Origin of the sequence: Natrinema zhouii, assembly GCF_013456555.2 — an archaeon.
Taxonomy (GTDB): domain Archaea; phylum Halobacteriota; class Halobacteria; order Halobacteriales; family Natrialbaceae; genus Natrinema; species Natrinema zhouii.
Window position 1 is genome coordinate 3,479,411 of the sequence record NZ_CP059154.1, and the last position, 57,671, is coordinate 3,537,081.

At 63.0% G+C, this 57,671-nt stretch carries 47 protein-coding genes, 1 tRNA gene and 1 pseudogene (2 of these 49 running past the window's edge); 21 read left to right on the plus strand and 28 right to left on the minus strand.

The window, feature by feature from the left end:
- From HYG81_RS36050 to tuf, 8 genes are all read right to left on the minus strand, one after another.
- Positions 1 to 207, minus strand: partial view of a NuoI/complex I 23 kDa subunit family protein gene (locus tag HYG81_RS36050; RefSeq protein ID WP_180840971.1) — the beginning only. It extends 255 nt beyond the left edge of the window; the window shows 207 of its 462 coding nt (coding positions 1-207); its start codon is at positions 205 to 207; the stop codon falls past the left edge of the window.
- On the minus strand, positions 204 to 1,283 hold the full coding sequence (locus tag HYG81_RS36055) for a complex I subunit 1/NuoH family protein (protein ID WP_180840972.1): 1,080 nt from the start codon (positions 1,281 to 1,283) through the stop codon (positions 204 to 206). Before HYG81_RS36055 ends, HYG81_RS36050 begins: the two co-directional genes overlap by 4 nt.
- Before the next feature lies 1 nt (position 1,284).
- Positions 1,285 to 2,940, minus strand: coding sequence for an NADH-quinone oxidoreductase subunit D (locus HYG81_RS36060; protein WP_180840973.1), 1,656 nt, complete (start codon positions 2,938 to 2,940; stop codon positions 1,285 to 1,287).
- Positions 2,937 to 3,644 carry an NADH-quinone oxidoreductase subunit B gene (locus HYG81_RS36065; RefSeq protein WP_180840974.1) on the minus strand — a complete coding sequence of 236 codons (708 nt, stop codon included), beginning with the start codon at positions 3,642 to 3,644 and terminating at the stop codon, positions 2,937 to 2,939. Before HYG81_RS36065 ends, HYG81_RS36060 begins: the two co-directional genes overlap by 4 nt.
- Entirely contained in the window at positions 3,641 to 4,048 is a 408-nt protein-coding gene (locus HYG81_RS36070) for an NADH-quinone oxidoreductase subunit A (protein WP_180840975.1), read from the minus strand. Before HYG81_RS36070 ends, HYG81_RS36065 begins: the two co-directional genes overlap by 4 nt.
- A 319-nt stretch (positions 4,049 to 4,367) precedes the next feature.
- A complete protein-coding gene (locus HYG81_RS36075; protein WP_180840976.1) occupies positions 4,368 to 5,006 on the minus strand; it encodes an AIR carboxylase family protein in 639 nt (212 codons plus the stop codon).
- Between the two features lie 77 nt (positions 5,007 to 5,083).
- A complete protein-coding gene (locus tag HYG81_RS36080) occupies positions 5,084 to 6,247 on the minus strand; it encodes a 5-(carboxyamino)imidazole ribonucleotide synthase (protein WP_180840977.1) in 1,164 nt (387 codons plus the stop codon).
- 171 nt (positions 6,248 to 6,418) lie between these two features.
- Positions 6,419 to 7,690, minus strand: coding sequence for a translation elongation factor EF-1 subunit alpha (gene tuf, locus HYG81_RS36085; RefSeq protein ID WP_180840978.1), 1,272 nt, complete (start codon positions 7,688 to 7,690; stop codon positions 6,419 to 6,421).
- A gap of 166 nt (positions 7,691 to 7,856) precedes the next feature.
- On the opposite strand from tuf, the gene ribH reads away from it, so the two are divergent.
- The 9 genes and pseudogenes from ribH (at position 7,857) to HYG81_RS36130 (ending at position 18,554) form a co-directional block, all read left to right on the plus strand.
- Positions 7,857 to 8,288: a 6,7-dimethyl-8-ribityllumazine synthase gene (gene ribH / locus HYG81_RS36090; RefSeq protein ID WP_180840979.1), complete on the plus strand. Its 432-nt coding sequence runs from the start codon at positions 7,857 to 7,859 to the stop codon at positions 8,286 to 8,288.
- 7 nt (positions 8,289 to 8,295) lie between these two features.
- Positions 8,296 to 9,441: a pyridoxal phosphate-dependent aminotransferase gene (locus tag HYG81_RS36095; protein ID WP_180840980.1), complete on the plus strand. Its 1,146-nt coding sequence runs from the start codon at positions 8,296 to 8,298 to the stop codon at positions 9,439 to 9,441.
- 108 nt (positions 9,442 to 9,549) lie between these two features.
- Positions 9,550 to 10,299: pseudogene (locus HYG81_RS36100) on the plus strand (HNH endonuclease).
- A 36-nt stretch (positions 10,300 to 10,335) separates the two neighbouring features.
- Positions 10,336 to 10,438: transfer RNA gene (locus tag HYG81_RS36105), tRNA-Gln, on the plus strand.
- Between the two features lie 306 nt (positions 10,439 to 10,744).
- A complete protein-coding gene (gene glmM, locus HYG81_RS36110) occupies positions 10,745 to 12,082 on the plus strand; it encodes a phosphoglucosamine mutase (protein WP_180840981.1) in 1,338 nt (445 codons plus the stop codon).
- Positions 12,083 to 12,267: 185 nt separating this feature from the next.
- Positions 12,268 to 13,953, plus strand: coding sequence for an alkaline phosphatase family protein (locus HYG81_RS36115; protein ID WP_180840982.1), 1,686 nt, complete (start codon positions 12,268 to 12,270; stop codon positions 13,951 to 13,953).
- Between the two features lie 107 nt (positions 13,954 to 14,060).
- The gene (locus tag HYG81_RS36120; protein ID WP_180840983.1) at positions 14,061 to 14,723 is read left to right on the plus strand and encodes a helix-turn-helix domain-containing protein; all 663 of its coding nucleotides are present in this window, start codon (positions 14,061 to 14,063) and stop codon (positions 14,721 to 14,723) included.
- Positions 14,724 to 15,158: 435 nt separating this feature from the next.
- Complete coding sequence (locus HYG81_RS36125) at positions 15,159 to 16,667, plus strand: right-handed parallel beta-helix repeat-containing protein (RefSeq protein WP_180840984.1); 1,509 nt, start codon at positions 15,159 to 15,161, stop codon at positions 16,665 to 16,667.
- A gap of 264 nt (positions 16,668 to 16,931) precedes the next feature.
- The gene (locus HYG81_RS36130; RefSeq protein ID WP_180840985.1) at positions 16,932 to 18,554 is read left to right on the plus strand and encodes an oligosaccharide flippase family protein; all 1,623 of its coding nucleotides are present in this window, start codon (positions 16,932 to 16,934) and stop codon (positions 18,552 to 18,554) included.
- Between the two features lie 325 nt (positions 18,555 to 18,879).
- Here the strand turns inward: HYG81_RS36130 and HYG81_RS36135 are convergent, their stop codons facing one another.
- Positions 18,880 to 20,142: a polysaccharide deacetylase family protein gene (locus tag HYG81_RS36135; protein ID WP_180840986.1), complete on the minus strand. Its 1,263-nt coding sequence runs from the start codon at positions 20,140 to 20,142 to the stop codon at positions 18,880 to 18,882.
- Between the two features lie 237 nt (positions 20,143 to 20,379).
- Here HYG81_RS36135 and HYG81_RS36140 point away from each other — a divergent pair, with 237 nt between their 5' ends.
- Both HYG81_RS36140 and HYG81_RS36145 read left to right on the plus strand, forming a co-directional pair.
- Complete coding sequence (locus tag HYG81_RS36140) at positions 20,380 to 21,354, plus strand: glycosyltransferase family 2 protein (protein ID WP_180840987.1); 975 nt, start codon at positions 20,380 to 20,382, stop codon at positions 21,352 to 21,354.
- 147 nt (positions 21,355 to 21,501) lie between these two features.
- Positions 21,502 to 22,842: a PKD domain-containing protein gene (locus HYG81_RS36145; protein WP_180840988.1), complete on the plus strand. Its 1,341-nt coding sequence runs from the start codon at positions 21,502 to 21,504 to the stop codon at positions 22,840 to 22,842.
- A 161-nt stretch (positions 22,843 to 23,003) separates the two neighbouring features.
- Here the strand turns inward: HYG81_RS36145 and HYG81_RS36150 are convergent, their stop codons facing one another.
- Positions 23,004 to 24,332 carry a polysaccharide deacetylase family protein gene (locus HYG81_RS36150; protein WP_180840989.1) on the minus strand — a complete coding sequence of 443 codons (1,329 nt, stop codon included), beginning with the start codon at positions 24,330 to 24,332 and terminating at the stop codon, positions 23,004 to 23,006.
- A gap of 222 nt (positions 24,333 to 24,554) precedes the next feature.
- Between HYG81_RS36150 and HYG81_RS36155 the strand changes: the two genes are divergently transcribed.
- On the plus strand, positions 24,555 to 26,258 hold the full coding sequence (locus tag HYG81_RS36155) for an asparagine synthetase B family protein (RefSeq protein ID WP_180840990.1): 1,704 nt from the start codon (positions 24,555 to 24,557) through the stop codon (positions 26,256 to 26,258).
- Positions 26,259 to 26,405: 147 nt separating this feature from the next.
- Positions 26,406 to 26,891 carry a hypothetical protein gene (locus tag HYG81_RS36160; protein ID WP_226777504.1) on the plus strand — a complete coding sequence of 162 codons (486 nt, stop codon included), beginning with the start codon at positions 26,406 to 26,408 and terminating at the stop codon, positions 26,889 to 26,891.
- Between the two features lie 133 nt (positions 26,892 to 27,024).
- On the opposite strand, the gene HYG81_RS36165 is transcribed toward HYG81_RS36160, so the two are convergent.
- Positions 27,025 to 27,636 (minus strand): DUF7344 domain-containing protein, encoded by a 612-nt coding sequence (locus tag HYG81_RS36165; protein WP_180840992.1) that lies wholly within the window; start codon positions 27,634 to 27,636, stop codon positions 27,025 to 27,027.
- A gap of 388 nt (positions 27,637 to 28,024) precedes the next feature.
- On the opposite strand from HYG81_RS36165, the gene HYG81_RS36170 reads away from it, so the two are divergent.
- On the plus strand, positions 28,025 to 29,014 hold the full coding sequence (locus tag HYG81_RS36170; protein WP_180840993.1) for a DUF1616 domain-containing protein: 990 nt from the start codon (positions 28,025 to 28,027) through the stop codon (positions 29,012 to 29,014).
- Positions 29,015 to 29,593 (plus strand): metal-dependent hydrolase, encoded by a 579-nt coding sequence (locus HYG81_RS36175; protein WP_180840994.1) that lies wholly within the window; start codon positions 29,015 to 29,017, stop codon positions 29,591 to 29,593. It begins immediately after the preceding gene.
- Between the two features lie 409 nt (positions 29,594 to 30,002).
- Here the strand turns inward: HYG81_RS36175 and HYG81_RS36180 are convergent, their stop codons facing one another.
- From HYG81_RS36180 to HYG81_RS36200, 5 genes are read right to left on the minus strand one after another with little or no spacing between them, the layout of a single operon-like run.
- Positions 30,003 to 31,985: a hypothetical protein gene (locus HYG81_RS36180; protein ID WP_180840995.1), complete on the minus strand. Its 1,983-nt coding sequence runs from the start codon at positions 31,983 to 31,985 to the stop codon at positions 30,003 to 30,005.
- Entirely contained in the window at positions 31,975 to 32,937 is a 963-nt protein-coding gene (locus tag HYG81_RS36185) for a glycosyltransferase (RefSeq protein ID WP_180840996.1), read from the minus strand. The genes HYG81_RS36180 and HYG81_RS36185 overlap by 11 nt, the downstream gene beginning before the upstream one ends.
- A 2-nt stretch (positions 32,938 to 32,939) precedes the next feature.
- Entirely contained in the window at positions 32,940 to 34,010 is a 1,071-nt protein-coding gene (locus HYG81_RS36190) for a DUF354 domain-containing protein (RefSeq protein WP_180840997.1), read from the minus strand.
- Positions 34,010 to 35,068 (minus strand): glycosyltransferase family 2 protein, encoded by a 1,059-nt coding sequence (locus HYG81_RS36195; protein WP_180840998.1) that lies wholly within the window; start codon positions 35,066 to 35,068, stop codon positions 34,010 to 34,012. The genes HYG81_RS36190 and HYG81_RS36195 overlap by 1 nt, the downstream gene beginning before the upstream one ends.
- Positions 35,068 to 36,468 carry a nucleotide sugar dehydrogenase gene (locus HYG81_RS36200; RefSeq protein WP_180840999.1) on the minus strand — a complete coding sequence of 467 codons (1,401 nt, stop codon included), beginning with the start codon at positions 36,466 to 36,468 and terminating at the stop codon, positions 35,068 to 35,070. Before HYG81_RS36200 ends, HYG81_RS36195 begins: the two co-directional genes overlap by 1 nt.
- Before the next feature lie 515 nt (positions 36,469 to 36,983).
- Here HYG81_RS36200 and HYG81_RS36205 point away from each other — a divergent pair.
- Together HYG81_RS36205 and glmS are read left to right on the plus strand one after the other, a co-directional pair.
- The gene (locus HYG81_RS36205; protein ID WP_226375978.1) at positions 36,984 to 37,490 is read left to right on the plus strand and encodes a helix-turn-helix transcriptional regulator; all 507 of its coding nucleotides are present in this window, start codon (positions 36,984 to 36,986) and stop codon (positions 37,488 to 37,490) included.
- Positions 37,491 to 38,328: 838 nt separating this feature from the next.
- Positions 38,329 to 40,140: a glutamine--fructose-6-phosphate transaminase (isomerizing) gene (gene glmS / locus HYG81_RS36210; protein ID WP_180841001.1), complete on the plus strand. Its 1,812-nt coding sequence runs from the start codon at positions 38,329 to 38,331 to the stop codon at positions 40,138 to 40,140.
- Between the two features lie 901 nt (positions 40,141 to 41,041).
- Here the strand turns inward: glmS and HYG81_RS36215 are convergent.
- From HYG81_RS36215 to HYG81_RS36245, 7 genes are all read right to left on the minus strand, one after another.
- Complete coding sequence (locus HYG81_RS36215) at positions 41,042 to 42,064, minus strand: carboxypeptidase regulatory-like domain-containing protein (protein WP_180841002.1); 1,023 nt, start codon at positions 42,062 to 42,064, stop codon at positions 41,042 to 41,044.
- Between the two features lie 387 nt (positions 42,065 to 42,451).
- Entirely contained in the window at positions 42,452 to 42,643 is a 192-nt protein-coding gene (locus HYG81_RS36220) for a hypothetical protein (RefSeq protein WP_226375979.1), read from the minus strand.
- A gap of 102 nt (positions 42,644 to 42,745) precedes the next feature.
- Positions 42,746 to 42,925 carry a hypothetical protein gene (locus HYG81_RS36225; RefSeq protein ID WP_180841003.1) on the minus strand — a complete coding sequence of 60 codons (180 nt, stop codon included), beginning with the start codon at positions 42,923 to 42,925 and terminating at the stop codon, positions 42,746 to 42,748.
- Positions 42,926 to 43,106: 181 nt separating this feature from the next.
- On the minus strand, positions 43,107 to 43,502 hold the full coding sequence (locus HYG81_RS36230; RefSeq protein ID WP_180841004.1) for a helix-turn-helix transcriptional regulator: 396 nt from the start codon (positions 43,500 to 43,502) through the stop codon (positions 43,107 to 43,109).
- A gap of 465 nt (positions 43,503 to 43,967) precedes the next feature.
- Positions 43,968 to 44,756: a 5'/3'-nucleotidase SurE gene (surE, locus tag HYG81_RS36235; protein ID WP_180841005.1), complete on the minus strand. Its 789-nt coding sequence runs from the start codon at positions 44,754 to 44,756 to the stop codon at positions 43,968 to 43,970.
- Positions 44,757 to 44,847: 91 nt separating this feature from the next.
- Entirely contained in the window at positions 44,848 to 46,476 is a 1,629-nt protein-coding gene (locus HYG81_RS36240; RefSeq protein WP_180841006.1) for a small ribosomal subunit Rsm22 family protein, read from the minus strand.
- Positions 46,473 to 47,249 carry a prephenate dehydrogenase/arogenate dehydrogenase family protein gene (locus HYG81_RS36245; RefSeq protein WP_180841007.1) on the minus strand — a complete coding sequence of 259 codons (777 nt, stop codon included), beginning with the start codon at positions 47,247 to 47,249 and terminating at the stop codon, positions 46,473 to 46,475. The genes HYG81_RS36240 and HYG81_RS36245 overlap by 4 nt, the downstream gene beginning before the upstream one ends.
- A gap of 203 nt (positions 47,250 to 47,452) precedes the next feature.
- Between HYG81_RS36245 and HYG81_RS36250 the strand changes: the two genes are divergently transcribed.
- On the plus strand, positions 47,453 to 48,508 hold the full coding sequence (locus HYG81_RS36250; RefSeq protein ID WP_180841008.1) for an NAD(P)/FAD-dependent oxidoreductase: 1,056 nt from the start codon (positions 47,453 to 47,455) through the stop codon (positions 48,506 to 48,508).
- Between the two features lie 12 nt (positions 48,509 to 48,520).
- Here HYG81_RS36250 and trkA read toward each other — a convergent pair whose 3' ends face one another.
- The 5 genes from trkA to HYG81_RS36275 form a co-directional block, all read right to left on the minus strand.
- Complete coding sequence (gene trkA, locus HYG81_RS36255) at positions 48,521 to 49,858, minus strand: Trk system potassium transporter TrkA (RefSeq protein WP_180841009.1); 1,338 nt, start codon at positions 49,856 to 49,858, stop codon at positions 48,521 to 48,523.
- A gap of 438 nt (positions 49,859 to 50,296) precedes the next feature.
- Positions 50,297 to 50,818: an SRPBCC family protein gene (locus HYG81_RS36260; protein WP_180841010.1), complete on the minus strand. Its 522-nt coding sequence runs from the start codon at positions 50,816 to 50,818 to the stop codon at positions 50,297 to 50,299.
- An 81-nt stretch (positions 50,819 to 50,899) separates the two neighbouring features.
- Positions 50,900 to 52,672 carry an aldehyde ferredoxin oxidoreductase family protein gene (locus tag HYG81_RS36265; RefSeq protein WP_180841011.1) on the minus strand — a complete coding sequence of 591 codons (1,773 nt, stop codon included), beginning with the start codon at positions 52,670 to 52,672 and terminating at the stop codon, positions 50,900 to 50,902.
- Positions 52,673 to 52,708: 36 nt separating this feature from the next.
- Positions 52,709 to 52,897: a hypothetical protein gene (locus HYG81_RS45805; RefSeq protein WP_219628702.1), complete on the minus strand. Its 189-nt coding sequence runs from the start codon at positions 52,895 to 52,897 to the stop codon at positions 52,709 to 52,711.
- Positions 52,898 to 52,979: 82 nt separating this feature from the next.
- A complete protein-coding gene (locus tag HYG81_RS36275; RefSeq protein WP_180841012.1) occupies positions 52,980 to 53,252 on the minus strand; it encodes a DUF8113 family protein in 273 nt (90 codons plus the stop codon).
- A gap of 204 nt (positions 53,253 to 53,456) precedes the next feature.
- Between HYG81_RS36275 and HYG81_RS36280 the strand changes: the two genes are divergently transcribed.
- From HYG81_RS36280 to fdhF, 3 genes are all read left to right on the plus strand, one after another.
- Positions 53,457 to 54,746 (plus strand): L-lactate MFS transporter, encoded by a 1,290-nt coding sequence (locus tag HYG81_RS36280; RefSeq protein ID WP_180841013.1) that lies wholly within the window; start codon positions 53,457 to 53,459, stop codon positions 54,744 to 54,746.
- 193 nt (positions 54,747 to 54,939) lie between these two features.
- On the plus strand, positions 54,940 to 56,463 hold the full coding sequence (locus tag HYG81_RS36285) for an NADH-ubiquinone oxidoreductase-F iron-sulfur binding region domain-containing protein (protein ID WP_180841014.1): 1,524 nt from the start codon (positions 54,940 to 54,942) through the stop codon (positions 56,461 to 56,463).
- On the plus strand, positions 56,460 to 57,671 hold the 5' portion of the coding sequence (fdhF, locus tag HYG81_RS36290; RefSeq protein ID WP_180841015.1) for a formate dehydrogenase subunit alpha. The gene runs 2,130 nt beyond the window's last position; only the first 1,212 of its 3,342 coding nucleotides appear in the window; its start codon is at positions 56,460 to 56,462; its stop codon lies off the right edge, out of view. Before HYG81_RS36285 ends, fdhF begins: the two co-directional genes overlap by 4 nt.

Sequence of the window (57,671 nt, forward strand, 5' to 3'; positions counted from 1 at the left end):
CTGATCGTTCGTCACGATCTGAATGGTGTCGTTCGGACAGACGTTCTCGCACTGGCGACACCAGATACACCGCTCCTGACTGAACTTGTGAACGCCACGGAAGCGTGGCGAGACGTCCGGTGCGGTCTCCGGGTATTCCACCGTGAAGGTGGAGCCGTCCAGTGCGTGCTTCATCGTCGTTGCCATGGATTTGAGTATCCCGATCATGCTATCAGCCCCACGATTACCGCGGTCAGGACGAGATTGGCAAACGAAAGGACGAGCAGTCCCTTCCAGCCGATCTCGATCAGTTGGTCGATTCTGACGCGTGGCACCGCCGAGCGGAGCCACTGGGTCAGGAAGAACACCGCCCAGATCTTGATGAGGAACCAGACGATGCCCGGCAGGATCGGCCCGGCCGGTCCGCCGAGGAAGATCGTCGCGATGATCGCCCCGCCGAGGAAGATGTGGAGGAACTCCCCGAGGTAGATCAGGACGAAGTAGACCGAGGAGTACTCGGTCTGGTAGCCCGCGACGATCTCGGTCGGTGCCTCCGGCGTGTCGAAGGGGTTGCGGCCGACCTCCGCGAAGTTCGCGATGAGGAAGAGAACGAACGCGAACGGGTTGACCAGCGCGTACCACGATGGAATCGAGATCCCGGCGACCGATATCAGCGTCTCGTGTTGGGCCGCGACGATCTCGCCCATCTGTAGCGTGCCGGCGAAGATTACGATCGACATCCCGGTGATGACCAGCGGAATCTCGTAGGCGATGTTCTGTGCCACCGCCCGGAGCCCCCCGATCAGGGAATATTTGTTCGCCGACGCGTAGCCGGCCATCACCAGTCCGAGGCTCGCGATCCCCGAGACGGCGAAGACGTACGCGAGTCCGACTTCGGGGTCCGCGAGTTGGATCCCGTTGCCCATCGGAATGACGGCAAAGCCCAGCAGGGCCGAGGAGACGACGACGATCGGCGCGAGATCCCACGCCGGTCGATCCGCGTTCTCGGGAACGATCAGCTCCTTCGAGAGCATCCGAACGGCGTCGGCGATGATGATCCCGATTCCGGCGGGACCGATCTGGTTGATCGAGATTCGATCCGTGAAGGAGGCGGTAATCTTCCGCTTCGCCCACGGACCAGCGAGGGCGGTCATCGTGAGCATCAGGGAGCCGACGAATATCGCCCCGATGAGGGTCGCCAGCAGTTCGCCGGCGAGCCCGAACTGGTCGAGCCCCGTCAGATTCCCCAACCGCTCGGGAAGCAAGACGGTATCCTGCAGCGGGACGGACGCCATGTCGGACATCTTACCGGTCCACCTCCCCGAGCACGATATCGAGGCTGCCCAGCGACGCGATCAGGTCGGGGACGTACTCGCCTTCAGACATCTCGGGCAGCGCCGAGAGGTTGTGGAAGCACGGACTCCGGATCTTGAACCGGCCCGGCTTGTCCGTCCCGTCCGAGCGGATGTAAATCCCGAGTTCGCCCTTCGCCCCCTCGACGGCGCGATAAATCTCCGTGTCCGCGTCGGGTTTCAGCGTTCGCGGGACGTTGCTCTGGACCGTCCGCTCGTCTTCGGGCCAGTCCTCGAGCAGGTCGACACACTGCTCGATGATTTTCGCGGACTCCTCGACCTCCTGCATGCGCACGAGGACGCGGCTGTAGTTGTCACAGCCGTCCTCGGTGACGACGTCCCACTCGAGGTTCTCGTAGTAGCCGTAGGGGTCGTCCCGCCGGAGGTCGTAGTCGATGCCGGAGCCCCGCGCGACTGGACCCGTACAGCCGTACTGTTTGGCGACCTCGGGCTCGAGGATCCCGGTGTCGTGGGTCCGGACCTGGAAAATCTCGTTGCCCGTTAGCAGGTCGTTGTACTCGTCGACCTTCGCGGGGAGTCCGTCGAGGAAGTCCCGCGTCTTCTCGAAGAACTCTTCGCGGGGTTCGGGCAGGTCCCAGGCGACCCCGCCGAGCCGGAAGTAGTTGAACATGAGCCGCTGACCGGTCAGGTCCTCGAGGATATCTTGAATGACCTCGCGGTCGCGCATGCCGTACTGGAAGATGGCGGTGAAGTCGCCGTAGACGTCCAGCGCGAACGTGGCCAGCGCGAGCATGTGTGCGGCGATCCGGCACATCTCGGCGCCCATCGTCCGGATGACCTGGGCGTACTCGGGGACCTCGATGTCCGCGAGGTCCTCGGCCGTGCGCGCGTAGGCCCACTCGTTGAGCAGCCCTGCCGAGACGTAGTCCCAGCGGTCCGGGTAGGGCATGATCTGGTGACGGTAGGTCCCCTGCTGGCACATCTGTTCCTCGCAGCGGTGCAGGTAGCCGATGTCAGGGTCGACGTCGACGACCGTCTCGCCGTCGAGCACCGTCTCGATGTGGAGCACGCCGTGGGTCGCCGGGTGGTGTGGACCGATGTTGAGGAACATCGTATCCGACTCGTCGTCGTGGTGGTCCGGCTGGACCGGGTTGGCGTGTTCCGAGAGAGTCACCAGCTGCGGTTTCTCCTGATCGTAGTCCCGCCCTAGCGGATGGCCTTGCCAGGTTTCGGGCAGGAGGATCCGGCGCGGATCGGGGTGGCCCTCGTAGTCGATGCCGACGAGGTCGAACGCTTCGCGCTCGTGCCAGTCCGCGGTTCGGAAGACCGGTTCGGCGCTCTGGCTGACCGGATCGTCGGTCGTCGTCGGGACGACGATCGAGACCTCCTGGGTCGGATCCGCGTACTTCCGGAGGTGGTAGATCGATTCGTACCGGTCGGCGTACTCCTGTGCGGTGAGGTTGGCGAGGTGATCGAACCCCGCCTCGTCCCGGAGGTCCGTGAGGACGTCCCGGACGTCGTCCGGCCGGATGACGAATCCCGGCGCGTTCAGGTGGTCGTCGCGCGAGAGCGCGCGATCACCGATCAGCGCAGCGAGGTCGTCCTCGCTGACTTCCACTGCCGGTCCTCGCTCGAGTCCCGTGCTCATGGCGAATCAGCCCAGTTGTATCGCATGACGAGATCCTCCTCGTCGATATCGTCCGCGAGCGTCTGGACGAGTTCGTCCTGGGGCAGGTCGCCGAACTCCTCGAGTTCGTACGGTTTGACGACGACGGGCGTCGACTCGCCGTTGCGGATCCGCTCTTGGAGTTTGACGATGCCGTAGACGAGCGCCTCTGGTCGCGGTGGGCAGCCGGGAACGTGGATGTCGATCGGGATGATCTCCTCGGCGCCCTTGACGACGTTGTAGCCCTCCTGGAAGGGGCCGCCGGAGATCGTACACGAGCCCATGCCGACGACGAACTTGGGTTCGGGCATCTGGTCGTAGACCCGCTTCATGCGGGGACCGAACTTCGAGACGATCGTCCCGGGGACGATCATCACGTCGGCCTGTCGGGGCGAGGCGCGCGGAACGCCGGCCCCGAATCGGTCGAGGTCGTGTTTGATCGCGTACGTGTGCATCATCTCGATGCTGCAACACGCGATCCCGAACTGGAGCATGAACATCGAGTTGCCCCGGACCCAGTTCATGAACTTGTCGAACTTCGTGAGGATGAACGGGGTCGAGCCGAAGGCCTCGCGAAGCTTGGAGTTGAAGCGGTCGTCGGCACCCTCGCCGATCCGCGAGTCGCGGGTGTCCGTCGACGGTGCGGTGCTGTCGTAGATTTGCTGGCGTGGTTGTTCGCTACTCATAGTCTGTCAGTTTCCAGCTGGCGGGATGTCTGTGCCCACTGTACCGCGCCGTTGCGCCACGCCCACGCGAGTCCGACGAGCAGGATGGCGACGAACAACAGCATCGGCCCGAGCGCGCTGACGAGTGAGATTTCCTCCGCCGCGAGCGCATCCTGATAGGCGACCGCCCACGGGAACAGGAGGACGGTCTCGATATCGAAGACGACGAACAGAAGCGCAACCATGTAGTACTGAATATTGAACCGGATGCGCGTTCCGCCGGTCGGAATCTCACCACTCTCGTACGTGGCTCGTTTGCTCGTTTCGGGCACGGTGGGTCGCAGGAGGTACGATACCGCGATCATGCTGAACGGTATCAGTACTCCGACGAGCGCCAGCGCCCCGATGGCGATCCAATCATTCATCTCGGTAACGTTCGAGGGTTCCGACCGCACGCATATAAGGGTTGATTCTTCGTTTTTCGGGGAAACACGGTCCACAGAGGGACTTCAATGCGGATCGGTCCTCGTGAACGAGTACCGTATACTGAATATCGTTGTACGGAGAGTAAACGTCTCGGTAATACAGTGTTACTCGAGGCCGAAATAGGCCACTACGCGCCACTTGTGGCGGTGATTTCTGCCGGATGAATTCGGTTTCCCGGCCGAAAGCACGATCGGCAGTCACTCCGTCTCAGTTTCTCTGGGAGGCGTAGAATGCGCTACTGGGTAGCGCGGGGATGGGTCACTGCTCCCGATCACGGAACGCGGGCGTCCCGCCGTCGTGGAGTTCTCGAGAGACGTCCCCGACGCCCTCGCGCAGGTCCTCGTGGTAGGCGATCAGTCGGTCACGAACCGACTCGTGTTGGCGGGCGAGAATCTGGGCGGCCGACAGCGCAGCGTTGAACGACTTGCCGGCGTCGACCGCGACCAGCGGCGCGCCGGTCGGCATCCCGATGACGCTGTCGACGGACTTCTCCTGGACCGGGACGCCGATGACCGGGAGCGGATACGCGATCGACGCGGTCATGTTCGGGAGGTCCGCGGACTTGCCGCCGGCCCCGGCGATGATTACGCCGAGGCCCCGCTTCTCGGCCGTCTCGGCGTACGCAGTCATGAGGTCCGGCGTCCGGTGAGCTGAGGTGACGTAGGTCTCGAAAGTGAACCGTTCGTCGGGCGGGCTCTCGTAGTCGGTCTGCTCGGCGAAGCCGAGTTCGTCGACGAACGCGTCGTACGCGCCCCGACGCTTCCCGCCGGTCATCATCGTCTCGAGGTCGGAGTCGCTGCCCATGACGATTCCGACGTCCGGAGTTTCCTCGGACGGGCGATCCTGTTCGGCCTCGCTGCGCAGGCGCTCGATCAGTTCGCTGACGCTGTCGCTCATGGCTGGTCGTGGTCGGGCGAGTGACTTGAAACAGTGGCAAACGGACCGAGCGACCGGGACGACCCGCAGTCGGCCGGCTACGTCCGGAACGTCACGCGCTCCTCGAGGTCGCGCGCGGCCGCCAGTAACGCTTCGACGTCGGCGTCCTCAGTCTCGCCCGAGACGGTGATGTGGCCCATCTTGCGCAGCGGTCGGACTTGCCGCTTGCCGTACCAGTGGAGATGCGCGGCGGATGTCTCGAGGATGCGGTCGATGTCGCTCAACTCCGCGCGCCGTTCCTCGTCGACGTCACCCAGCAGGTTCGTCAGAATGGTCGGCGAACGCAGCTCGGTCGACCCGAGCGGCCAACCCAGTACCGCCCGCGCGTGCTGTTCGAACTGCGAACTCTGGGCACCCTCGATCGTCCAGTGACCCGAGTTGTGCGGGCGCGGCGCAATCTCGTTGAGCAAAACGTCTCCCTCGCGCGTTTCAAATAGTTCGATCCCGTAAACGCCCCGCCCGTCCATCACCTCGAGCACGTCGCTCGCGACCGCGTGAGCGCGCTCGGTGACGGCCTCGCTCGAGCGCGCCGGAACGACGGTCTCCCGAAGGATTTCGTCCTCGTGGATGTTTTCCCCGATCGGGAAGGTCGCGATTTCGTCCTCGCCCTTAACGGCGATAACCGACACCTCGCGCTCGAAGTCGACGAACGACTCGACCATCGCCGGCCCGGCGACCGACTCGAGTGCATCCTCGGCGTCGGCTTTCGATTCGACGGGAACGTTCCCGCGCCCGTCGTAGCCGCCGGTTCGGGCCTTGAGCATCACTGGGGCACCGTAGTCGCCGATCGCCCCGCGTATATCGTCGGCGTCCTCCACCGCGCGGAAGGGCGGCACCGGAACGCCGGCGTCCTCGAGTTCGCGCTTCTGAACGAGTTTGTCGTGGATCGTCTTGAGCGTCGACGGCTTCGGGTGGACCGGCGTCCCCGAGTCCTCGCTGACGCGCTCCAAGACGTCCTGATCGGCGAGTTCGATTTCGAACGTAAGAACGTCAGCACGCGCGGCGAGTTCGCGGATCCCCGCCTCGTCGTCGAAGTCGGCGACGATCTGATCGCGGGCGACCGGCGCGGCGGGGCAGTCCGGCGTCGGATCGAGCATCACGACTTCGACGCCCAGCGGCGCGGCCGCTTCGGCGAGCATCCGTCCGAGCTGTCCCCCGCCGACTACGCCGACCGTCGGTCCCGGCGTCCGTAGCGTCGTCATTGCCCGGCGGTTGACGGCGATTGCGCTTAAGAATTGGTAATCGGTGACCGGAATCGACGACCGGCATCGCTTCGGCGCTTCCGTCCTCGGTTTCCCCGGTTTCCGGACGTCTCGAGCGCGGCTGACACGGCGGGTGCAAGGGCAGCACCTGATCGCCTACCATCGCGGACGTTACTCCCGTTCGTGGACCTCGAGGACCTTCCCGGCAGCGATGGTCTGACCCATGTCGCGGATGGCGAAGCTCCCGAGTTCGGGGATCTCGCTGGACGGCTCGATGCTGAGTGGTTTTTGCGGTCGGATGGTGACCACAGCAGCGTCACCCGACTGGATGAAGTCGGGGTTCTCCTCGGCGACCTCGCCGCTCGAGGGGTCCATCTTCCTGTCGATGGACTCGATCGTACAGGCGACCTGTGCCGTGTGGGCGTGGAAGACCGGGGTGTAGCCGGCCGTGATCACGCTTGGGTGCTGCATAACGACGATCTGGGCCTGGAACGTCTCGGCGACGCTCGGCGGGTCGTCGGCCGGGCCACAGACGTCGCCGCGGCGGATGTCGTCTTTGCCGAGGCCGCGGACGTTGAATCCGATGTTATCACCGGGGTCTGCTCTGGGCACCTCTTCGTGGTGCATCTCGATCGTCTTGACCTCGCCACTCACGTCGCTGGGCTGGAAGGAGACGCTGTCGCCGACGTTCATGATACCGGTCTCGATACGGCCGACGGGGACGGTACCGATACCCGATATCGTGTAGACGTCCTGAATGGGGACTCGAAGCGGTGCGTCCGTCGGTGGCTGGGGCTCGGGCAGGTTGTTCAGCGCCTCGAGCAGAATCTCGCCGTCGTACCAGTCCGTGTTCTCGGAGTGTTCCGCGACGTTGTCGCCCTCGAACGCCGATACCGGGATGAACGAGGCGTCCTCGGTATCGAACTGGACCTGCTTGAGTAACTGGGTGACCTCGTCGACGACCTCCCTGTAGGTCTCCTCCGAGTAGTCGACGATGTCCATCTTGTTGACGGCGACGATGAGTTCGTCGATACCGAGGGTACGAGCCAGGAAGACGTGCTCCTGGGTCTGGGGCGCGACGCCGTCGTCGGCCGCGACGACGAGGACGGCGTGATCGGCCTGACTCGCCCCGGTGATCATGTTCTTGACGAAGTCCCGGTGACCGGGCGTATCCACGATGGTGAAGTCGTACTCGTCGGTATCGAACTCCTGGTGGGCGATGTCGATGGTGACACCGCGCTCTCGCTCTTCTGCGAGGTTGTCCATGACGTAGGCGAACTCGAAGCCGCCCTTGCCCTTCTCTTCTGCTTCTTCGCGGTGCTGTTCGATGACGTGCTCTGGCACGCTCCCCGTCTCGTAGAGGAGTCGTCCCACGAGCGTACTCTTCCCGTGGTCGACGTGACCGATAATGGCCAGGTTCTGGTGTGGGTTGTCTTTGCTCATGGTGAGTGACTGTAAGCGGGTATACGGTGGACACGCTGGTAAACTCTTATCTGGCATCTCCTAGACAGTCCGACGAACCAGTACAACCGGCGCGAGGTATCCGAGCCGGGCTACGTCGTCCATCGAGAACGGTACCTCTTTTACCTGCCCTCCCTACCGCTCGCCTATGACCACGCTCGGATTGGTGGTCGCGGAATTCAACCGACCGATCACCGAGCAGATGGAGCAGGAGGCGCTCGAGGCGGCCACCGCCGCGGGCGCCGAGGTGTACGAGACGGTCCGCGTCCCTGGAGTCTACGACGCGCCGCTGGCGGCCGACCGGCTCGCCCGCCGCGACGAGGTCGACGCCGTCGCCGTCGTCGGAACCGTCATCACCGGTGATACGGATCACGACCAGGTGATCACCGACGCGACCGCACAGCGGCTCTCCGACGTGAGTCTCGAGCGCGATACCCCCGTGACCCTCGGCGTGACGGGGCCCGGCATGTCCACCGCCGAAGCGCGCGAGCGCGTCGCGAACGCGGCGAAAGCCGTCGACGGCGCGCTCGATCTCGTCGACGAACTACCCGACCCCAGTCCCGCTATCGATTCAGACTAGATCCACAATGACGATGGAATTCACCGACCGCGTCAACCGAGTCGAACCGTCCGCAACGCTCGCCATCTCCGCGCTCGCCACCGAACTCGAGGCCGACGGCGCAGACGTCGTCGACCTGAGCGTCGGCGAGCCCGACTTCCCCACGCCCGAGAATATCATCGAGGCCGGCAAGGACGCGATGGACGCCGGTCATACCGGCTACACGACCTCCGCCGGCATTCTCGAGCTGCGCGAAGCGATCGCCGACAAGCTAGCCGACGACGGGCTCGATCACGGCCCCGAGAACATCATCGTCACGCCCGGTGCGAAGCAGGCGCTCTACGAGATTATCCAAGCGCTCGTCGGTGAGGGCGACGAAGTCGCCCTGCTCGACCCCGCGTGGGTCTCCTACGAGGCGATGGCCAAGATGGCCGGCGGCGATCTCACCCGCGTCGATCTCTCCGAGTCCGACTTCCAACTCGAGCCCGCGCTCGACGACCTCGCGGCCGCGGTCTCCGACGAGACCGAACTGCTAATCGTCAACTCGCCGTCGAACCCGACCGGCGCGGTCTACTCCGACGCCGCGCTCGAGGGCGTCCGCGATCTCGCCGTCGAGCACGACATCACCGTGATCTCCGACGAGATCTACAAGGAGATCACCTACGGCGTCGAACCCACCAGTCTGGGCACGCTCGAGGGGATGGCCGACCGCACGATTACGGTCAACGGCTTCTCGAAGGCCTACTCGATGACCGGCTGGCGTCTGGGCTACTTCGCCGGCCCCGAGGAACTCGTCGACCAGGCCGGCAAGCTCCACAGCCACTCCGTCTCCTCCGCCGTCAACTTCGTTCAGCATGCCGGCCTCGAGGCGCTCGAGACCGAGGACGCCGTCACGGAGATGACAGAAGCGTTCGAAGCGCGCCGCGATCTGGTCGTCGACCTGCTCGCCGAGTACGACGTCGACGTAGCAGTGCCGGAGGGCGCGTTCTACATGATGCTCCCAGTGGACGACGATGACCAGGCGTGGTGTGAGGGTGCGATCGAAGACGCCCACGTCGCGACCGTGCCGGGGAGCGCCTTTGGCACGCCCGGCTATGCGCGAATCTCGTATGCGGCAAGTGAGGAGCGACTCGAGGAGGGGCTCGAGCGCTTGGCCGAGGAAGGGTACCTGTAACCGATTTCCAGCAGTATCCTCACTTCCGGTATACCGTATTTTCGCTGGCCGTAGCGCGTCATCACGACCAGCTTTGAGTTTATATACGATACCGAGCCCAACTCCCTCATGGATTGTCCGACGTGTGGGAAATCCCTCCGGACGACGCAAGGAATGTGACAGCATCACACGAAGGTGCACGGCGATCCGCTGCCGAACCGAACGTGTAGCGGCTGTGAAACCGAGTTCTACGATTCGAAAGCACGGCGTGAATACTGTGAGAGTTGCAATCCGAACGGTGGCGAACACAACGGAAACTGGAGCGATGCCACGGAAACTGCGGACTGTAAACGCTGTGAATCGACGTTCTCGTACTATCCGTCGTCCAAGAAAGGCATCTATTGTTCGGCGTGTGTCGAAGCTGCTGAGGGACTCCTCCCGGACAATTACGCTGTAAAAGGCGACAGAATAACGGTCCAGTGCCAGTCGTGTGGGAACGGCCTCGAGGTTCGTCCGGCGAGGGTTGACGAACAGAAACGGGGCTTCTTCTGTACGCTGGACTGTTATGGTGACTGGCTTTCGGAGAACGTCGTCGGCCCGGACCACCATCAGTGGGAGGGCGGAACGATTGAATACGGCCGTACGTGGTGGCGTATTCGTCGGCGGGCGCTCGAGCGGGACGAGTACACGTGTCAGTACTGTGGCGCAGAGAAGGCGGAACTCGAGCGGAATCCGGATGTACACCATCTCCAGCCCGTTCGCTCGTTCGACGACCTCGAGGACGCACATACGATGGAGAACGTACTGACGCTCTGCCGGAGCTGTCATCGACGAGCCGAGGAGGGACAGATAGCCGTTTCCCCTCACGCCGAAAAGTAACACTATTGTGATGCCGTCGTCTATCTCGGAGTGAGGAGTCCCGTGGTGTAGTGGCCAATCATATGGGCCTTTGGACGTGTTCGGTACGTTCCGTCACGGAAGCAAGCCCATGACGGCGGTTCGAATCCGCCCGGGACTACTTTTGCGCCGAACAAACTCGTGAGGCGCAAGTATTCTCGGCGGTTCGAACCCAGAGGACGAGAGAATCCGAGTCCTCGCGGTTCGAATCCGCCCAGGACTATGATATATATTTTACATGATTTTGACCGGAGAGTCACACGGATACCTTCTCAGTCCATCACACGACTGACAGTATATCGGCGTCGTCGCAGGTATCGCGTCGGTAGTATACCGAGAGACGGCATCGTTCAAGAACGTTCACGAACACACGTCGTGCTCGTCTAACACCTCCATAGTAATTCCCTCTGTCCCGAGGACAGTCTCTATGTTCGGAACGAGCGGTATTCGGGGAACAGTCGGCGAGGAGGTAACTGCTGACCTCGCACTATCGGTCGGTCGCGCCGTCGCGTCCGACGGCTACGACCGCGTCGTCGTCGGGCGAGACGCTCGAGAGAGCGGAATCGTTCTGACCGATGCACTGACCGCTGGATTACGAGAGTGTGGCGCGGACGTGCTCGAGGTCGGCGTCGCCGCGACGCCGACGGTCGCGAGAGCGGTCTCACGGGAGAACGCAGACGCCGGCGTCGTCCTCACGGCCTCGCACAACCCCGCCCCGGACAACGGACTCAAGCTCTGGGACGCATCGGGCAAAGCGTTCGATGCCGACCAGCGCGATGCGATCGCGACGCGAATCGAAGCTGACGAGTACGACCTCCGACCCTGGGACGGACACGGCTCGCTCGAGTCACTCGAGGATTCGATCGATCACCACGCGAAGGACGTGAGCGAGTCCGTCTCGATCGACGACCCACCGAGCGTCGCCGTCGATATCGGGAACGGGGCTGGTGGAATAACCGCACGCGTGCTCTCGGAGCTCGGCTGTGACGTCGTTACGCTGAACGGACAGCAGGACGGACGCTTTCCCGGAAGACCGAGCGAGCCGACGCGAGAGACGCTCGGCGACCTCTCCGCACTCGTCGAAGCGACGGACGCGCGACTCGGAATCGCTCACGACGGCGACGCCGATCGGATGCTGGCCGTCGACGAAACGGGCTCGTTCGTCCCGAAAGACGTCCTTCTCGCCCTGTTTGCGCGTGAGGCCGCGACCGACGGCGACGTGGTCGCCGCGCCGGTCGATACGAGCATGGCCGTCGACGACCACCTGGCGACCGTCGGCGCGTCGGTGAGTCGAACGCGGGTCGGCGACACCTTCGTGGCCGACCGGACGAAACGGCCGGACGTCGTCTTCGGCGGCGAACCGAGCGGTGCGTGGATCTGGCCGGACGAAACGCTGTGTCCGGACGGCCCCCTCGCCGCGTGCAAACTCGTCGAACTCGTCGCCGATCGAGGCCCGCTATCGTCGCTCGTCGAACGCGTCGAAACGTACCCCATCCGCCGCGCGTCGGTCAGGGTCGAGGAGAAAGTTGCCGTGATGAATCAGGTTCGTGACCGCGTCTGCGAACGGTACGACGACATCAATACGCTCGACGGCGTCTATGTCGATGTCGACGACGGCTGGATTCTTCTGCGTGCAAGCGGCACCGAACCGGTCGTCCGTCTCACGGTCGAAGCGCGAGATGAGTCTCGAGTCGAGCGACTGGAAGCTGATGCCGTCGGGATCCTCGAGACCGCAATCGCGGACATCTCGGAGATTCATTCGTAGGTGTCGGTCTCACATCTGTCAAATCTGCTGCATTCAGCGTTCTCTGTCGGGTTTATCCCATCGATAATGAAGTGTACTGTCTGCTATGGTGCGTGTAGAAACGTGGTGCAACGAACGACACCGCTGCCGTGGGACGTCGACAGCGGCCAAACAGAAATATTGGTTACAAAGGGACAACTAAAACGATGACTCCGACGTTTCGCCGTGACGATACGACAGCGACAGGGAGTACCGAGAGTGAATCGGACGGACTGGACACGCTACTCATCGGTATCGATGCAGGGTGCCTGCCGGTATTCGAGCGACTGTTCGAAGCCGATCGGATTCCGACGATTGAGCGGCTCTGCTCGGAGGGAGTAACCGCGCCACTCGAGTCGCAGATTCCGCCGTGGACGCCGAGCGCCTGGCCGTCGATCTACACCGGTGTCAACCCCGGGAAACACGGCGTGGTCGGCTTCGTCGGCTACGACGGCTACGATTGGCACGTAACGAGCAACGACGATGTCCACGAGCATCCACTGTGGACGCTACTGGATCAACACGACCGCTCGAGCGTCGTCGTCAACGCGCCAGTCACCCACCCGCCGGACGAGTTCGACGGAGCAGTCATCCCCGGATTCCTCGGTCCCGAGGATCCGCCGTGCCAGCCCGACGGGCTCTTGGACGAGGTCCGCGACGCAATCGGAGAGTACCGCGTCTATCCGAACTATACGCGCGACGACGACTCGCTCTCGGATGACGCGAAGATCGAGGAGTACCGGAATCTCGTTCGGATGCGCGGGGAGGCGTTTCACTATCTTACCGACGAGTTCAACCCGGACTTCGGCTTCATCCAGTTTCAGAAGACGGACACGGTCTTCCACGAGCTCAGCGGCGAGGGACGACACGTCGATCCTGTCTACGAGGCGGTCGACGAGCAGATCGCGTCGATTCTCGACGCCTACGATCCGAACCGCGTCTTCATCGTGAGCGACCACGGGATGGGGCCGTACAACGGTTACGAGTTTCGAATCAACGAGTACCTCCGCGACGTGGGCTTCCTCGAGACGACGACGGGCGGCAAGGGAATGCCGTCGTGGACGCCGATGCGCAGACGCCTGCGCGAGGGTGAGGAGTACGATACGTGGGAGCCGGGAACGGTCGCACGCGCGGCGTCGGTCGCCGCTCGATTCGGCGTCACCGCCCGACGCGTCAGGACTGCACTCGAGCGGGTCGGACTGGCAGATGTCGCCATCGAGTACGCGCCAGGTGGGATCTCTCGAACGGCGAACGAACAGGTCGATTTCGCCAACTCGGAGGCCTACGTTCGTGCCCGGACCGAACTCGGCGTTCGGATCAACCTCGAGGGGCGGGAGCCAAACGGTGTCGTGCCCCAGGAGGAGTACGAGGAGGTTCGCGAGAGCCTCATCCGGATGCTGCAGGCCGTCGAGACGCCGGACGGCGAGCCGTTTTTCGAGACGGTTGCGCCGCGCGAACAGTACTTCCACGGTGACGATATCGATGAGACGGTCGACATCGTCACGATCCCCGCTGACTTCGAACACATGCTCTCCGAGCAACTGGGCGACGGCGACTACTTCAGCCCGGCCGAACCCTGGAACCACAAGCTCGACGGGATCTTCGTCGCTGCGGGCGAAGGAATCGACGAAGACGCTACGCTCGAGCGGGCGCATCTCTTCGATGTCGCGCCGTCGATTATGGCTGCGATGGGGGTTCCCTACAGCGACCGAATGGACGGCAACGTCGTCCCCGTCGTCGACTCGACCGGGTCGACGTCTTACCCGGCGTACGAGGAACGGGACGACGAGCCCCGACCGGCGACGGACGAGGAAGTCACCGATCGGCTGGCAGATCTCGGCTACATGAACTGAGCCGTCGAACCGCTGGAGCCGGTCCGTTACAGCCGTTGCAATTCGCTTAGTCGCGGTATAAGTATGGGTAACTGGGCTTGACTCGGGTGTACGACATCGATATCTCAATGGGATTTATCGCAGCTATCCACCTCGTCCACGACGAACTTCCATTAGTGCCAACGATAGAGCACTGTTCCGACGTGACGCTTCGGTACGAGTACGGGACGACGACCGGCAAGCAGCACCTGCAGTTCGTCTCCGCCTTCGGGGCCGAGAAAGAGACCCTCGAGGCGGCGATGGCTGCTGATCCAACCGTCTCGAACACGATGTGCGTCGCAACGTTCGAGAATCGGGCAGTCTATCGCGTCACCGTCGAAACGGATCTCGAGATCGTTCCCGCTCGCTGCGCCGAGGACGGGGTATTCTCCTTCAGGATAATGAGCGCCGAAGGAGGGTGGATCGTACGGGTTCATCTCCCCGATCGTGACGCACTGTCGGCGTTTCGGTATCGGGCTCGCGATCAAGGTATCTCGTTTCGCGTCAACAATCTGTACGACTCGTCGGTATCCGACGAGCAGACCTATTTCCTGACCGACCGACAGCACGAGATCCTTCTCATGGCCTACTACGCCGGCTACTTCGATGTCCCGCGCAGGGCCACGCAGGACGATCTCGCCTGTCGGCTCGATATTTCGGATTCGGCGGTCTCCCAGCGGATTCGGCGCGCCGTCTCCGAACTGATCGCCGCGACGCTCGAGAACGACCGCGCGCCAGACGAACACGAATAACACCGGTCAATTCGTTAATGTTTCTAATATGGTATCTCACTAAATATGATCGGTTCTCGTCATACTGAATGGCCCCCGATATCGGCGCTTAGAAAGGGGTTAAACGCACATCTGAAGGCCAGAAACCGTATACGCCCTCAAAATTCGCGCTGGTAAATGTATGTTGCTAAACCATTTCAGAAATGGGACGTATGTGCCCCTCCCCATAACAGGTTACCAATTCAGACTTAAAGGCTTTCTATCCGAATCCATAGATACTGGTTCCCATCTTCATTCACATCGAAGTGACTTTCAATGTCGGATAGAAGTGGTATGCAGCGTTCGAATCGTAACGACTCCCGAAGTTCGCGGTCAGCTGACGGGGATGACGCTCGGTCATCTCCCGACGGAACGGTTTCACAGACCCAGTCGCGACGACGGTTTCTCGGAGGAACAGTGGCGGCGTGTGCCGCCGGAATCGGATTGACGTCGACAGCCAGCGCGTCCACAGATCGGTACGGACACTACTACGACGACTACTCAACCGTCGTGGACGTGACCGAGGCCGGAGCGGACAATACCGGTAACAAATCGATCACGCCCGTACTCGAAAAACTTCGAGGGGACGACACGTTACTCGTGTTTCCCGAGGGCCGATACTACATGGACGAACAGTTCCGGTTCACCGGCTTCGAGAATTTCGGCGTCGTCGGCGAGAACGCGACGCTGGTTCCGGCGGACTTTCACGAGTTCAATGGCCCGCGGTATCGTCTCTTCCGGCTCGGCGTGTCGTCAAGACCCGGTGGACGCGTTCGATTCGAGGGGTTCGACGTCGACCAGCGGGCCCCCGACACGGGGATCCGAACGATCGAGACGTACGCCTCCGAGCGCCTCGAAGTGCGGGACATCACCATCCACGGCCAACACGATAGCGGAACCTGGGGACCCGGACTGTTCAACGTTACCGATCCCGACGGCCGAGGTATCGTCGAACGGTTCCGCGTTCCGGACGGCGCCGCGTGGATCAACAACACGCCGAACGCGGGTAACAACTGGCGTGGAGCGATCGGTATCGAGGCCACGCTAAACGAGGGGACGCTCAAGTTCAAGAATTGTTGGGTCGGACCGTTCCCGAGCAACGGTCTCTACGCGTCGGGCGGCAACGGCAAGATCATCGTCGAGGGCGGCTGGTACTGGGACAGCAACGGGGCAAACGTTCGCGTCGGCGGCAACCACAGCGAAATCCGGTGGCCGACGGTCGAAATCAAATCGAGTCGACCGGAGGACACGATCCAGCGAGCGATTCGGGTCGAAAACGGTCGTGATTTCAAGATTCGCGGTGCGGCCGTCAACATCACCTCCCCCATGCCGTCCAGTCACGCGATCTCGGTAATGAACACCTGTGACAGCGTCCGTATCGAGGGAACGACGCTCGATATCCGTGGCGACGACGTGAACCACGGGATCGTCTGCTCACCCGTCTCTGGAGACACGACGATCGTCGACACGACGATCACCCACGAGACCTCGGGCGGCTATCCGCTGTGGATACGGAACAACGGCAGCAGCGGACGGGTTCTCGCCGAGTACCTCACGATCGACGGGCAGGCGGGTGAGGACGGCGGTTTCCGCGATGGGATTCGCTGCGAACGGGACAACTGCCGATTCAACGTCGTCGACATCGAGCAACAGGGTCGCGCCGGTGTGGACCGGAACGGGATCGTCAACACGGGCGAGGACCTGACGATCTACCGATCCAACCTGCGTGCCAGCAAGTATCCGTTCCTCGACACCGGCTCCGAATCCCTCGTTCTCAATTCGGACCTCGAATCGTCGTCCGGTCTCGAGGCCGCCTGTCTCTACGGGTCGTGTGATACCCCGTCGTTCAAGGGCAACAGACTGGTCAACGGGATCCGTAACCTCGGTGCGAGCGACGTCACGACCTGGAAAAACACGTACCAGTAGTCGGCGACGCGCGGCCGCTATCGGTATCCGTTTTCCATCGATTCTTCTCCCCGTTCTCCCGGTTCTTCATCGCTGACTCTGGCCATTTCTCCGTTGCGCCTCCACAACTATATCTCCGTAAATACGGCTCTCGAGGCCATTTAGCCCCCGTATAATAACGCCACGCTGTGGACACCGTCTTCGTACAGTGAGTACGTCGGATCGTGTCCGATCGTCAGGGGGGATGGCTGCCGATTGGCCGCTCGAACGAACCAGGGGGAAACCGTGAACAGGAGTATTACGAGCGGCGTCGTCTCGGTCGTCAGCGCGAAAATCGCCGCACTGGTCGTCACTGCGCTTTCGACGCCGCTGCTGTACCGATTTCTCGGTGCGTCGGCGTACGGCGAGTACGCGCTTTTGCTGTCCGTATTCGCGATCTACATGATCTTCGTCAGTTCGGGGATCACGGACGGCGTCCGAAAGTTCCTCGCCGAGGACCGCACTGCGGCGAACTGGAGCGAACACGTCGTCGGCTTTTATTTCCGGCTGGCGATCTTGCTGGCCGGTCTCGGGGCGCTCCTGCTGGTACTCGCGACCAGGTTCGGGCTCGTCGGCCTCGCCTTCGGCTCCGAGCTGACGATCTACTTCTACGTCCTCGCGGCGCTCGTTATCACGGCACAGTTCCGTGACTTCGGGCGGAAGACGCTCATGGGATTCGGCCTCGAGCGATACTCGGAACCGCTCAAGGTTCTCGACAAGGTTGGCTTCGTCGCGGTCGCAATCCCGCTAACCTACCTCGGCGTCGGTGTGATGGGGGCGCTCGCAGGGCATCTGTTCGCGAGCCTCCTCGTCGGCGTAGTCGGACTCCTCCTCGTTCACCGACGGATTTCGCTGTCGTCCGTCTTCTCTAGCCCAACGGAACGGTTTCCCCGGACGGAGATGCTCACGTTCAACTCGATGAGCATTGCACTGATTTTCCTGATGATGTCGCTCTACCACATCGATATCATCATGCTGAACCGGTTTCGGGCTGATTCGGCGGTCGGTAACTACAAGGCGGCGCTGACGATCGCCGAGTTCCTCTGGTTCGTCCCGATGGCGATCCAGACGGTGTTCGTCCACTCGACGTCGGAGCTGTGGTCGCAGAACCGCTATCAAAAGATTTCGGAACTCGTCTCTCGGACGACGCGCTATACGTTTCTGCTGACGGCCGTCATGGCCGTCGGACTCGCGGCGCTGGCGAACGTCGCCGTCCCGATCTACTTCGGTGCCGAGGCCAAACCGGCGATCACACCCCTGTTGCTGTTGCTCCCCGGCGCGCTCGGGTTCGCGATCGCGCGACCGATCCTCGCGGTCTCACAGGGGGAAGGAACGCTTCGATATCCGGTCATAGCCACCGGCGGCGCGGCTCTGGTTAACCTGGTGCTCAACCTCGCCCTTATTCCACCGTTTGGAATGCGAGGTGCGGCCGTCGCGACCAGCATCGGATACGGGTCGATGTTCGTCTTCCACTGCTGGAGCGCCCGACTCGTCGGCTTCGATCCACTCGCAGATGCCCGGCTCAGCCGGGCAGCACTGACAACGCTCCTGGCAGCCGTTCCCATCGTCGCCCTCTCGACGGCAATCACGAATCCGTGGATTGCACTCGCAGTCGTTCCACCCGTTGGGTTCGGAATCTTCATCACGTTCGCCTTGCTGGTCGGAGCGATCGATATAGCAGAACCGTTCGAGATACTGTCACTGTTTCCCGATCCGATCGGCGCGAAAGCGGACGGGATCTCCGATTGGCTCGTGAGCCGCGAAACCGACGGTGCGGGCCGCAACTGGTTGCAGAGTCTGTTGTTCCTCGCCGGACTGTCGCTGTTACTCTCGGGACTTGCGTTCGGGATCCTGGATCCAGGGATATAGAACAACACCACCGGACGCGCTCGGTCTTCACCCACTACTCGCTTTTACGCCTCGTTCTATCCGACAGAACCTACTCTCCGAGCCCGCTGCGTCGTTGATTCGGATAGTCAACTGTAGTTACGGACGGCCATTGTACATCCGATCGCGTCGCAGCGTGCGATCAGTATGAACGGTTCAGTTGCTAGTCGGAATCAAAAAGATAAGTGAACCGAATGGGTCAAACGGCTGCTGAGTCGAGCTCTATTGAGACGGTCTGACGACACCATCGGGACTTCGTCCGCCCAGCGGTCGATGGAGACACTCCCCGAGCCACCGTCGGTCCACGTTACGATTCTAGTAGGTCGGTCGCGCTCACGACCTCGACGTTCTGCCCGTCGATGTACTCGAGGACGCGTTCGAACTCGCGTTCGCTGATGCCGTCTTCGGTTCCGATGTAATCGAACTGTAACACCGCGAGCTGGCCGTACTCGGCGGCGTAGTCGATGTACGTTTCCGTCTCGTCGTCGGCAGCGCCAGAGAAGAATCCCAGGTTGTGGGGGTCGGTAAGCGGCAGTCCGTTCGGGCCGCCGCCGAACCGGAACGTCTGCTCGTGGTACTCCTCGACGAGATCGCGAGCGGTCGGAGTGAGGACGTTCCGCGGCGTGACGAAGTGTTTTGCACCGTCCTCGAAGCCGCGGCTCTCGAGATACCGTTTCGTGTCTCGAATCATCCGCTCTTGCTCTTCGGGGGAGTACTCGTGGAGGAAGCTAGATCCGGTTCGCGGCCGAGCCGCCATGTCCCAGCCCGCGTCGCTCAGTTCCTGGAGCCTGTCGATCGTGAGCCGGTCGCCCCGTCCGACTGCTTCGGGCATGAGCGCTTCGACGCCCGCGTAGCCGTAGGACTCCATCCGATCGAAGGCCTCCGTATAGTGGCTCTCGAGCATTCCGTCGAACAGCAGCATTACTTTGCCCGTCTCCGGCTGATCGACGGTACGGAGGTCGTCGACCTGACAGTCGATCGAACCGGACGGATCGCCGCGCCGGCGAGCGGTCAGTCGAATCTCGCGGACGTCCGACAGATTGGGCTGCGTCTCGATTCGATCGGTGCCGAAGTCGACGCGCACCCATCGATCGGACGGCCCGATAAGCGTTCGATGAAACACGTGGGCGTTCCGCGAGTTCGGCGCGAACAACTCGAGCGTCAGTCGGAGCTGCTCGAGTCCGGTGAACTTCACGGCGAGCGAGAGGTTCGAACCGCTCAGGTCCATCCCGTCGACGGCCCTGTAGATCGCTGCGTACTCCGTGTCCTCGTTCGCCGTGAGGCGAGCCGACTGTGATCCGCCGTACGGATCGTCCGTCCCGGCCTCGAGGGTGCCGGCGTCGATCATCGTGACCCAGTCATCGAGAGACTCGAAGTCCTCGATCGATTCGCCGGGCAGTTCCGGAAGCCCATTGGTTCCGGATTGGTCAGTGTCTTCGTTCGGCGTCGAATCCGGTGACGAGGTATCGCCGCCACTCCACTCTCGCAACTGTGAGAGGCATCCGGAGAGCCCGAGCGTTCCGGCCGCTGCAACCGTGGTCACGAACGATCGTCTGTTTCGGTTCGTCATTATCCAGTTCCATGGATTGTTTGATCTTTCTTATACAGTTATTAGTCGGGCGCTGCCGGTCGGCAAGATCCGATCGGCTGTCGCCTCGGGCGGCGATCAGTCGCGATAGAGAGGGGAGTTCGTCACATCGCGTGGCACCGACGCTGCTACGGACATGCCACTGCGTGAGACGATACCGACGAACCTTGGCGTTTAGTTACGCGATAATAATCCGATCGAAACGGGTCTACTCGACAAATGACTCGAGTCAGCGTTATCATCCCGACGTACAACAGAGCGGCGACGCTTCCACGGGCGATCGACAGCGCGCTCGAACAGACGATAGATGACCTTGAGGTCGTCGTCGTCGACGACGGATCGACCGACGACACCGGATCGGTGCTGGCCGCATACGAGGATCCGCGCGTTCGGACTGTCATCCACGCGACCAACCAGGGTGCAAACGTCGCCCGGAACACGGGAATCGAGCACGCACGCGGAGAGTACGTCGCGTTCCTCGACTCGGACGACGTCTGGCATCCCGAGAAACTCGAGCGCCAGCTCGCGGCCCTCGAGGATCGCTCGAGCATCTGGGTCGGGGCCTACTGTGACACGGCGTACGATCTGTCCGGAACGAGCGGCTGGCTCCGGTCGACCGCCGCGTCCGTGCTCGCTCGAGGAGACGGCGAACCCACGAAAGAGGGCAACGATGAGCTGGTCGGTGAGATCCTCGCTGACAACGTCCACCCGGGCGCCGGCTCGACGCTGATCGTCCGCACCGCGGTCGCCGAGGAGGCTGGCGGCTTCGACGAGGAACTGGATCGGTTCCAGGACCCGGAGTTCTGTCTCCGCGTCCTCGAGCAGGGCAAACTCGCCTGTGTCGACGAAGTGCTCGTCTACCGTGACGACACCGGGCACCCATCACCTGACGTAATCAAAAACGCGAGCGAACAGTATCTCTCGGCGTACGAAGACGAGGTCGAACGCTTCGAGGAAGAGGGCTACGAGATCCGCTCGAGCCACGAACTCATCCTCGCGAAGCGGTACCTCGCGGAGGGACGATTCCTGCGCGGGGCGTGGCACTTCCGGAAGGCAGCGGTGTCGCCGCGGTCGTACCCCGGCATCTGCTGGGTGACCGGTGCCGGCGTTCGACGGCGGCCGCTGCCGGTCGTCTTCGCGCTCGCGCTCCTGCTCATCGCTCTCACGGTCGGTCAGCGTGCGCTCTCTCGGTGAACAGCGGTCTCTGCCAATTGCGTTCGGTCTGGAACCGATAGAAGAGAAGCGTTCTATCGACGCAAACTATTGCAGAACCGAAACGGTTTCGTTCCCATCGGTTACCGTACCTGTAGTAAAGCCGACCGCTGCCAATAGGCCGGACGGATGAGACGCGATACACTTTCACGAAGATCCGTACTGGGAGCTGCAGCCGGTTTTACACTCGCAAGTGCCAGCGCCGCCAGTGTCGTCGGCGGGGCGATCCAAAACGAGGGAGGTAACGTTAGTCGAGACACCGTCGTCATTCGCGAGGGGACGGCCGAGGAGACGACGGCATACGTGGTGACTGCGGACACTGAGGGCCCGACAGCGCTCGTCGTCGGCGGAATGCACGGAAACGAGACAGCGGGCTACACGGCCGCCGGACAGATCGCCGACTGGACGATCGACGCCGGCACGCTCGTGGTAATTCCCGAGGCGAACGCCGTCGCGATCGAAGGCGGGACGAGGAACGACGAGGAGGGGAACAACCTCAATCGGCAGTTCTCCCAGGGGGAGACGCCGGGAACGGAACTCGCACGCGACATCTGGAACGTTGTCAGCGAGTACGACCCCGACATCATGATCGATCTCCACGAGTCGACGGGGATCTACGCGGACGATCCCATGGACGGGGTCGGGCAAGCGATCTTCCGCTCCAGCGGCACCGAGGCGACCAACGCCGCCGCGGACGCGGTTGACTACATCAATCGAGACTACATAGAGGACTCCAATCTCGCGTTCCAGACCGGCCCGTTCTCCCTCCCCGGCACCGACCCGAGCGGCTTGCTTGCTCACAAGGCCGCACGCGACCTCGACGCCGACGGATTCCTCGTCGAGACCCTTTCGACCGGCGTCGAACTCCAGACCCGTGTGCAGTGGCACACGGCCATCGTCGAGCGACTCCTCGAGGACGAACTGCTACTCGACGACTCCGGCAGCGGCAGTACGCCTGACGAGCCGGTCGACGACGAGCCGGCGGAGTCCGAATCCGAGTCCGAGGAGCCGGCGGAGTCCGAATCCGAGTCCGAGGAGCCGGCGGAGTCCGAACCCGAGTCCGAGGAGCCGGCGGAGTCCGAATCTGAGCCCGAAGAGCCTGTCGATGACGACGCTGACGATGAGGCCGAAGCGGCTTCGAACGAGGACGGCGACGAGGCCTCGGACGATGGTGAGTCCGCAGGCAATGAGTCGCCGACCGCGCAGATCGACGTTCGTCCAGCGTGGGTCAACGAAACGGCGCTCAAGCCGGGCCAGACGATCACGCTCGACGCGTCAGGGTCGTCCGATCCAGACGGCGAACTCGTCGACTACGAGTGGTGCATCGACAAAGGCGCCTCGTTCGACAAGACCGGCGAGACGATCGAAGTGACGATCGGTTCACCCGGTGAACATCCGGTCACGCTGCGCATCGTCGGCGATGACGGCTCGACCGACACTACCCAGATCACGCTCGAGACGAACTGCTGATCCACTGTCGACGGACAGCTGCTATACCCACAACGGCAGCCACGAGCGGTGTCCCACCGTTCGGCGCGTGAACAGAGGCACGTATCCAACGGGACACCGTTCGTTTCAAGAAGTAGTCCGTGCGCAATGAGTGGATGACGTCGACCGTCGTCGATCAGCTGTTACTCGTTACTCGCCCGCATCTTCCAGAGGTCGTCGAAGGTGATAACCTCGACATCGGAGCTATCGATGTGCTCGAGTAACGTCTCGTAGTCGCCTTCGGGCATCGTGTTGTTGGCATCGAAGGCGTGGAAGTTCAGGATCGTACACTGGTTGTGTTGTGCGGCGAGATCGACACACCGTTTCGAGATCTCGAGATCGTTCCCGATCGTCCGCGGTAACGCGAGCGGATCGAAGCCGTAGACGTTCGTCGTATTGACGTCGCCGGCCTGATTGAAGCCGCCGCAGTAGTGGTATTTGGCGGTCTGCTCGAGGCTCGTCTTGTCGTAGCTGTTGTGCGGGTAGACGATGTAGTTCGCCCCTTCGAACCCGTTGTTGATGTACCACTGCTTGTCCCCCTTGATTCTGGCTTCGATTTCCGATTCGTCCTCGAGGGGAGCTATCCCCTCGTGCGTCCCGTGGACGACGATCTGATCGCCTGCCTCCTGGCGCTCCGTGAGTTCAGAGCGTGACATGGTCCCCTCTCCACCCTGTTCGACCCACCGCGGAATCGGTGCCTGTACCGACTGGAATCCGTACTCATCGTGGAGCGGCGCTGCCTTCTCGTAGTAGTCGAGCATCCCGTCGTCCCAGCTCAGCATGACGTACCCCTGATCGGGCGTCTCGTGCGTGCGCAGGTCGTCGATCCAGACCTCGGCCTCCGACATGGAGTGAAGGACCTGAATTTCGAGCCGATCGAGGTGGTCGAGCGTGGGTTCCTGCCCGCTCTGCTGGTAAACGCCGGGGCTCGACCGGAACCAGCCGATGTCGGGCGAACGGTACGTAATTTCGCGAAGCGAGTATGTTTTCGAGCTCCCGAACCGGTCGACGATACGCAGGTTGATCGTGATGCTCTGTGGCGTCGTCGTCCGGATGGCGAAGGACAGGTCCGTGTCCGTCATGTCTTCGCCGCTGAGGCTTCGCTGGGCGAAGATGTTCTCGCCGTTGTTCGACTGGAGCTTCAAACTCTGCTCGCCGTCGAAGACGACGTCCGTGTCCGCTTCGCCCGACCCCTGCTCGACGGTCCAGGGCTCGAGATCGTTGAAGTCGTCGAACGAGTCGCCCGGCTGGCGAAACTGCTCTCGGCTATTGAATTCGGTCTCGAGCGACGGAACGCCGTCCGCCAACCCTGGTACTGAGCCATCCGACCCGTCCGTCGTTTCGTTCGATGAATCCCCGTTCCCCTGCCCGGTCGCCGACTTAATCTGCTCTGCACAGCCCGCCATGCCGGTGAGGCCGGCTGCACCTGACAGTGCGAGGAACCGTCGTCGTGTTGCGCGTTTCCGTGACATTAGCGATCCGAATTTACCGACAGCGATCCTATTATTATAGATCTAATAGTCGAGATCGGGGTCCGCTCAGATCGGCGCTCGAGAGCCGTTTCAGCACTTAACAGTCGCATAGTTATTGAGAACACCCACAAAGCGGTGATCACGGAGGCGTCCGTGAGGGAGTCGGTGGACCAGGCTATTCCATGCTCCAATCGGACACAATCTACGCGGTGGTCTTTGACGATGAACAGGGAACTCTTCGGTGTGTTTGGCGGTATTGATGCGTTCGAGCGGTTTAGATCCAGTGAGGACTTCGACGAAGTGCTCACCGGATCGACCGTCACAGTCGGAATCCGGGATTCCGATCTCGGAACACCTGGCTGGAGCGCGACGTATACTCGTGACGACGGCTACTGCCTCATCTGGGGGGAGGCGTACGTTCCTGGTGACGAATCAAACACCGCGCGCTGGCTCCTCGAGCACTACGAGTCGGAGGGAGCCGACGCACTGCAGCGGCTCAACGGGTCGTATCTGGCCGTAATCGACACCGAAGCAAGCGATGACGCGTTCGTTGCGACAGATCCGGTTCGATCCCGCGAGTGTTTTTATACCGATGAGTCTGGCGCTCGCGTCTTCGGAACCGATGCCGCTGAAGTCACACGTACGATCACGGATCCAACGCTCCATCGGAACGGAATCCTCGAGTTCCTGCATCTGGGGGTGACGCTCGGGGAGAAGACGGCCGTCACGGGACTCTACCGACTGCCGATCGACAGCCGACTCGAGCCCGCGTCGGTCGACTCGTTCGACCGGTTCGTCTACGACCCACAGCCGTCTTCGGAATTCGACGTGGTCGCCGAGCTCGCCGATCGCCTCGAGCGGGCGATCAAACGACGATCGTCGCTGCCCGGACAAAAGGGCATTCTCCTCTCGGCGGGCTACGACTCGCGGATCGTCCTCTCCCAGGTCGACGACATCGACTGCAGTTACACGGTCGGCTCACTAGACGCACAGGAGGTCCGAAGTGCGAGGTCGCTCGCTGCCCAGTATGGCGCGAGTCACACCGCCTTCCCACCGGGCGAGCGGTATCTCTGGCCCGACGAGTCGAAAATCACGTACTCACAGGGAATCAAGGAATCGTTGCACATCCACCACGCCGGCTACACGGACGAAATCGGGGTCGATACGATGTATCACGGCCTTCTCTGTGACACGTTCTTCCGCGGCCATTTCACCGCCTCACAGACCGTCGACGTCCTCGACAAACGCATCCCGACCGGTCGGCTCGATCCCGATCCGGACCCTGTCGAGGTGTTCCTCAAGAAGTTCGGCTACAGCCGCGACGCAAGTCTCGACCTCGCCGACCGAACGTCCTTCAACGTTGATCCGGACGCGTTCGTCAGCGAAGCAATCACCGACGAGTTCGACTCGAGACGGTCGCGCGCGGATCAAGTCCAGAACGCGCTGTCCTGTTGTGGCATCGCGAATCAGCCGTCGATCCCGTTCCACAATCACCTTTCCGACCACTTCGTGACATCGTTCCTGGCAACGGATCGCGAACTGATCGATTGGCACCTTCAGACGCCACCGGAACACCGAACGACGGAAACGTTCCTCCGCGCGTGCGAGCGGATCGACGACGACATCCTGCGACACAGACCCCCCGATCGACCGTACGATGCGACGCTACTCAACGAGGTCGAAGGGTTCCTTCGCCGGAAGACACCGTTTCTCTCGTCGTTTGAACCACCGTGGCCGGACCGGAAGACGCTCTTCGAACGACACGATTTCGACCGACGGCTGTTGGGCGACCTCGAGCACGTCCACGGCTTGCCGGCCAGACACAAACTCAGGCTCGCCGACCTCCGCGGATGGCTCGAGTGCAGGTCGGAGTTACAGGACGAACTGGTCCCATGGCTTCAGCCACCGGATCCGGTCGTCGCGTAACGCGTTCGACCCGTCCTGACGAACGTTCGAGAAACGTAAATTCGACGCTGCCAATTACCTGCGGAAACCGCCCTAATAGCACTCTATTCCGTTCACGAGCGCTAAACCGTGAGAAACCTTATATACCGCGGGGTTTTAGCGCGGAATATGCGTCTGACGCCGTCTTGGTTGCGCTCTTCGTCGGAGGATTCCGCCGAAGAGCAGTCCGGGGATCCCGAGACGCTTTCCGGAGTGACGATGGTCTATGCACCAGGGAGTGATTTCTCGGCGGACGGTGCGATAACTACCCGAGACAGGGGGTTCATTCCGGAATCCGATGCGGCTCTCGTGGCTGTTCTCGACGAGATGAATACCCCGGTGACCGTCGACGAAGTCACCGATACGCTGATTGAGCCCGCCCACCCGCCGATCGAGACATGGGCGACTATCCACGAGCGGTTACATCGAAATCGCTTGCCGGCGCTCGATACGAAGGGAGCCATCGAGTTCGACGAAACACAAGGACTAATCGAACGAACGGCGACACCCCCGGACGAAGCGCGGTTCCTCTCACGCACTCGACTTGCGGCAGTTTCGATCGGGTTGCTGCTCGTGCTTCTCCTGTTCGTCTCGGTACTTTTCCTGATTTCGTAAGGACGAGACCCATCGAGCCTCGTTCGCTGTTGCGGGAACAGTCTCTCGTCCCAACTAGAACAGTTCGCACACCGATCGCTCAGCCGTCGGACGATTGGGAGACAGTGACGTTTGGTGACTCCTCGAGCCGTCGTCAGTCGATAAGTCGACTGATCGTGAGCACCGTAAAGAGCGACAGGATGAGCGCGCTCAGGCCGATCCCCGAGAGGAAGGAGGTAAACGGCAACTCGATCACTGCACCGAGGAGGATCGCATAGGAGAGGACCGTCGCGCCGATATAGTAGTCGTCCCAGTCTGGACTCTCACCAGCCGTTTCGTCGGTTGACTCGTCGTCCGAGTCCAACTCGAGGTATTTGTCAACCTGGTCGGCGAGAGCCTTTCGCTCGACGACACCGCGGTTTTGCTGGTAGTCGATCAGGCCAGCTTCGTCGAGTTTCGAGAGATGCGACTGATAGAGCGGGATGTAGACGCGCTGGCGCTGCGTGGACGTGAGCTCTTCGACGGTCGTCTCGTGTTCCCACGCTGCGACCTGCTCTGCAACGTCACGCATGCGGACGGGCCCGTCAGTGCCACGGAGGTACCGGAGAACCATCCGACGCCGTTCGTTTTGGAGAAGATGAAAGACATCGTCTTTCGAGAACGCCGGCTCCTCCGAGGAACAATCAGCTTCGTCAGCCGTGTCCTGAGCGTCATCGGTCACACCCTGCTCAACTTTCTCTTTGGAGCTGATATGTTTCGCTTTCATTTCGACAATCACCCCTATTCAGGAGAGGGTAATAAAGGATAGAAATCGTGTATCCGAGAATTACTCGTTTCACGTAATTTCATAACTGAAGATTTTCTTTTTAGTTATTTTTATTCCAGCATATAGCAAGGGAGAAAGCCTGAAGCTGGCGATCTAGATATGGTATAGGGTATTTATTTCGAGAAATTACTCTACGCGGATTTCGAATACTTATCCCGGATTTCAGATCGTTTACGCTCCTATAGCGCTCAAAAGTAGGCGCACAGGAATCGAGTTGATTCGTTGTCGGGATCGTTACAGCTCAGCCCCAAACAACCGGTAGACCGGCCTGCTGTTTCGAGCTTATCTTGGCGATAATAAACCGCCACTGTCCCCTCATGAGGAGACAATGAGCGACACCAACTGGTGGTATTTCGATCTGGCAGTCGTCATCGCAGTTACGGGGGCCCTCACGCTTGGGATTCTTTCAGGGGTATCTGGCGTAGGACGAATTGCGCTAATGGTTCCGCTCGTTCTCTTTCTTCCCGGGTATGCGCTCGTCTCTGCCCTCTTTCCGGACGAACCGAACGACGACTATCGATCCTTCGATGAGGAGAAAACCGGGCTCGGCAATCCGCTGTTGGTCAGTGGTGGACTCGAGGCGGTCGAACGAACGATCCTGTCAATCGTCTTTAGCGTTGCACTCGTTCCCGCGATCACCCTTTTCGCGAGCCTGACCCCTAGGGGCTTGACGCTGGAACCGGTGCTCCTCGGACTCGCAGCGGTCACCGTCGTCCTGGCGCTTCTTGCGATCGGTTCCCGCTACCGCTGCCCGGCCGACCGACGGTTCACTCCCTCGATCCTGTCGGTGTCTCCGTTATTTACTCGAGAGCGACAGAGCGCGTATGATCGGGTCAACGTTCGCCCGTACAACATCGCCATCGTGATCGGGGTCGGTCTCTTGCTCGCGAGCGCCGGGTTCGCCCTCGCGAACCCGCCAGAACACGATGGATATACTGAGATTTCGGTGGAGACGGAGAACGTCACTGGTGACATCGAAACGGTGTATGACTCGACGTACACTGCGGGAGAGACCCAGGAGTTGCAGGCGACGATCACGAACCAGGAACACGAAGAGCGACGCTACACGACCGTGGTACTGCTCCAGCGGACGAGTTCCGACGGTGAGACCGTGACCGTCAACGAGTCGGTCGAGATGGACAGGAAGAACGCAACAGTCGCTGATGGCAACGCTCACCAGCAGACCCTCGAGATCACGCCGACGATGCGAGGGGACGATCTTCGGCTGACCCTGTTGCTCTACGACGGCGAGCCACCGGCGGAGCCGACGTCTGAGAACGCCTATCGCAAACTTCACCTGCCGATCGAGGTCTCGTAGATGTGGCCGTGGGAGCACGTCGCGTTCGCGTACGTCCTGTACTCGCTGACCAGAAACGTGCTCTCCCGGACGTCACCCTCGGCCGGGGAAACGATCGCCGTCGCCGTCGGCTCACAGTTCCCGGATCTGATCGACAAACCGCTCGCCTGGACGTTCGGAGTCATGGAGACCGGGTACGCGGTCGGGCACTCGATTTTTGCCGCGCCGTTCATCATCCTTGCAGCGTACGCGGTGGCCGCCCATCGAGGAGACCGAATCCTCGCGGGTGCCTTCGCGTTCGCACATCTCTCGCACCCGGTTGCCGATCTGCTCGACAGGGTACTCAGGGGACGTCCAATCGACCTGCGGATCGTTCTCTGGCCAATCGAATCGCCGCCACCGGCCACGCAGGGCGGTTTCATCGATCATTTCGCGCTCTACTTCATTCAGTACGTACGCGTGCTCGTCGCCGGCGGACTGACGCCGCAGATCGTCTTCCAGTCGCTGTTGGGTCTCGCCGTCCTGGCACTCTGGCTGTTCGACGGTGCACCGGTCGCTGCTGACATCTGGCGAGGATTGCACGCCAAAAGACGGCAGTGAGCGGCAATCGAACGCGTCAGAACGGTCTCGAGCGAGCCACGATACATCTGGCGTTCGTGCTCGAGACGCTGTGTTCGCTACTGAAGCTGTTCTCGCGGCCGTGTTGTCTGTGAGTTGACCAGGCGAACGACGGGCAAGCACCTGCAATGTCAGCCGTGTCCGCGGGTCGTAGTTGTCCCGCTGAGCGTTCGCTCGAGAGCAGTAGTGGTCGGCACAGTGGCCGCGACAGCGCGGCGCTTCTCGGCCTCGAGACAATCGAGTGTAAATACGCGGGCTGATCGAACAAGTAGTACTGACCGTTCTGAGACCAGCAAGATGCGACAGAAAGAAGCGGGTGAGTCGATTCGTCGTCAGCTCTGCTTGCAGTAATTCGAACGCAAACGAATGGAATCGCCGACGAGAGCGGTGATCAGTTCCCGGCCGGGGAGGGCGTACAGAACGTCACGTCCCCGTTCGTGTAGACCGTGCCCTGATCCGGACGGCAGATTTGCTCTCGAGAGGGGTTCATTATCTCCGCGTTCCCGTCGGCGTCCGGGAAGAACACCGCGTCGGTCGATTGCTCCGTTCGATAGACCGTGTAGCTGTGATTCGTTGCACCGCCTTCAGGAACCGTCGCGGTCGTCGTCGATGGATAGGCACCAGTCCGATCGATCAGCGTCTGATACGGGTGGTCAGTGTGGAGTTCCTGATCCGGCCGGATTTCGTCACCGCCCGGTGAGCCGGTCAGTTCACCGATCGACTGGGCCGCGGCGAGTTCCGTCTGGTCGTACGCGAGGCGCTCGTGGTGATCCGAGAAAACCGGGTTGTCAGCGTTGCTCCCGGGAGCGAGGACCATCGCGCCGGGAAAGACGAGCGAGAACAGGATCAACACGGTGACGGCGAGTGCCGGCGTCAGGCTCCCCCGAAGCGTCTGCAGCCCGATCGCACCGAGGATTGCCATCGGTGCGTAGAGGAACGCGAACCAGCGCGTCGGGATGAAGTTCCGGATGCCGAACATCGGCAATCCGAGGACGAACACGAGCATGAACGCCGCCGCCAGCAGGAGGGTGAACACCGACTGTTCGGCGCGTCTCCTGTGGACGACGTACAGGCACCCGACGAACGTCACACCGAGCAGGAACAGGAAGCCGAGGGCGTCCACGTAGGGAACGACCTGGTCGATCAGCGACGGTGCGGCCTCGGCTCCCGCCTCGCCACCGTCGGATGAGGACGCGCTCGCGATATTGAGGAAGCCGGCGCTCTCCTCGAGCGTCTGTGCGAAGTAGCTCAGGACCGTGGCCAGGAACGACTCCCGTCGGTACGGCGTGAGCGACCAGACGAAGATCGTCAGCCCCGTGTTGAAGACGACGAGACCGATGAGGTTGACCGGTTTCTTCGTCCGGAAGACGCTCGCATCGAGCCGCGTCAGCCCAAGCGGGCCGATCACGAACACGATCTGTGCGAGAAACGCCGCGAGCAGCAAGACGAGCATGATGAACGTCGACACCTGATGTGTGAGGATGACGGCGACGCTCATCAGGAGAAGCAAGGAGAAGTCCCGAATCGTGTACTCGATCCGCATCACCCGGATCAGTGCGTACAGCATCCCGAGGAAGAAGACCAAGCCCAGACTCGTCGGGATGATATGCATTCCCCACCTCGCGACGTGACTCGAGAACGCGTAGAGTGCTGTCGCCAGCACCGCCCACCGTACCGGGACGAGCAGGTTCGTCGTCGAGTAGACGAGCAGGGCTGCCAGGGGCATCACGAGCCCGACGGAGAGATACAACGCAGCGCGAATCGGAACGTCGTACAGCAGTGAGGAGGCTGCCACCAGCAGGTGGTAGAACGGCGATCCGTAGTGTTTGTCGTGAGAGATCCCGCTCAATGATTGTTCGCTGAGAATCGCGTCGACGAACCCCTGATGCGTCCAGATGTCGATCCCGACGTACCCCGGGGTTGCGTACAGTGCAGTAAACCGGAAGACGAACGCGAAGCAAATGATCTGAAACAACAGCAGTCCGGGATGGAGGTCGCGGTCGTTCGCGAAGAGGATCTGGCCGATAACGAGCGTTCCGACGACACCCGCCAGTCCGAAGAAGATCGGCGTCCGTGCCCCCTGGACGACCGTGAGCGTCACGAGCGCGGCGAGTCCGACCAGCACGACGCTCGGGAGTGCCATCGTCACCGCGGACGGGAGGGTCGGGAACGTCTGCGTGTTGTCCCGCTGCTGGTACAGGGAGAGCAGATACAGCGCACACGCGGTTCCGAGTACCAGCGGGACGGTATTGATGTACAGCTGCGACGTAAGGAATCGGAGCGGGAACAACAGCGCCGCGAGCACGAATCCGCCGATCGCCGCGAGCGTGTCGAGTCGCAGCGGCCGCAGCTCCGACAGCGAGCTAAACTTCATGACTGACCCCCGCTCGGTGGGCCGTCCCGGTCGGTCGCTCGAGGACGCGACGATACACGTCGAGGAGCTGGTCGCCCATCGCCTCGAGTCCGAGTCCGTCGATCGCCTCGCGCCCGTTCGACCGGCGAGAGCCGTCGAGGACGCGCTCGAGTCCAGTGGCGAGCTCGTCGTCGGTCGAACCCACGACGCAGTTATCGACGTCGCCGATCGTCTCGCGGACGAAGCCGACATCGGTCGAGACGATCGGCACGTTACAGGCGGCGGCCTCCTTGACGACCAGCGGTCCGCTCTCCCGTTGAGAGGTCACGAGGAGGGCGTCGCTCGCGTTCATGTAGTAGGGCATTTTTTCGTAGGGGACGTCGTCGATCGTCCGTACCTCGAGGTCGACGTCGGCGTGGTCGGCGACGCGTTCGGCTCGCGGGAAGTCCTTGACGTCCCGACTTCGATCGTACGGAAACAGCGCGATCCGCGCCTCGGTGTCCCAGCCGATCCGGTCGCGAGCCTCCTCGCGCGGGATCGGTCTGAACAGCTCTGTATCGATGCCGAACGGGATCTCGACGTGTTCGGCGTCGAGTTCGCGGGACATCGCCGGACTCGGAATAATCGTCGCGTCGGCGAACCGAGCGCCGTACTCGCTGATCCGACGGAGCCATCCCATGTCGCTCATCAGATCCGTCCCCCAGAGGCTCAACACGACGGGACGGGTCGGCTGGGCGAAGAGGAACGGCGCGACGAGACCGTAGTGGCCGTGAACGAGATCGTACTCGTCCGACAGCACGTGCGAGAGGACTCGCGGGTAAAAGCGAAGGTAATCCAGCGGCGTCCGCGGAGAGTCGGCACTGTACTCCCCGGGAACGCCGATGACAGTACACTCGATACCGCGGTCTTCGAGGACCGATATCTGCTGTTCGAAGAACGATCGCGTGGAGGTAATGAGATGAAGGACGTGCATAGTTAGCCTGGATTCGGGACGGACAGTGACTCGTCCGGATCGGTTCCGGAGCCGGCCGTCTTGACCTCGCGGACGATGACGTCGGTCACATCGATCCGGTCGGCGAGGAGCCGGTCGCGTCGGCGCTGCCACGTCGATCGGTCGTCTTCCTCGACGATCGAGATCGCTCGCTCGAGCGAGCGAGCGTGTCGATTCTCGCCGTTGTAGCTGAACACGAGTCCGTACTCGTCGTCGAGTTCGGTCACGTAGCCGAGCGCGAGCGAGTTCACGTACACTGCCGGTGTCCCGAGGACCGCCGCTTCGGCGGCCATCGTCGCACCCTCGCCGACGAAGCAGTCCGCGTAGGCGAGCAAGTCGTGCATTCGATCCGGTGCCATCGTGTACCGGCGGGACTCGAGTTCGGCCGGGAGGTCGACCTCAGACGTGAGCAAGACGGTCGCGCCGGTATCCTCGAGGCGTTCGACGACGTCGACGGGATTGTCGAACCCGCCCTGTCCGACGTCGTGTGAGGAGTCCCAGCTGCTCAAGCGCATCACCACGAGCGTCTCCTCCGGTTCCAGCCCGGCGTCCTCGAGGACCGCGGGATCGGGCTCGAATCGGTCGGGATGAAGGTACGCGAGTTCGTGGTACCCGGGGTACGTGAGCTGCTTCGAACCGATATCACCCTGGTAGCACTCGGGTGTACAGACGACGTCGGCGAACGGATACGCGAGTTTCGTGATGATCGTCGCGTGTTCCGTGTCGTAGAAGACGACGCTCTTCGCACCAACCACCGACGCGACGTGAGCCGCGGCGACGCCGCCAATCGCCGTGATCACGTCCGGCTCTATCCGTCGCGCCCGTCGCAGGAGCCGCGTCTCGTAGGTGGCCTGCACTGCCGCCAGCGAGAGCAGCGAGTTCGACTCGCCGGCCAGCACCTCGTGATCGATCTCGGCGCGCTCGAGCAGTTCGACCGTCACCTCGTTTTCGCGGGCGAAGACGTGGAGTTCGTGGCCCTTCGACTGGAGTTCCCGGATCGCGTGCTTGAAGAAGTGGACGTGACCCGGATGCTGGATCGTCACGATCACACGCATCAGCGACGCACCCCCAGTTCGGCGTTGTCCTTCGCGTCGGTTCGCATCGCGACTAGGAACAGTCCGACGCTGGTGAGGAGTGAGAACGCGGCTGCAGTCGGTTCGCGCACCGACGCCTCGCCGTCGACTGCGTTCACGCCACCGAGGGTCGCAATCGCGGCTGCGGCCGCCAGCACGGCGATTCCTGCCGCGTAACAGAGGATGGTGGGGTGCAGTCTATCGGCGGCGAACTGAGTCTTCATCCGCTGACAGAAGCCACGCAGTAGCGTGATCGAGGTGACCGGGATGAAGGTCTTGTACTCGATCGTACTCTCCTCGTCGGCGTAGACGGCCGGCATTGACACGTCCGCGACGCGCATCTCCGCGATGTTCAGTCGGACGAGCAGATCGTTGGGATACTCGTGATCGTCCGGGAGCGACTCGATATCGATCGCAGATAGCGCTTCGTGAGAGATCGCAGTGTACCCGTTCTGGGGGTCCTGCAGGCGCCAGTAGCCGCTCGCGATCTTCGTGAGCTGGGTCAGGACCCAGTTGCCGAACAGTCGGAACGGTGGCATCTCTCGGCGCGAGGCTTGATCAGCGAGTCGGTTCCCCTTCGTATACTCGGCGTCGCCCTCCACGATCGGGTCCAGTAGCTTCGGGAGTTGACCGGGATCCATCTGTCCGTCCGCGTCCATCGTAACCGCGATGTCGATGTTGTCATCGCGCGCGCGAACGTAACCGGTCCGTAGCGCCCCGCCGGCACCTTGATTCTCCTCGTGACGAATGGGGATGATTTCCGGCTCCACGACGGCACCGCCGTCCGGGAGGGACGCGTGGAGGCGCTCGTTCCCGTCCTCGGGCGCACCGTCTTCGAGTGCTCCGTTTTCGAGGGACTGGTCGTCCTCCCTCGAGGCGGCCGCGTACGTCTGAATGATCCGCCAGGTGTTGTCCGTCGAGTCATCGTCGACGGCGTAGATGCGATCGACGAAGTCGGGGATCGTTGCGAGGACGTCACCGACGTGATCCGCCTCGTTATAGGCCGGGACGATCACGCCGATCGTGTGTCTGCGGTACATTATAAACTGCGGTAGACGAGTTCGGCGTCGGCTGCATCGTTCTGTTCGAACGCGCCCGCGACGTCGATCAGGGCGGCGTCGTCGTCGAGGTCTGCCGCGACATCGTCGAGTTCGATATCCTCGAACGCCGAGTGCGAGGTCGTGAGGAGGACGGCGTCGAACCCGTCGAACGAGAGCGATTCCTGGATATCGAGGTCGAACGATTTTCGGATTTCGTCGTTGTCGGCGTACGGATCGTATCCCGCGACATCGATGTCGAACTCGCGGAGGTGGTCGACGACGTTGGCGACCTTCGAACTGCGGATGTCACCGACGTCCGACTTGTATGCCAGTCCGAGCACCAGTACACGGCTCTCTTGCAGCGTCTTGTGACACTCGTTGAGCGCCTTGATCGTCAACTCGGCGACATGGTTCGGCATCGACTCGTTGACCTTCCGACTCGTCAGCATCAGTTCCGGATCCACTCCTTCTCGCTTCGCGCGATGGGCGAAGAAGTACGGGTCGACCGGAATGCAGTGTCCGCCGACGAGCCCCGGCCGGTAGTCGTGGAAGTTCCACTTCGTCCCCGCCGCCTCGAGCACCTCCTGAGTGTCTATGTCCATCGATTCGAAGGCCATCGACAGCTCGTTGGCGAGCGCGATATTGACGTCGCGCTGGATGTTCTCGATGACCTTGCACGCCTCGGCGACCTCGATCGACGGAGCGGGGTGGACGCCTGCGTCGACGATCGAGTCGTACAGCGTCGCGACGTCCTCGAGAACCTTCTCGTTCTGGCCACTGACGACTTTGACGACGTCCTCGAGCCCGTGTTCACTGTCGGCCGGCGTGGCGCGTTCCGGAGAGTAGCCGACGAAGAAGTCCTCGCCCGCGGTCAGTCCGGACGCCTCCTCGAGGGCCGGTGTGAGGACATCGCGCGTCGCGCCCGGGTAGACGGTCGACTCGAGGATGACTGTCGTTCCGGGATCCATTTCCGAACCGACGGTCGTGGCGGCGCTCTCGATGTAGCCGAGATCAGGCCGCTCGTCGTCGTCGATCGGCGTCGGAACGGCGATGATGACGTAGTCGGCCTCGGTTATCGTAGTCGCGTCCGTCGTATAGGAGATGTTCCCATCCTGAATCTGCTCATCCCGGAGGTCACCGGTCGTGTCGATCCCCTCCTGCAGTCGGTCAACCGTTACGTCGTCGACGTCGTAGCCGATCACGCGGTACTCCGACTGTGCGAAGCCGACCGCGAGCGGGAGCCCGACGTAGCCCAGCCCGACGACGCAGATCGTCGCTTCGCGGGACGATTGCTCCGTCGTGTGTTCGAGGGCGGTTCCCTCACTGCTCGTTTCGAGCGCGTACTGTCCGCTCGCTCGCTCGTCCGCCCGCTTCTCAGTGTCGCTAATTATCGTGGTCATGGGTGATGCGTTGTCGCTGGACCGTCACACGACCGTGTGCGACGGCGCCTGTCTGAATTGGGACGCCCGCAACCGGTCGGGGCGTGCCGTGAAATTAGAAAGCCACTGTCGGGGGTTTACTATAGCTCGGATAAACGGTTGCGAGCGTCCCACGCAGCGAAACCGGGAACCGGCGGGCGCTATCGACAGCGTTGGCCGGTCGACGGCCGGGCGTCCGGGTGACAGCTTAAAACGTTGTTAAACGCTCCTATACGGACTCATAATGAAGGTCCCCTGAGTCGGAGTATCAGTACGGTCGGTGAGTTCACGTCCATCGTAACTCGGTCACGCACCGGCTGTCACAGAACCGCGCACTCATGGTGATCAATCCCCAGATCGGAGTCGGAGCCCAGCTCGCATCGATTACTAGCACCGTCTCAATCAGTACGAGTCCGGCTTCGGCTTCCTACCAGGGCGTCCACGCGATTCCCTCGAGAGCGATTCTCCCCTGGGTCGACGGTCGGTCCAGTGGACCGTTGTCCGTACTACAACTGCTTCGCGTGTCGTCGTTCTGGGAAACGGCCCTGATCGCGGTTCTCTTCTTGCTGATCAGCGCGCTCGTTGGGATTCGTATGGCCGACGTGCTATCGAACCGCAATCTCGAGATTTCGTCGCTCCCGTCGCTCTCGTTCAGCACGCACACGGCAGGGGAGACGGACGAATCAATCCATGCACCCACCGATGATCAGTGGGCGTCCGAATCGTATCTGTCGCCCGAGACGCCACCGAGACTCCTGAGCGACGAGGGCAAGGTCGTCCGACTGCTCGTCGAAAATAACGGTCGCATTCGCCAGCATCAGATCACGGACGAAACAGGCTGGTCAAAGTCGAAAGTGAGCAGGATCTGCTCGCAAATGCACGCGGACGGGACGATCGAAAAGCAATCGGTCGGCCGGGAGAACGTTATCGTCTTTTCGGAGGCACTGCCCGACGACGAGACGCGTTCGAACGAAATCGGGAGTCCACAGTCCGCCCTCGACTGACGCCGTGGACGTTCCTGACTTCGCGGACACACAGATACACCGCCATTCGGAGTTGCTCCGTTCGAAGGAGCTCGACACACCGCCCTCTCGAACTGGGACAACTGCCAATTCAGCCGATTTCGTTGGACCCGTAAAACCGGATGAAACGGAGAACCCGCGTTTGCGAGACTTTATTTGCGATTGGTAGAACGCCTGGTTAGCACCCCTGTACGCTGATGGGCCCGCAACGCTGCAGTTTCGAACTGCGGCCGTGGGACCGGTCGTCTCGGATTGAATCGGTTATAGTAGCTACTGTACGGCACTGGACACCCGATCGCGCGACGGGAGCGCGGTTCAGAGCGATGCGCGGTTCGGAGCGAACACAGTGAGCGAGAACCGCGGGGGCACGAACGGTGAGCGAAGCGAGCCGTGAGCGTTCGACGTGAGCGAGAACCTCGGACCGTGCGATCGATGTGTCACTCGTTTCAGTGGCGACTCTACTCACCCGGTGCGGACGGAACCGGACGAACGCCCCGTCCTATTGGAGAAAGGGGGCGCGAACCCGGGGTTGAAAAACCGAATGCGTATTATGCGGTAGATAGCTCGCGTGAAATTCGCAGTACAGTCTTATTCGTGGTATAGTAATGGCCGCTGTTGTCCGTGTTGGAAGTAGCACCCGATCCGCCAGCGATGAGCGGATGGGATCAATAATATCAATGACACGGAACAGTCCTCCACGGAAGGCAGCGGTCTCGAACCGACGTGCTACGTCCGTCACAACCGCCGATCGCCTCGCTGACCACCATTTCGATAGTGTAGCGTGGTCGCCGGCCACCGCTCGAACGGAGGTGATCGGCTGATGTGCGGTATTATCGCACGAATCGGTCACGGGAACGCGGCGGACACGCTCATCACGGGGCTCGAGAACCTCGAGTACAGAGGCTACGACTCGGCGGGGATCGCTGTCCAGAACGGTTCCGGTGTCAAGGTCCACAAGTGCTCGGGTGAGGTGTCCCGCCTCAAATCGAGTCTCGACGGACGACCCCACGGAAACATGGGAATCGGCCACACCCGCTGGAGTACCCACGGGCCGCCGACCGACGAGAACGCGCATCCGCATACGGATACGGCGGGTGACGTCGCGGTCGTCCACAACGGCGTCATCGACAACTACGACGAGCTCAAGGACGACCTGCGAGCGAAGGGACACGAGTTCGAAAGCGACACTGACTCGGAAGTCATCCCGCACCTCATCGACGAGTACCGGGAGGAAACCGGAGACACCGAACAGGCGGTCCGACGGGCCGTCGACACGCTTGAGGGAAGCTACGCGATCGCTGCGATCGTCGACGGCGAGGAAGCGGTCTACGCTGCACGGAAGGGCTCGCCACTCGTCCTCGGCCTCGACGACGAGGAGTGGTACCTCGCGAGCGACGTGCCGGCGTTCCTCGATCACACCGACGAGGTCATCTACCTCGAAGACGGCGATATCGTCGTTCTCGACCCGGACTCCTACCAGATCTCCGATCTCGACGGCACCCCGATCGAGCGATCGACCGACACCGTCGACTGGGACCCGGAGGACGCCGGCAAGGGCGAGTACGACCACTACATGCTGAAGGAGATCAACAACCAGCCGACCTCTCTCGCCAATACGATCGAGGGTCGGATCGAAGACGGCGACGTCGCCTTCGATAGTCTCCCGCCTGGCTCGTTCGACGGGATCGAGTCCGTCCAGTTCGTCGCGTGCGGGACGTCCTATCACGCGGCGATGTACGGTGCACAGTTGATCCGGGAAGCCGGCCTCCGAACCGAGGTAATCCGCGCGAGTGAGTACGGGTCCACGTCCGGACCGGTCGACGAGAACACGCTCGTCATCGCGGTCACCCAGAGCGGCGAGACCGCCGACACCCTCGATGCGGTCCGGCAAGCAACCGAGCGCGGTGCTCGTTCGCTCGCTGTCACCAACGTCGTCGGCTCGACGGCCGCGCGCGAAGCCGACGATGCAGTTTACATCCGCGCCGGCCCGGAAGTCGGCGTCGCAGCGACGAAGACGTACTCCTCGCAGGCGGTCACGCTCGCGCTGCTCACCCAGCGCATCGCGGCGGACGTTCCGGACGGGACGCCCGCCGATGATCGAGCGGCGATGCTCGAGGCGCTCGAGGACCTCCCGGAACACGTCGAGGCCGTCCTGGAAACGAGCCGGGCGGAGGCGCTGGCTCAGGACATGTTCGATAGCGACTCGTACTTCTTTATCGGTCACGGGCTCAGTCACTCGGTGGCCCTCGAGGGTGCGTTGAAGTTCAAGGAGATCACCTACGAACACGCGGAAGGGTTCGCTGCCGGCCAACTCAAACACGGCCCGCTCGCCCTCGTCACCGAGGAAACGCCGGTGTTCGCCGTCTCGACCGGTAGTGACAGTGACAGTAAGACGAAGACGAACGCGATCGAGGCACAGTCCCGTGGCGCGCCGATCGTCGCCGTCGGACCGGACGATCAGTCCCTCGTCGACGTCGCCGACGCACACCTGTCAGTGCCCGACACCCACCCCGTCTGGGCGGGCCTGCTCGCCAACGTTCAACTCCAGTTGCTCTCCTACTACGCCGCGAAGCAACTCGACCGCCCGATCGACAAACCGCGCAACCTCGCGAAGAGCGTCACGGTCGAATGATCGCCGCGTTTCTCGAGTAACGCCTTTTCGACGCGTCCGTTTGACACCGCCTGCGGCGGTTCTCGAGCCAATACCGGACGGAAACGGTCGTGTGTATCCAGTGGACAGTGAGTTACATCACTCGAGGAGCGACGGGACCACAGGTGACGGGTTGCTCGTCCGGACGAGCGACCGAGAGGTGACAGCAGCGGTCGCACACACTCGGAACATCGAGTGGTCACGGACACTTAGAACACCAGGCAGTATGCATACCCGAAACGCCAAGCAGCCACGCACACCCGAAACGCTGAGCGGTCACGGACACTCGGAGAGCCGACATCCGAACGTCGTCAACCACGATCGTCCGAAACGAGACGAGCGACTCGACGCGTTCGCGATCCGAGTATCGAGGCGACGACGGTGGAACGATCCTGTCCTTGCTCGCACCGTTCTCGCTCGAGTGCGTCGGCGATCTCCGTAACTATACTGAGGCCGGCGTGATACGCGCCGAGTACAGCCTCTCGAGCGGTCGCAAGGAGGCCGTCAATCCCGATTCATTGGATTCCTCGAGAGGAGAGGGACGCTCGTTGGCACCGCCTCTGCACTGCGTCCTGCCATCGATATCCAGCAAACACGGTTGGTATCGATAGTTGATCGGATGATGGATCACGGACCACTGAAACCGGTGTTGGCGACACGGAGTCGGTAAAACGAGTGCCGAACGAGCTTTGCGACGCCTCGAGACTCCGCATCGCGTTTGAGCCCCAATCAACAAATGGGATACCGAGGGTCGTTTCTGCCAGTACGAGAATAGCTGAAGTCACGTCGTCAGCGAGCCGGCGGTCGATCGGCGAACCCAACGGTACGGTCAACTCTAAAAATAGTGAAAACGAGCGGCAAAACGCGCGCGGACGAACCGTCTCTAGCCGTCAGTCGTCTCGATCGTCACAGGCTGTTCCATGTCGCCATCGACTTCGACGGTCTGTTCGTCCGACTCGTTCCCGTCTACGGCCACGATGTACGAGTACGTGCCGTTCTCGCGCTCGAAGTCGACCTCACCGTTCTGGTCGACGGTTTTCTCCTCTTTCCCCCCAAACAGCGATTGCTGCTCGAGCGCAACGGTCGCATCCTCGAGTGGGTCGCCGTCCTGGTCTTCCACGATGAACGTGACCGTGTTACTGTCGTCGCTCGAGTCGTCATCGTCCGAGCTGTCGTCATCGTTCGAACGATCGTCCTCTTCCTCGAGCGTCAGCTCGACCGATTCGTCGTCGCCGTCGATCTCGACGTTGTCTTCAGCGGACTGGTATCCGTCCGCGTTCGCGGTAACGCCGTAGGTGCCGTCCTCGAGCTCCCACTCGACCTCGCCATCTCCGCCGGTCGTTTTCTCGTCGCTGAAGAAGTCGTCGAGGCTCACGTCGGCCCCGTCGACCGCGTCACCGTCTTGGTCTACCACGGACACAGTCAACGTGTGCGTTCCGTCGTCGCCATCGCTGCTATCTCCGTTGTCACTACCGTCGCTGTCGTCGCCGTCGGTATTGCCATCATCACTGTCACCTCCGTCGCTGTCGTCATCGCTGTTTCCGTTGTCGCCATCGCTGTCACCGCCGTTGCTGTCGCCATCACCACCATCACCGGTATCGCCGTCACCGCCGTCGCTGTCGCCACCATCACCAGTATCGCCGCTATCGCCGCTGGTATCATCGGTTTCGTTCCCACTGCCATCGTCCGCGGCGTCGCCGTTCGACGAATCGATATCGTCAGCCGGTTGGCTCGAGTCATCAAACCGGTCGGTGACCGATCCGATGGCGCTGCTGACGGAGGCCCCGCTCGCAGCGAGTACCAGTCCGGCCAGGAGGAAGACGATCCCACTGACGGTAAGCAACACCTGGACGCTGCGTTGAATCGATCGGGTCTCCGCTCCTTGTTGTTGGGTATTGGGAGGCATTATCGGTAATTGAGGAATTGCAATCCAGTGATCAGTGGGTTACGCATACGTCGTCTCGCTAACTGCGGATACTGTTAGTTGCCACCGAGCTAGGGACGGCCGGCCAGTCGTCTCCGCTCTCGAGGACTGCTGGCCACGCTGTCCGTCGCGTACGGGTATGCGAGATTTCATTATGTGTTACGTTCGCTGTTTGCCGGATCACTATACGGATCATAAATCCATTTCAATCTGACAACTCCCTACCCCCATACGCTGAATGCCGCGGGTCGCTACTGTGAGTTGTAGCCCCACGATACCGTCTTGGACACCGTCGGAGATTCGGTGCACACGATCGCCGACGGAATGACGGCTCTCCCCGTGCTCACATACCTGACGGCATTGCGTGCCTTAGCTGCCGTCAGCGTCATCCTCCAAATTGTCAGTCGAATCGTCGGCGGATTTGAAGTCGGTTGAACCGCACGAACAGCCGTCTTGGCCGATGATCTGAATCTCACCGTCGGGCCACTGCCGCGCCGCATAGACGGATCCACACGCTGTACATGTTGCAAGCACCCGTATTACGTCGTCTTTGTGTGCCATCCCCACTACTGAGTGAGGAAAGCATCGGAATGAACGTTTCCACTCGAATCGGATTGTCACGAACGCAGACGGGTCGCTCGCTGGTACGACACGACGGTCAGCTCAGTCGCGGTAGACGATATACCCCTGTGCCTCGAGTTCCTCGAGTACGTCGTCGGGGACCGTCGTCTCCGGAGCACTCGTCTCCTCGTACTCGAGTTCGGTGTCGCCGACGACCTCGAAGGCGTAGTCAGTCCCCTCGTAGTCGACGACGACCTGCGCGTCCTCGATTGTGAGATCCATCGGAATCGACTCCGCATACGTCGACGCCGCCTATAAAAGTATGCTGGGAGATGGCCGGGTGGTCGAATCCGTCGCGCCGGACGCAGCGTCCACGAATGGAATCCGTTGATCGAACCCACCGCTCTCGAGCAGAAGGGCTGTTCAAGGAGTTAACTATCGTTGGTCGTGGCTAACGGGGCAGTTATTCGTTGAGGTGGCCGCGATACCCTTTCGGTTCGAACCCGCGTCGACAGATCACGCGCTTCCGACCGACGGTAATGGCGCTGACTTGATCGTCGTCTTCCATGCTCTCGATGACGTCCTCGAGTCGATCCGTCGACCACCCGGTTTCGTCTTGAATGGTCGATTGGTCGACGCGGCCGCCGCGTTTGACGAGTAGTCGGAGAACTTTGTCTTCGTCGGGGAGGTCATGTTCGTCAACCCCGTATTCGATCTCTTCGGCATAGCTTAACGTTTCGTCGTCGGATTTCTTGCTCGATTCCTCGCTCGCTGTCGATGGGGACTCACCCGATGGGGACTCGTCGGCCGAATCGGTCCAGAGAGACGAGATGCGAGTCCAAAGTGTATTGAATACCATCTATTGATCACGCTCCGTTGGGACTATCACGACTTGAACGCCCACCTACCTTGATTTTATGTTTTGGGTTTGACATGGTTGGATTCCGCCGGTTACGGTATGGCTATCGTGACGGTGCGGTCGTCGAATAGCGGACGCCTTGCGACCCGCAAGTCAGTTATCATTTTAGCGATCCGCAGGGTCACGGACACTGCGACCGTGATTGGCTGCGGCAATCTACCACACGCTCGATACTGCGCTAGTCACCGATTTCGACGAGTCGAGCCCCGTTACTGCCCGTTCCAGGCGAACCCCGTTACCTCTTGCGACACGCAGGTCGCACCGCCAATCCGAGGGGGGCTACTGCGACCAGTGTCCAATGATCGACGGCTGGTCATTGAGCAACAGCGTCGCCACCTCACGCGATTGGCGTCGTGACCGGCGCTGTGCTAGAGTCCACGATCTCCGCGAAGAGCGAACGCCAACTCAGTGACTGCTGTAACCGTCGGCGAGCTCATCGAGCGCTTCGTGGTGGTTCGTCGAGTGGGGCGCAGTCAGGGGTGAGACGCTGATACGGCCCTCGACGACCGCGCGGCGGTCAGTGCCCTCGGGGTCGGGAAGCGCGTCGGGAGCCATATCGTCCCAGACCCGATCGTGGAGGGTCACGTGCGTGCCGTCGCGTTCGGCGTCCATCTCGTAGCGTTTCGAGGGACGCGTGATCTCGATCGGTGCGGCCTCGCCCTCGGGCAACGGAACGTTGACGTTGAGATAGGCGGCGTGTTCGAAGACGCCGGCCTCGAGCGCGCGCTCGGCGAGGTACGTCGTCACGCGGGTCGCTTCGGTGTAATCGTCGGCCGTCATCTCGATCTCCGCGAACGGCGTGTCGTCGATGGGCACGTATAGCGATGTCGCGATCGCAGGGACATCGAAGAAGGCCGCCTCGACGGCCGCGCTGATCGTTCCCGAGCGCCCGAGGACGTACTCTCCGAGGTTCGCCCCCTTGTTACAGCCCGCGACGACGAGATCCGGAAACGGACCGAGTTCGGCGAGGCCGGCGACGACGCAGTCGGCTGGGGTTCCGTGGACCGCATAGCCCAGCTCGTGGTCGTCGACCTCGACTTCGTGGGAAAGCGACCGGCCGCAGGCGCTTCGGTCGTCGGCCGGGGCGACGACAGTTACGTTAGCGTGCGCGGAAAGGGCGTCGTACAGCGCCCTGATACCGGTACTGTCGATCCCGTCGTCGTTGGTCAACAGGATCTCGAGGTCGTCGCTCATGTCATGCCGGTCGGACGGCGGTGCGAAAAGCCCACCGCTTTTCCGTCTCAGGCAGTTCAGCCGACTATCTGGAGCAATCCGGCCGATCGTCTCAGGCGATTCGATCGACGATCGTCTCCTCGTCGACGACCAGATTGTAGGCTTCCTCGTCGTCGTTCCAGAGCGCGAGGATGCGTTCGAACGTACAGACCTCGCCGTACTCGGCCTCGAGCAGCGGCCTGTTGAGCGACGTTTCGTTCGTCACGACGGCGTAGTGATCGATGGCTTCGCTGCCGTCGCTGATCTTGAACAGGGGGTTCGACCGCCCGCCGCCACGGCCGCCGCTCCCGTCGGAACCCTCGCTTAACGACCTGCTAAGCTTCGCCGCGACGAGGTCGATCCGGTTCGTGACGTGGCGTTCCATCTCGGCCATCTTCGCCCACTTATTCGTCTCGAGTGCCATATCGATCCGCCGGCGGCCGTCGAGGCGCAGGAGCGAGTAGGAGAACTGCACGTCGACGTTGACGAACTCACCGGGTGCGTGATCGTCGTCGTCGGCCGGCGCGGCCTCGTCGAGTCGCCGCTGGAAGTCCGGAACGGCGAGATCCGGGCGGACGTCGAACGACCAGCCCCGATCCGACGGGGTTTCGCCGGGCCAGAGCCGGACGGTGGGGCCGTAAACGGTCACCGCCCCGCGTCGATGGGTCACCGAGTCGGGATCGCCAGTCTCGTCGAAGTCCATAGCCGCTCGGTCCCGAAGTCGCTCACCCTCGAGCTCCCGTTCCACCTCGCGCAGGCCCACGCTGGTGTTCTTGTCTGCGGGGGCCATCGCGAGCAGGGTGCCGTCCGGCGCGAGCGTCTCAAGGAACGATCGCGTGACGCCGGCGGGATCCTCGAGCTCGCTCAGGACGTTACAGGCGAGGATGAGATCGAAGCCGTCGTCGGGCGCGGTGGGATCGAACCCATCGCCGGCACTGCCACTGTTATCGTTACCCCCACTGCCATCGCTCCCACCACTGTCACCATTACCGCTACCGCCACCACCCACGGCCTCGCTCGGATCGAACGCCTCCGCCGTCGTCCGGTGAATCGTCGTGTGAATGTTCCGTCCCGTCTCCGCGAACAGTTCCTCGAGCACGTCCGCGGCCGCACTCGGCTCGATCGCGTGGTACTCGAGCAGGGCGTCGTCGGGGAGGTAGTCACAGAGGCCGAGCGCGGGGCCACCGACGCCCGCGCCGACGTCGAGGACCCGAAGCTTCCGGCCCAGCAGCCCTCGTTCCGCGATGTCGTCGAGCGTGTACTGCACCGCTGCGTAGTAGGCCGGAAGGTGATAGATCGCGTACCCGGCCGCCACGTCGTCGTCGTACTCGACCGACCGCCCGTCGAGGTAGTTAGCCTTGAACCGACGGATCGTCGACCGGAGCAGGTCCCCCGATGCGCCGCCTTCCCAGTTCGGGCCATACCGATCGGCGAGCAGGTCCTCGAGCCGGCGTTCGTAGTCGGCGGGCAGCCGTTCGATCGGTCCTCGGAGGGGCCGAACCGGCTCGTCGTCGACCGGGACGAACAGGCCGTCGTCCCGCTCGATCAGCCCGAGATCAGCGGCCTCCTCGCGGAGGAGCTGTCTGACGACCGCCGGATGAGGATTCCCCTCGACGTACTCACAGATCTCCTCGGGGTCGATCGGCCGGACGTTGCGCAGATACTTCGCGTTCGATCGAACGTCGTCGCGGTGGTCGCTCACGTAGTGTTCCCTCCGGTATCGCATCGCTCGCTGCGTCCGTCGTGCCAGTTCCCGGCCGCCTCCCGGTACAGCGCCTCGAGATCGTCGGGTTCGGCGGCGGCGATCTCGGCGGCCGCGTCGGCGACGGCAGCCGCGCCGTCGAACGTCTCCTGAATATCGGCGTAGACCCGCGGCGTGCCCGCTGTCAGCTGCTCGGCGAGTCGCCCCAGGGCCTCGTAGATCGGCGTTTCGAACCCGTCGGGGACCGACTCCGCCGCGAGGGCGAAGGAGAGAACCGCGGCGTGGGTCGCCGCCTGAACGGTTTCCATGGCCTCGTCGTGCTCCACGGCCGTCGTCTCGAGCAGGTCGTTCCCGCCGGTCTCGAGGGCCGCGAGCAAGTCGTCGGTCACCGGCCCCGATCGGTCCCGAACGACGGCGATCGAGCCGGGTGCCCGCTCGGGTGCGAACAGCGGGTGCAGGCTCACGCGTTCCAGTTCCGGCGCGTGACGTTCCATCGCTTCGATCGCGGGTTCCATCACGCCCGAAACGTCGACGACCGCCCGCTCGGCGCGGCCGGCCTGGTCGGCGATCGCGTCGGTCACGTGGGTCATCGGTACCGCGAGACAGACGACGTCGAACGTCGTCTCCCCCTCGAGATCGGCGACGTCGCCACCGATCGTTTCGGCCGCGGCCGCCGCTGCGTCTCGATCGACGTCGGCGAACGCGACTCGGGCGTCGATCGCGTCCCCGAACCACGTCCCCATCGACCCCGCGCCGACGATCAGTACGTCCATCGCCCGCTCCTACCTGCCGACGTTGCAAAAGCCGTTCGATCCGCCGGTTCGCGTGACCGTCCGATCGCTCGAGACGAGGGCGTGTACTCCCTTCACGGGCCGACATCGACGACCGGCGAATAGCGCGATCGACGGGCTATCGACCGTCACGGTCTGCCCAGTTCGGGCCGGATTACTTGGTGTCTCGAGTCGGAACTGCGACCGTGATACGAATCGGAATCGTCGGTGCCGGGGCCGCCGCCGCGGCCGCGGCCCACGCCATCGACGGAACGCCGACCGAGACGGCAGTCACGGTCCTCGAGAAATCCCGCGGCCTCTGTGGGCGGGCCGCGACGAGGCGTCGCGGCGACGTCGTCTACGACTACGGCGCGAACTACGTCACGTCGGACGACGAGCGCGTGGTCGAACTGCTGACGGAGACGCTCGATACCGAGGGACTGGTCGACGTGACGGACCCGATCTGGACGTTCGACAGCGAGGGATCGGTATCGCCGGGGGACGACCGCGACGACCACAAATGGACCTACCGACAGGGACTGACTCAGATCGCAAAGCGACTCTTCGCCCGCACCGACGCGACCATTCATCGGGAGACGCGAGTGGAAACGCTGATTCGCGAACCCGACGACGGAGACGGTCGCTGGCGACTCGAGGACGCGTCTGGAACCCGCTGGGGACCCTTCGACGCCGTGCTCCTGAATCCGCCGGCACCCCAGACGGCCGACCTGCTGCGGTCGGCGGACTGGTCGGGCGACACCGACATGTGGGAATCGGTCACAAGCGCCGTTGGGGCAGTCCCCTTCCGGACGATCTGGACCGGGATCTTCCACTATCCGTTCGAACTCGAGCGCCCCTACTACGCGCTGGTCAACACGGACAAAGCTCACGAGATCGGCTGGGTCGCCCGCGAGGAGTGTAAACCCGGCCACGTCCTCGACGGCGAGTCGGTACTGATCGTTCAGGCCAACCACGAGTGGTCCGTCGACCGCTACGACGAACTACCGGCGGAGAACTGCGATCGACTCGCGGCGATGACCGCAGACCTCGTCGGGGACGATCGCCTGCGCGAGCCCGACTGGACCGACTATCAGGGATGGCGGAACGCGCTCCCGGAGGACGGCGTCCCCGTCGAACCGCTGGAGCGCGCCGAACGCGAGGGGCTGTACTGCCTCGGGGACTGGGTCGCCGGCGAGGCCCGCCTCCACGCGGCGCTCCGGACCGGTCTCGAGGTCGGCGAGCGGGTCGCCGATGCCGGATAAGACGGACGGGAGTTACAGGGCCGAAGTCGCCTCCTCGATCACCATGGTATCCGCGAAGACGACCACGTGGTCGCCGCTCTCGACGACGGTCTCTCCCCGCGGGGTGATCAACTCCTCGTCGCGGGTGATCGCCCCGATGACGATCCCGTCGGGAAGGTCGGCCATCGCGTCGCGGATCCGCGCTCCCGCGAGCACGCTCTCGGAATCGACCTCGATCTCGAGGACCTCGGCGCGGTCGGACTCGAGCATGGCGACGTTCTCGGTCTGTCGCTTGCGGGTGAAGCGGGTGATCTCCTCGGCGGTGACGAGCCGCGGGTTGACCCCGACATCGATCCCGACCGTCTCGAAGAGGTCGACGTACTCGCCGGCCTCGACGATGCCGATGGTTCGCTCGACGCCGATCCGTTTCGCGAGCAGCGAGAGCAACAGGTTCTTCTCGTCGCCCTCGACCGCTGCGACGACGATGTCCGACTCGTCGACGTGTTCGCGGACGAGGAAGTCGATATCCGTCGCGTCGCTCTGTAGAACCAGCGTCCCCGGCAGCTTTTCGGCCAGTTCCCGCGCCCGTTCGCGATCCCGTTCGACGAGCCGCGGCTCGAGCCCCTCAGCCTCGAAGAGCCGCGCCGTCTGGTAGCCGATCTCGGTGCCGCCGAGGATGACGATTTCGTTGGCGTCCTCGAGGGACGGCTCCGCCGTCAGGGAGCCCGCGAACGCGCGGACGCTCTCCCCGGAGCCGATGACGACGACGGCGTCGCCAGCCTCGATGACCGTCTCACCGCGCGGAACGACGATATCGTCGTCGCGCAACAGCGCCGCAAACGTCAACGACTCGAAGCGATCGGCTTCGGAGACGGTGTCGCCGGCGATCGGACTGTCCGGTTCGACCTGGAACTCGGCCATCCGGACGAGATCACCGGCGAACGCCTCGACGTCGTGAGCGCCGGGCAAACCGGCGATCCGGACGATCGTCTCGGCGGTCTGCAGGTCCGTACAGACCATGAAATCGACGCCGAACGCTCCCTCGGACTGCTCCCACGTCCGCAACAGGTTCGTCTTCGTGACGCGGGCGATCGTGAACGGCTCGGCGACGGCCTTCGCCGCCCCGCAGACGACGATGTTCGTCTCGTCGACGTCGGTGCTCGCGATGACCAGATCGGCCCCCTCGATGCCGGCCTCCTCGAGCGTTCCGATGGCGGTCCCGTCACCCTGGATCGCCAGCACGTCGTGGGAGTAGGTGATCGACTCGACCCGGTCGGGATCCGTGTCGACCACGACGACGTTGTGTTCGTCGTCGAGGCTGGCAGCGATGTTCGATCCGACTTGACCCGCACCAACGACGATCACTCGCACCGGTGGCTCACCCGCGAGGGTCGCGGACGCGAACTGACGCTCCCGCTAGTCATAGTACGGGTATCGTCACCGAGCAGTAAGTGGGTTCGGCCTGATTAGGGCAGGGACGCGATTGACCGATCCTCGAGCGCTCCATCTTGACACGATACCAAGCAGCACAGGTGCTCTCTGTCTCTCTCAGACCGATCAACCGATATGCGGTGGCGCGCGCTGTCGATTGGCCGAACGACAGTGAGGCCAGCTGACGATATTGCGCGAGGGATGAGCGAGCGACGGACGGAGCGAGCGTTAGCGCGGGACCGTCGGTCCCGCGAACCATCCGAACGGGCGCGCAGCGCCCGTGCGGAGAAATCGGCTGGGGAGGGTGTGGCAATTCCCTGTTGCCGCGCTAGCAGGACGCTTCGTCTCACCTCTCTCCATCAAAACGTAGTGTTTCATTCACGGCATTTCGTGAACCGTCAGCTCCACCTCGCGCGGCTGTCCCTCGATGTCCGCGACCAGCCGCTCGACGACGGTCTCGGCCTCGCCGATGAGTTTGGGTTCGACCTTCCGGATGACCCAGTCCAGCGAGACGAATCGCGGTAACGAGATCGCGTTCTCGTCCGCCGAGTGGGGATCGTAGACGGCCTCGAAGTAGATCCGACTCGCCGTCTCCGCGTCCGCCGGCGCGGATTCGGGCTCCGGTTCGACGCGCCACTCGCCGCGGGCGTCGAGATCGTTGACCAGTTCCCACGTGATCGACTCGGGCGCGGAAATATCGGTCACCTTTGATCGGGCGGTGTAGCTGAGCTTCCACCACGCCAGTTTGAGGTCGTAGACGGAGCCGACACCGCCGTTCCCGTTGACGCGAACCTCCTTCAGGTGGTCCGTGTACCGCGGGTAGTCGGTAAACGACTCCACGTACGGAAAGACCTCCTCGGGCGACCGATGGGCGAGCGTGCTGAGGAGAATTCTGTCCACAGCGGTCGTACAACGGGTCCGAAAGTAAGGATTGCCATACTATCGACCGATCTCACACCCTCTCGAGACACCCGACTGCCCTCACGTGTCCGCGAGGAGCGAGTCGTCGTCGACCGCTTCGGCGAGCCCGAGGCGCTCGACGGTCGCTCGAGTCGGCCGCCCGTCGGGACCCCAGCCACGCTCGCGATAGTAGTAATCGAGGGCCGCCTCGAACCACTCGTCGTCGACGGCCGTCCCGGCGCTGGGCCCCGACTCGAGGGGCTCGCGGAGGGGCGCGGGCAGTTCGTCGTCGGCCCGCCTCACGCCCTCGCGGACGTTGAACAGGCGGGACAGGGTCCAGACCCGCTCGCCGACGGTCAGGGGGTCGCCCGCCGTCTCGAACTGGACGGCGTCCAACCACTCCGCGCCGAGGTCGTCGAACACGTCCCCGACGAAGTCGTCGACGATGAGACACCAGAGGATCGATCGCCGGTTCTGCTCCCCGACGACGGCACGTGCCGTGCGCTCGGGACTCCACTGCTCGTCGAAGACTTCCCGTTCGATCGGACGGGCTCGCCGGTGACAGGCCCCGCGATCGCTGGTCGCGTACGCGAGCGCCATACTCGGCGCGCCGCGCGGGTCGTACGCCGGGAGTTCCATCGCCTTGACGGTCGGAACGAGGTCGTCCCCGCCGAACTGCGCCGCCGCCGCGGTGACGCCGTCCGCGAGCGCGTCGCCGAGCGACGTCTCTCGCGCGGCGATCTCCTCGAGCACGCGTCGCGCGCCGTCGGGATCGCCGAAGGAGACCGATCGCTCGAGCAGGCCCGCGTCGGCCGCCTTGACGGCCCATGCGACCGCGCTGCCGGCGCTGATGAGGTCCATCCCGAATCGGTCGCAGGTCTGGCCCAGTTCCGCGACGGCGTCGAACTCGTCGATCCCGAGACCGGCCCCCAGCGACATCGCGGTGGCCCCGCGCGGGACGTAGTCACCGGCGGCCGTCTCGACCCGGAACCCGCCGGAGTCGGTGTCGCTGCCGTCGTCACCGTCGTCGTACTCTCGGCCGGTCGTCAACTCTTTGACCGCAGCGGCACCGATCGAGTCGGCTCCCTCGAACGTGCCGTCCTCCCAGCCGCGGGTCGAGAGCGCACCGACTTCGTTCGCGAAGTCGACGGTTTCGACCGTTTCGCTCGCCCGCAGCCACTGCCCGGTCTCGTCCTCGCTGTATCGCTCGGCGTAGGCCTCGCGCAGGTCAGCCAACCCCGCTGGCGGCTCCCCTCTCGCGACGACGGCTTTCAGCCGTTTCGATCCCATTACGGCACCGGCACCGCCTCTGCCCGCGTGGTGATCTCCCTCGTCGGACGCGATCGTCGCGTAGGCGACCCGCCGTTCGCCCGCCGGGCCGATACAGGCGACCGACGCGTCGGGGAAGCCCGCGGCCGTCTCGACCGTGTCGTCGCCCCACGCGTCGGTGGGTTCGACGGTCGCCGTGCCGTCCTCGACGACGAGACGGACGGGTTCCGTCGCCGTCCCGGTGACGAGCAGGCCGATATGTGGCCCGAGCGACCCCACGAGCGCATCCGGAAACACGCCGCCGGCGTACGAGTCGAGGAAGCCGCCGGTCAGTGGCGATTTCGTAATGGCAGCGTACCGCGACTCTCCGGGCAGGTAGCCCGAGAGCGGGCCGAGCATGAACAGGAGAACGTTCGCCGGGCCGAGCGGGTCGGTCCCTGCCTCGAGTTCCTCGTAGAGATAGCGAGCGCCCAGACCTTTTCCGCCGACGTACCGGCGGAGCCGCGGTTCCGGGACTGGGACGCTGTCGACCGATCGCGTCGAGAGATCGACGCGAAGGAGCCGGTCGGGTGTAGCGAGTGGCACTACCACAGAGAACGCCGTCGACGGGAAAAAGCGTTATCACAGCACCTGTCGGCGGTCTGTCGACACGTGACGGGATCCCGGACCGCCGTTCTCGACCCCCGCGAGGACGGCACCGACCGCACGCTCCAGCGCCGCCGCGAGCGTCGCCATCGTCGTTTTCTTGCCGCCCGCCCCGACAACACAGGTCGTTCCGCGCTGGGCCTCGAGTGCCTCGACGACGTCCATACTGATGGCACCGGACCACCGGTCAGAACGGTTTACGTCCAGTCACCAGCCGAGCGAGGGACGGCCGTGCCGTCGGACCGATTCACCGAAGTTCCATCTCTTCGGCGCGTTCGGCGGCGAGCTCCGCGACTTCCTCGACGCTGCTGTCGGAGCGGTCCGCGAGGACGCGCGTCAACATCCCGAGCTGGATTGCCGCGGCCTCGCGAAGCTCGGCCGCCTCCTCGGTGTCGTTGCCCAGGTAATACTCGTGGCGGCCGCCCTCGTGGACGAGGCCGGCGTACACGGAGCGGAGGTCCTGCTCCGTGATCGCTGCGGCGGCTTCCGTCTTGACTTCCTCGAATTGCGGGTTCGCCATATCCGAACGCCGCGCCCGAGAGACTAAACCGGCGTGGTCCGAGACGAAACCCGTCCGATTGCCGCCAAGAGATGATGAGATATTGATAGTAGCCGTGTCTATAAACTCTCGAAATCATATTTAAAGTCATAACTTATTATAATCTAATCACTTATATCACTCTTTTAAGAAATACTAAAAGGAGGGACTTGCACGTCAGGGTGTATGTCAGAGTCAGACACGGACAAGAATCGATGGCTCATTGCGCTCTCCGCTGTCGCAATCCATCTCTCGATCGGCTCGATTTACGCATACAGTGTGTATCAGAACCCGCTGCAGGACCTGCACGGATGGAGTATCTCCGACGTGACGTTCGCATTTACCGTCGCGATCTTCGTCCTCGGCATCTCGGCGGCGTTCCTCGGGAAGTACGTCGAGAAGTACGGCCCCCGAAAGGCCGGACTCGCCGCGGCAGTGATGTTCGGCGGGGGGACGATACTTGCGGGCGCTGCGATACAGGTCGGGAGCTACATCGGCTTCCTCGTCACCTACGGGGTGCTAGGTGGTGCCGGACTCGGTCTCGGCTATATCGCACCCGTCTCGACGCTCGTTGAATGGTTCCCGGACCGCCGCGGCATGGCGACCGGGATGGCGGTCATGGGCTTCGGTGCCGGGGCGCTCATCACCGGACCAGTGGCACAGGAACTGATGACCTCGCTGAGCATCCCCATGAACTTCTACATCCTCGGCGCGGGCTACTTCCTGGCGATGGCCCTCGGCGCGAGCTACATTCAGAAGCCGCCGGCCGGCTGGGTCCCCGAGGGGATGGATCCCGACGAACTCGAGGACACCAACAGCAAGGGCGTCACCGTTTCGACTGACCTGTCTCAGCTCACGGCCAACGAGGCGATCAAGACCAAGCGGTTCTGGCTCGTCTGGCTGGCGCTGTTCATCAACGTCTCCGCCGGTATCATGCTCCTGTCGGTCGCCTCCAACATGACCCAGGAGATCACCGGCGCGTCGGCGGCGCTCGCCGCCTCGATCGTCGGGGTCATCGGCGTGTTCAACGGTGCCGGCAGAATCGTCTGGGCGAGCGCGTCGGATTACCTCGGTCGGACGGCGACCTACGCGACGTTCTTCGGCATTCAGGTCGTGGCGTTCGCGCTGATGCCGAACATCTCCAACGTCTGGGTCTTCGCCGCGTTCATGTTCGCGATCGTCACCTGTTACGGCGGCGGCTTCGCCTGCCTGCCCGCGTACCTGGGCGACCTGTTCGGAACGAAGGAACTCGGCGCCATTCACGGCTACTCGCTCACCGCGTGGGCGCTCGCCGGCGTCGCCGGCCCGACGCTCGTCTCGGAGATCGTCGAGCGGACCGGGAGCTACTCGCTATCGTTCTACATCGTCGCCGCAACGCTCCTCGTCGGCCTCGCCTCCATGGCGCTCCTGCGCTTCGATATCAACGGCATCAAAGCGGACAACCAGAGCACGAGCGGACAGCCGACGCTGGATTGAGAGACGACTATCGATCGCTCGTGACATCCGGTTCCGTTCCGACTCACGTGCGTCGGTCGTCGAGACGAACGTCCGGCCCTGAAATGCGGACAGTTACCTGGTCGCTCCAGACACCACCGGCACTGCGAGCCGGCGATCCCGTTGCGGTCGGCAGATACCCACACTGAAATACCTTGAATACAAGATGGCATCGATGACTGATACCACGCCCGCGGTCGAGCGGTCGCCGATCCTCAGGGTCGCGACCGATCCGACGCCTACCGGCCGCGAAACCGCGTACGAAACGGCGCGTAGCAGAGCCGACTCGGTTCCCGTCGTTCGGACGGGACCGACCGGAATCACCGCGTACGACCCGCTGGTACTCGCTACCGTCGACGGACGAACGGCCTTCCACCCCGGTCCGGACCACGAAGCGATCGCCGAGATCGTCAGTGCGCTCGAGACCGGCGAATTACGTTCCGACGACGCCGCCGCGATCGTCGAACACGAGCCGGAGACGCGCTCGCTCCCCGTCCCCGAAACTGGTCCATTGGCCGCCGGACGACGCGACGTCCTCGGGCCGTGCGGGTGGGTCAACCCGCTGGCACCGAGCGACTACGATCTCGTCTCGCCCGAGCGCGACGCGAGCGGGGTCCAAGATATCGGCCTGCTCGGACGCGGTCGCGGCGACGCGGCCGCCGACGAGAACGTCGGCGAGACGTGGGCCGAGATCCGCGAGACTGACGGCGACCCGGTCGTCGTCGTCAACGCGAACGACACCGACGGCCGCCAGCAGATCGATAGGACGCTGCTCGAGAGCGCCCCGATCGCCGTCCTCGACGGGATCGCTACGATCGCCGAGCACGTCGGCGCAGCCGACGCAGTACTGTACGTCAACGAAACCGAGACGGGGCTCCACCGCCACCTCGAGGCGGCCATCGACGCGGCCGAAGACCACCTCTCGGTCGTTCCCCAGCTCGTCGCCGGTCCGGACGAGTACCGTGCCGGCGCGCCGACCGCGGCGCTCGAGGCCCTCGAAGGGAACGACCGGATCGAGCCCCGGATCCAGCCACCGTCGCCGGCGGTTCACGGCCTCTATGGCCGGCCGACCGCGATCCACTCCGTGCGGACGGTGCTGCAGGTTCGACGAGCGCTGCAGGACGGGACGCCGACCGACGCGGGCGAACGCGACCCCGGCACCCGTCTGTTCGCCGTTACCGGCGACGTGTCGGCACCCGCGACCGTCGAACTCGGCGACGACGACACGCTCGAGTCCGCTCTCGAGGCCGTCGACCTCGAGGGCACTCTCAAGATGGCCGCCGTGGGCGACGTCTTCGGCGGGATCACTCGGACCCTCGACGTGGACGCGACCCGGAGCGGGCTGGCCGGTGCTGGCCTCGGGACGGAGGGCGTGGTCGAGTTGCTGAACGGTGACCGCTGTGCGGTCGCCACCGCCGGCGAGCGGGCGCGGTTCGCCGCCACCGAGAACAGCGGCCGCTGTGTCCCCGGCCGCGAGGGGACGAAACAGCTCACCGAACTCCTGCGCGACGTCTATCGGGGCTCGTTCGACCTCGCGAAGATCCGCGAACTGGGCCGGACGATGGAGCGGACGAGCAACTGCCGGATCGGCGCACACGCGCCGCGCCCGGTAACGACGGCGATGGACGAGTTCGAACCGGAGTTCCGCGCGCACGCCGACGGCCGCTGTCCGAGCGGCACCTGTTCCGATAAATTATGAGTACGAACACGAACACGAACGAGACGCTTCCAGGCGTTCCAGACCTCATCGACCCGCAAGAAGAGACACCGGTCACGGCCGAGTTCGAGACCGGAACCGCGAACGATCCGGACGTCGGCACTCGCGACGCCGAGTCGACGACCGTGACGGTCAACGGCGAACCGGTGACCGTCCCGGAAGGCGCGACGGTTATCGACGCAATGCAGTCGGTCGACGACGACGTCGTCAGCGTCGACCCCGGTGCGGACGGCGTCGAAGACGACGCCGACGTACCCGCGCTCTGTCACTACGACCGCGGCGGCGACTGCAGCGACGAGATCGGCCCGCGCAGCGAGTGTCGGACCTGCATGGTCGAGACCGAAGAGCACGGGCTCGTACCGTCCTGTTCGTTCCCGGCCGAGGACGGCCTCACCGTCGAAACGGACACGCCCGACGCCGAGGAGAGCCGCAGCGTCAACCTCGATCTGGTCCTCTCGAATCACAACCTCCGCTGTACGACCTGCAACGGCAACGGCCGCTGCGAACTGCAGAGCACGGCGATCAGCGAGGACGTCGACCATCCCCGCTACGGGGTCTTCGACGAGCGCGATCAGTACGAACCGCTCGACGACACCTCCTCGTTCATCCAGATCGACCGCAACAAGTGTATCCTCTGTAACCGCTGCGTCGACGGCTGTAACGACGTGCAGGCAGAGGGCGTGCTCCGCATCGAGGGCCACGGCGAGGACACCCGCATCGGCTTCCAGTCCGACGCCGAGACGATGGCCGACTCCGACTGCGTCTCCTGTGGCCACTGCGCGACGGTCTGTCCGACGGGCGCGCTGACCGAGAAGGGGATCGGCGGTGTCGCGACCCTCCCGCTGCCCGGCTTCACCCAGCGCAACTCGATCGGGAACGTCATCGAACACGAGGACGCGGAGACGCTCGACGACACGACCGCGCCGAACCGGTCGCCGGCCCCCGGCGGCGACCTCACGATCGGTACCGGCGCGACCATGAACAGCGAGCAGCGCGGCGTCGCCGGGTTCATGGAGAAGGCGAAGCGGAAACTCGGGAAGGCGGCAGACGAGTACGGTCGGAAGGCGTTCCTCGCCGGCGAGCACACCGCCGAATCGATCGCGGCGAACACGCTCCCCGAGGGCTACCTGTTCGACATCGCCGACGCGGTCAGCGACTACCGACTGAGCAAGATCGACAAGGCGGAGACG

Excerpts from the sequence above, each read along its gene's own strand:
- HYG81_RS36055 (WP_180840972.1), bottom strand. The coding sequence starts at position 1,283 with ATGTCCGACATGGCGTCCGTCCCGCTGCAGGATACCGTCTTGCTTCCC.
- HYG81_RS36060 (WP_180840973.1), bottom strand. The coding sequence starts at position 2,940 with ATGAGCACGGGACTCGAGCGAGGACCGGCAGTGGAAGTCAGCGAGGAC.
- HYG81_RS36065 (WP_180840974.1), bottom strand. The coding sequence starts at position 3,644 with ATGAGTAGCGAACAACCACGCCAGCAAATCTACGACAGCACCGCACCG.
- HYG81_RS36070 (WP_180840975.1), bottom strand. The coding sequence starts at position 4,048 with ATGAATGATTGGATCGCCATCGGGGCGCTGGCGCTCGTCGGAGTACTG.
- HYG81_RS36075 (WP_180840976.1), bottom strand. The coding sequence starts at position 5,006 with ATGAGCGACAGCGTCAGCGAACTGATCGAGCGCCTGCGCAGCGAGGCC.
- HYG81_RS36080 (WP_180840977.1), bottom strand. The coding sequence starts at position 6,247 with ATGACGACGCTACGGACGCCGGGACCGACGGTCGGCGTAGTCGGCGGG.
- tuf (WP_180840978.1), bottom strand. The coding sequence starts at position 7,690 with ATGAGCAAAGACAACCCACACCAGAACCTGGCCATTATCGGTCACGTC.
- ribH (WP_180840979.1), top strand. The coding sequence starts at position 7,857 with ATGACCACGCTCGGATTGGTGGTCGCGGAATTCAACCGACCGATCACC.
- HYG81_RS36095 (WP_180840980.1), top strand. The coding sequence starts at position 8,296 with ATGACGATGGAATTCACCGACCGCGTCAACCGAGTCGAACCGTCCGCA.
- glmM (WP_180840981.1), top strand. The coding sequence starts at position 10,745 with ATGTTCGGAACGAGCGGTATTCGGGGAACAGTCGGCGAGGAGGTAACT.
- HYG81_RS36115 (WP_180840982.1), top strand. The coding sequence starts at position 12,268 with ATGACTCCGACGTTTCGCCGTGACGATACGACAGCGACAGGGAGTACC.
- HYG81_RS36120 (WP_180840983.1), top strand. The coding sequence starts at position 14,061 with ATGGGATTTATCGCAGCTATCCACCTCGTCCACGACGAACTTCCATTA.
- HYG81_RS36135 (WP_180840986.1), bottom strand. The coding sequence starts at position 20,142 with ATGACGAACCGAAACAGACGATCGTTCGTGACCACGGTTGCAGCGGCC.
- HYG81_RS36140 (WP_180840987.1), top strand. The coding sequence starts at position 20,380 with ATGACTCGAGTCAGCGTTATCATCCCGACGTACAACAGAGCGGCGACG.
- HYG81_RS36145 (WP_180840988.1), top strand. The coding sequence starts at position 21,502 with ATGAGACGCGATACACTTTCACGAAGATCCGTACTGGGAGCTGCAGCC.
- HYG81_RS36150 (WP_180840989.1), bottom strand. The coding sequence starts at position 24,332 with ATGTCACGGAAACGCGCAACACGACGACGGTTCCTCGCACTGTCAGGT.
- HYG81_RS36155 (WP_180840990.1), top strand. The coding sequence starts at position 24,555 with ATGAACAGGGAACTCTTCGGTGTGTTTGGCGGTATTGATGCGTTCGAG.
- HYG81_RS36160 (WP_226777504.1), top strand. The coding sequence starts at position 26,406 with ATGCGTCTGACGCCGTCTTGGTTGCGCTCTTCGTCGGAGGATTCCGCC.
- HYG81_RS36165 (WP_180840992.1), bottom strand. The coding sequence starts at position 27,636 with ATGAAAGCGAAACATATCAGCTCCAAAGAGAAAGTTGAGCAGGGTGTG.
- HYG81_RS36170 (WP_180840993.1), top strand. The coding sequence starts at position 28,025 with ATGAGCGACACCAACTGGTGGTATTTCGATCTGGCAGTCGTCATCGCA.
- HYG81_RS36175 (WP_180840994.1), top strand. The coding sequence starts at position 29,015 with ATGTGGCCGTGGGAGCACGTCGCGTTCGCGTACGTCCTGTACTCGCTG.
- HYG81_RS36180 (WP_180840995.1), bottom strand. The coding sequence starts at position 31,985 with ATGAAGTTTAGCTCGCTGTCGGAGCTGCGGCCGCTGCGACTCGACACG.
- HYG81_RS36185 (WP_180840996.1), bottom strand. The coding sequence starts at position 32,937 with ATGCACGTCCTTCATCTCATTACCTCCACGCGATCGTTCTTCGAACAG.
- HYG81_RS36190 (WP_180840997.1), bottom strand. The coding sequence starts at position 34,010 with ATGCGTGTGATCGTGACGATCCAGCATCCGGGTCACGTCCACTTCTTC.
- HYG81_RS36195 (WP_180840998.1), bottom strand. The coding sequence starts at position 35,068 with ATGTACCGCAGACACACGATCGGCGTGATCGTCCCGGCCTATAACGAG.
- HYG81_RS36200 (WP_180840999.1), bottom strand. The coding sequence starts at position 36,468 with ATGACCACGATAATTAGCGACACTGAGAAGCGGGCGGACGAGCGAGCG.
- glmS (WP_180841001.1), top strand. The coding sequence starts at position 38,329 with ATGTGCGGTATTATCGCACGAATCGGTCACGGGAACGCGGCGGACACG.
- HYG81_RS36215 (WP_180841002.1), bottom strand. The coding sequence starts at position 42,064 with ATGCCTCCCAATACCCAACAACAAGGAGCGGAGACCCGATCGATTCAA.
- HYG81_RS36220 (WP_226375979.1), bottom strand. The coding sequence starts at position 42,643 with ATGGCACACAAAGACGACGTAATACGGGTGCTTGCAACATGTACAGCG.
- HYG81_RS36225 (WP_180841003.1), bottom strand. The coding sequence starts at position 42,925 with ATGGATCTCACAATCGAGGACGCGCAGGTCGTCGTCGACTACGAGGGG.
- HYG81_RS36230 (WP_180841004.1), bottom strand. The coding sequence starts at position 43,502 with ATGGTATTCAATACACTTTGGACTCGCATCTCGTCTCTCTGGACCGAT.
- surE (WP_180841005.1), bottom strand. The coding sequence starts at position 44,756 with ATGAGCGACGACCTCGAGATCCTGTTGACCAACGACGACGGGATCGAC.
- HYG81_RS36245 (WP_180841007.1), bottom strand. The coding sequence starts at position 47,249 with ATGGACGTACTGATCGTCGGCGCGGGGTCGATGGGGACGTGGTTCGGG.
- HYG81_RS45805 (WP_219628702.1), bottom strand. The coding sequence starts at position 52,897 with ATGGACGTCGTCGAGGCACTCGAGGCCCAGCGCGGAACGACCTGTGTT.
- HYG81_RS36275 (WP_180841012.1), bottom strand. The coding sequence starts at position 53,252 with ATGGCGAACCCGCAATTCGAGGAAGTCAAGACGGAAGCCGCCGCAGCG.
- HYG81_RS36280 (WP_180841013.1), top strand. The coding sequence starts at position 53,457 with ATGTCAGAGTCAGACACGGACAAGAATCGATGGCTCATTGCGCTCTCC.
- HYG81_RS36285 (WP_180841014.1), top strand. The coding sequence starts at position 54,940 with ATGACTGATACCACGCCCGCGGTCGAGCGGTCGCCGATCCTCAGGGTC.